54 protein-coding genes, 1 rRNA gene, 1 other RNA gene, 1 pseudogene and 1 other annotated feature (1 of these 58 running past the window's edge) are annotated in these 57128 nt (G+C 54.5%); of the genes and pseudogenes, 27 read left to right on the top strand and 30 right to left on the bottom strand.

Annotated features, from left to right (window positions below):
* Both ABLU95_RS22555 and ABLU95_RS22550 read right to left on the bottom strand, forming a co-directional pair.
* Positions 1-611, bottom strand: the start of a protein-coding gene (locus ABLU95_RS22555) for a GMC oxidoreductase (RefSeq protein WP_087775177.1). 889 nt of this gene lie to the left of the window's left edge; only the first 611 of its 1500 coding nucleotides appear in the window; the start codon lies at positions 609-611; the stop codon falls past the left edge of the window.
* 127 nt (positions 612-738) lie between these two features.
* A complete protein-coding gene (locus tag ABLU95_RS22550) occupies positions 739-2196 on the bottom strand; it encodes an MFS transporter (protein WP_087775174.1) in 1458 nt (485 codons plus the stop codon).
* 220 nt (positions 2197-2416) lie between these two features.
* Here ABLU95_RS22550 and ABLU95_RS22545 point away from each other — a divergent pair, with 220 nt between their 5' ends.
* The 4 genes from ABLU95_RS22545 (at position 2417) to ABLU95_RS22530 (ending at position 5380) form a co-directional block, all read left to right on the top strand.
* Complete coding sequence (locus ABLU95_RS22545) at positions 2417-3190, top strand: TIM barrel protein (RefSeq protein ID WP_049013850.1); 774 nt, start codon at positions 2417-2419, stop codon at positions 3188-3190.
* A 20-nt stretch (positions 3191-3210) separates the two neighbouring features.
* Positions 3211-4224: a TIM barrel protein gene (locus ABLU95_RS22540; protein ID WP_023290705.1), complete on the top strand. Its 1014-nt coding sequence runs from the start codon at positions 3211-3213 to the stop codon at positions 4222-4224.
* 11 nt (positions 4225-4235) lie between these two features.
* Entirely contained in the window at positions 4236-4628 is a 393-nt protein-coding gene (locus ABLU95_RS22535) for a DUF6379 domain-containing protein (RefSeq protein WP_050533619.1), read from the top strand.
* 272 nt (positions 4629-4900) lie between these two features.
* On the top strand, positions 4901-5380 hold the full coding sequence (locus ABLU95_RS22530) for an Rrf2 family transcriptional regulator (RefSeq protein WP_023290703.1): 480 nt from the start codon (positions 4901-4903) through the stop codon (positions 5378-5380).
* 63 nt (positions 5381-5443) lie between these two features.
* Here ABLU95_RS22530 and oqxB read toward each other — a convergent pair whose 3' ends face one another.
* Together oqxB and oqxA are read right to left on the bottom strand one after the other, a co-directional pair.
* Entirely contained in the window at positions 5444-8596 is a 3153-nt protein-coding gene (gene oqxB / locus ABLU95_RS22525) for a multidrug efflux RND transporter permease subunit OqxB (protein WP_044524417.1), read from the bottom strand.
* 23 nt (positions 8597-8619) lie between these two features.
* On the bottom strand, positions 8620-9795 hold the full coding sequence (oqxA, locus tag ABLU95_RS22520) for a multidrug efflux RND transporter periplasmic adaptor subunit OqxA (protein ID WP_023290702.1): 1176 nt from the start codon (positions 9793-9795) through the stop codon (positions 8620-8622).
* A 333-nt stretch (positions 9796-10128) separates the two neighbouring features.
* Between oqxA and ABLU95_RS22515 the strand changes: the two genes are divergently transcribed.
* Positions 10129-10482 (top strand): helix-turn-helix domain-containing protein, encoded by a 354-nt coding sequence (locus ABLU95_RS22515; protein WP_032429203.1) that lies wholly within the window; start codon positions 10129-10131, stop codon positions 10480-10482.
* Between the two features lie 19 nt (positions 10483-10501).
* On the opposite strand, the gene ABLU95_RS22510 is transcribed toward ABLU95_RS22515, so the two are convergent.
* Positions 10502-11074 (bottom strand): flavin reductase, encoded by a 573-nt coding sequence (locus ABLU95_RS22510; RefSeq protein ID WP_044524415.1) that lies wholly within the window; start codon positions 11072-11074, stop codon positions 10502-10504.
* Between the two features lie 211 nt (positions 11075-11285).
* Here ABLU95_RS22510 and ABLU95_RS22505 point away from each other — a divergent pair, with 211 nt between their 5' ends.
* Positions 11286-12170 carry a LysR family transcriptional regulator gene (locus tag ABLU95_RS22505; RefSeq protein ID WP_348880413.1) on the top strand — a complete coding sequence of 295 codons (885 nt, stop codon included), beginning with the start codon at positions 11286-11288 and terminating at the stop codon, positions 12168-12170.
* Positions 12171-12290: 120 nt separating this feature from the next.
* Entirely contained in the window at positions 12291-13091 is an 801-nt protein-coding gene (locus ABLU95_RS22500; RefSeq protein ID WP_110212163.1) for a nucleotidyltransferase domain-containing protein, read from the top strand.
* Positions 13092-13233: 142 nt separating this feature from the next.
* Here the strand turns inward: ABLU95_RS22500 and ABLU95_RS22495 are convergent, their stop codons facing one another.
* The 4 genes from ABLU95_RS22495 to ABLU95_RS22480 form a co-directional block, all read right to left on the bottom strand.
* Complete coding sequence (locus tag ABLU95_RS22495) at positions 13234-13596, bottom strand: cupin domain-containing protein (protein ID WP_023290697.1); 363 nt, start codon at positions 13594-13596, stop codon at positions 13234-13236.
* A gap of 449 nt (positions 13597-14045) precedes the next feature.
* A complete protein-coding gene (locus tag ABLU95_RS22490; RefSeq protein WP_348880412.1) occupies positions 14046-14612 on the bottom strand; it encodes an XRE family transcriptional regulator in 567 nt (188 codons plus the stop codon).
* A gap of 401 nt (positions 14613-15013) precedes the next feature.
* Entirely contained in the window at positions 15014-15754 is a 741-nt protein-coding gene (locus tag ABLU95_RS22485) for an SDR family oxidoreductase (RefSeq protein ID WP_348880428.1), read from the bottom strand.
* 663 nt (positions 15755-16417) lie between these two features.
* A complete protein-coding gene (locus ABLU95_RS22480) occupies positions 16418-17671 on the bottom strand; it encodes an enolase C-terminal domain-like protein (RefSeq protein WP_065883347.1) in 1254 nt (417 codons plus the stop codon).
* Positions 17672-18008: 337 nt separating this feature from the next.
* Here ABLU95_RS22480 and ABLU95_RS22475 point away from each other — a divergent pair, with 337 nt between their 5' ends.
* From ABLU95_RS22475 to ABLU95_RS22465, 3 genes are all read left to right on the top strand, one after another.
* Positions 18009-18776 carry an SDR family oxidoreductase gene (locus ABLU95_RS22475; protein WP_048325394.1) on the top strand — a complete coding sequence of 256 codons (768 nt, stop codon included), beginning with the start codon at positions 18009-18011 and terminating at the stop codon, positions 18774-18776.
* 56 nt (positions 18777-18832) lie between these two features.
* Positions 18833-20119, top strand: a complete 1287-nt coding sequence (locus ABLU95_RS22470; RefSeq protein ID WP_289553926.1) for an MFS transporter — start codon at positions 18833-18835, stop codon at positions 20117-20119.
* Positions 20120-20199: 80 nt separating this feature from the next.
* Positions 20200-20919 (top strand): FadR/GntR family transcriptional regulator, encoded by a 720-nt coding sequence (locus ABLU95_RS22465; protein WP_049013857.1) that lies wholly within the window; start codon positions 20200-20202, stop codon positions 20917-20919.
* A gap of 106 nt (positions 20920-21025) precedes the next feature.
* Here the strand turns inward: ABLU95_RS22465 and ABLU95_RS22460 are convergent.
* The 9 genes and pseudogenes from ABLU95_RS22460 to smpB all read right to left on the bottom strand — a co-directional run.
* Positions 21026-21448, bottom strand: a pseudogene (locus tag ABLU95_RS22460) (integrase core domain-containing protein); the annotation flags it as partial.
* A 246-nt stretch (positions 21449-21694) separates the two neighbouring features.
* Positions 21695-22654 carry a reverse transcriptase family protein gene (locus ABLU95_RS22455; RefSeq protein ID WP_064909786.1) on the bottom strand — a complete coding sequence of 320 codons (960 nt, stop codon included), beginning with the start codon at positions 22652-22654 and terminating at the stop codon, positions 21695-21697.
* A gap of 738 nt (positions 22655-23392) precedes the next feature.
* A complete protein-coding gene (locus ABLU95_RS22450; RefSeq protein WP_064909784.1) occupies positions 23393-24463 on the bottom strand; it encodes an AAA family ATPase in 1071 nt (356 codons plus the stop codon).
* A 141-nt stretch (positions 24464-24604) separates the two neighbouring features.
* Positions 24605-24943, bottom strand: coding sequence for a hypothetical protein (locus ABLU95_RS22445; protein WP_171824689.1), 339 nt, complete (start codon positions 24941-24943; stop codon positions 24605-24607).
* A gap of 24 nt (positions 24944-24967) precedes the next feature.
* Positions 24968-25519 carry a recombinase family protein gene (locus tag ABLU95_RS22440; RefSeq protein WP_064909779.1) on the bottom strand — a complete coding sequence of 184 codons (552 nt, stop codon included), beginning with the start codon at positions 25517-25519 and terminating at the stop codon, positions 24968-24970.
* A gap of 541 nt (positions 25520-26060) precedes the next feature.
* Complete coding sequence (locus tag ABLU95_RS22435; RefSeq protein ID WP_348880411.1) at positions 26061-27125, bottom strand: hypothetical protein; 1065 nt, start codon at positions 27123-27125, stop codon at positions 26061-26063.
* Positions 27122-28825: a site-specific integrase gene (locus ABLU95_RS22430; protein WP_064909775.1), complete on the bottom strand. Its 1704-nt coding sequence runs from the start codon at positions 28823-28825 to the stop codon at positions 27122-27124. Before ABLU95_RS22430 ends, ABLU95_RS22435 begins: the two co-directional genes overlap by 4 nt.
* 82 nt (positions 28826-28907) lie before the next feature.
* Positions 28908-29270: a transfer-messenger RNA gene (ssrA, locus tag ABLU95_RS22425) on the bottom strand.
* 144 nt (positions 29271-29414) lie between these two features.
* On the bottom strand, positions 29415-29897 hold the full coding sequence (gene smpB / locus ABLU95_RS22420; RefSeq protein WP_002914164.1) for an SsrA-binding protein SmpB: 483 nt from the start codon (positions 29895-29897) through the stop codon (positions 29415-29417).
* 149 nt (positions 29898-30046) lie between these two features.
* Here smpB and ABLU95_RS22415 point away from each other — a divergent pair, with 149 nt between their 5' ends.
* Both ABLU95_RS22415 and ABLU95_RS22410 read left to right on the top strand, forming a co-directional pair.
* The gene (locus ABLU95_RS22415) at positions 30047-30484 is read left to right on the top strand and encodes a type II toxin-antitoxin system RatA family toxin (RefSeq protein ID WP_008806099.1); all 438 of its coding nucleotides are present in this window, start codon (positions 30047-30049) and stop codon (positions 30482-30484) included.
* Positions 30474-30764, top strand: a complete 291-nt coding sequence (locus ABLU95_RS22410) for an RnfH family protein (protein WP_004206851.1) — start codon at positions 30474-30476, stop codon at positions 30762-30764. The genes ABLU95_RS22415 and ABLU95_RS22410 overlap by 11 nt, the downstream gene beginning before the upstream one ends.
* Before the next feature lie 69 nt (positions 30765-30833).
* On the opposite strand, the gene bamE is transcribed toward ABLU95_RS22410, so the two are convergent.
* From bamE to nadK, 3 genes are all read right to left on the bottom strand, one after another.
* On the bottom strand, positions 30834-31175 hold the full coding sequence (gene bamE / locus ABLU95_RS22405) for an outer membrane protein assembly factor BamE (protein ID WP_004206850.1): 342 nt from the start codon (positions 31173-31175) through the stop codon (positions 30834-30836).
* A 146-nt stretch (positions 31176-31321) separates the two neighbouring features.
* Positions 31322-32983 (bottom strand): DNA repair protein RecN, encoded by a 1662-nt coding sequence (recN, locus tag ABLU95_RS22400; protein ID WP_065883344.1) that lies wholly within the window; start codon positions 32981-32983, stop codon positions 31322-31324.
* 86 nt (positions 32984-33069) lie between these two features.
* Positions 33070-33948, bottom strand: a complete 879-nt coding sequence (nadK, locus tag ABLU95_RS22395) for an NAD(+) kinase (protein WP_002914158.1) — start codon at positions 33946-33948, stop codon at positions 33070-33072.
* Positions 33949-34072: 124 nt separating this feature from the next.
* Between nadK and grpE the strand changes: the two genes are divergently transcribed.
* A complete protein-coding gene (grpE, locus tag ABLU95_RS22390) occupies positions 34073-34663 on the top strand; it encodes a nucleotide exchange factor GrpE (RefSeq protein ID WP_004174800.1) in 591 nt (196 codons plus the stop codon).
* Positions 34664-34781: 118 nt separating this feature from the next.
* Here the strand turns inward: grpE and ABLU95_RS22385 are convergent, their stop codons facing one another.
* Together ABLU95_RS22385 and ABLU95_RS22380 are read right to left on the bottom strand one after the other, a co-directional pair.
* Entirely contained in the window at positions 34782-36068 is a 1287-nt protein-coding gene (locus tag ABLU95_RS22385; protein WP_023290690.1) for an HlyC/CorC family transporter, read from the bottom strand.
* A 19-nt stretch (positions 36069-36087) separates the two neighbouring features.
* Positions 36088-36879 carry an inner membrane protein YpjD gene (locus tag ABLU95_RS22380; RefSeq protein WP_002914153.1) on the bottom strand — a complete coding sequence of 264 codons (792 nt, stop codon included), beginning with the start codon at positions 36877-36879 and terminating at the stop codon, positions 36088-36090.
* A 163-nt stretch (positions 36880-37042) separates the two neighbouring features.
* On the opposite strand from ABLU95_RS22380, the gene ffh reads away from it, so the two are divergent.
* From ffh to ABLU95_RS22345, 7 genes are all read left to right on the top strand, one after another.
* Positions 37043-38407, top strand: a complete 1365-nt coding sequence (gene ffh / locus ABLU95_RS22375) for a signal recognition particle protein (protein ID WP_002914152.1) — start codon at positions 37043-37045, stop codon at positions 38405-38407.
* A gap of 248 nt (positions 38408-38655) precedes the next feature.
* On the top strand, positions 38656-38904 hold the full coding sequence (rpsP, locus tag ABLU95_RS22370) for a 30S ribosomal protein S16 (protein ID WP_002914149.1): 249 nt from the start codon (positions 38656-38658) through the stop codon (positions 38902-38904).
* An 18-nt stretch (positions 38905-38922) separates the two neighbouring features.
* Positions 38923-39471 carry a ribosome maturation factor RimM gene (gene rimM, locus ABLU95_RS22365; RefSeq protein WP_004150977.1) on the top strand — a complete coding sequence of 183 codons (549 nt, stop codon included), beginning with the start codon at positions 38923-38925 and terminating at the stop codon, positions 39469-39471.
* Positions 39472-39502: 31 nt separating this feature from the next.
* Complete coding sequence (gene trmD / locus ABLU95_RS22360) at positions 39503-40270, top strand: tRNA (guanosine(37)-N1)-methyltransferase TrmD (protein WP_002914147.1); 768 nt, start codon at positions 39503-39505, stop codon at positions 40268-40270.
* A gap of 39 nt (positions 40271-40309) precedes the next feature.
* Complete coding sequence (gene rplS / locus ABLU95_RS22355; RefSeq protein WP_002914145.1) at positions 40310-40657, top strand: 50S ribosomal protein L19; 348 nt, start codon at positions 40310-40312, stop codon at positions 40655-40657.
* A gap of 119 nt (positions 40658-40776) precedes the next feature.
* Complete coding sequence (locus tag ABLU95_RS22350) at positions 40777-41235, top strand: DUF2946 domain-containing protein (RefSeq protein WP_032453748.1); 459 nt, start codon at positions 40777-40779, stop codon at positions 41233-41235.
* Positions 41236-41292: 57 nt separating this feature from the next.
* Positions 41293-42651 carry a PepSY-associated TM helix domain-containing protein gene (locus ABLU95_RS22345; RefSeq protein WP_348880410.1) on the top strand — a complete coding sequence of 453 codons (1359 nt, stop codon included), beginning with the start codon at positions 41293-41295 and terminating at the stop codon, positions 42649-42651.
* Between the two features lie 8 nt (positions 42652-42659).
* Here the strand turns inward: ABLU95_RS22345 and ABLU95_RS22340 are convergent, their stop codons facing one another.
* The 3 genes from ABLU95_RS22340 to ABLU95_RS22330 are packed head-to-tail and all read right to left on the bottom strand — an operon-like array spanning position 42660 to position 44881.
* A complete protein-coding gene (locus ABLU95_RS22340; RefSeq protein WP_023290687.1) occupies positions 42660-43142 on the bottom strand; it encodes an OmpA family protein in 483 nt (160 codons plus the stop codon).
* 13 nt (positions 43143-43155) lie between these two features.
* Complete coding sequence (gene dgcN, locus ABLU95_RS22335) at positions 43156-44379, bottom strand: diguanylate cyclase DgcN (RefSeq protein WP_023290686.1); 1224 nt, start codon at positions 44377-44379, stop codon at positions 43156-43158.
* A complete protein-coding gene (locus ABLU95_RS22330) occupies positions 44372-44881 on the bottom strand; it encodes a YfiR family protein (RefSeq protein WP_023290685.1) in 510 nt (169 codons plus the stop codon). Before ABLU95_RS22330 ends, dgcN begins: the two co-directional genes overlap by 8 nt.
* A gap of 342 nt (positions 44882-45223) precedes the next feature.
* On the opposite strand from ABLU95_RS22330, the gene aroF reads away from it, so the two are divergent.
* From aroF to ABLU95_RS22315, 3 genes are all read left to right on the top strand, one after another.
* Positions 45224-46294 (top strand): 3-deoxy-7-phosphoheptulonate synthase AroF, encoded by a 1071-nt coding sequence (gene aroF, locus ABLU95_RS22325; protein ID WP_023290684.1) that lies wholly within the window; start codon positions 45224-45226, stop codon positions 46292-46294.
* Positions 46295-46303: 9 nt separating this feature from the next.
* A complete protein-coding gene (tyrA, locus tag ABLU95_RS22320) occupies positions 46304-47425 on the top strand; it encodes a bifunctional chorismate mutase/prephenate dehydrogenase (protein WP_004206843.1) in 1122 nt (373 codons plus the stop codon).
* Positions 47426-47487: 62 nt separating this feature from the next.
* The gene (locus ABLU95_RS22315) at positions 47488-48360 is read left to right on the top strand and encodes an SMP-30/gluconolactonase/LRE family protein (protein WP_023290683.1); all 873 of its coding nucleotides are present in this window, start codon (positions 47488-47490) and stop codon (positions 48358-48360) included.
* Here ABLU95_RS22315 and pheA read toward each other — a convergent pair.
* From pheA to bamD, 4 genes are all read right to left on the bottom strand, one after another.
* Positions 48357-49517 (bottom strand): bifunctional chorismate mutase/prephenate dehydratase, encoded by a 1161-nt coding sequence (gene pheA, locus ABLU95_RS22310; RefSeq protein ID WP_023290682.1) that lies wholly within the window; start codon positions 49515-49517, stop codon positions 48357-48359. The genes ABLU95_RS22315 and pheA overlap by 4 nt on opposite strands.
* A 24-nt stretch (positions 49518-49541) precedes the next feature.
* Positions 49542-49666 (bottom strand) — a sequence feature (Phe leader region).
* The gene (gene pheL / locus ABLU95_RS22305) at positions 49618-49665 is read right to left on the bottom strand and encodes a pheA operon leader peptide PheL (RefSeq protein ID WP_100250063.1); all 48 of its coding nucleotides are present in this window, start codon (positions 49663-49665) and stop codon (positions 49618-49620) included. Its footprint overlaps the feature before it by 48 nt.
* Before the next feature lie 105 nt (positions 49667-49771).
* Complete coding sequence (gene raiA, locus ABLU95_RS22300; RefSeq protein ID WP_002914111.1) at positions 49772-50107, bottom strand: ribosome-associated translation inhibitor RaiA; 336 nt, start codon at positions 50105-50107, stop codon at positions 49772-49774.
* 271 nt (positions 50108-50378) lie between these two features.
* Complete coding sequence (bamD, locus tag ABLU95_RS22295; protein ID WP_004145664.1) at positions 50379-51116, bottom strand: outer membrane protein assembly factor BamD; 738 nt, start codon at positions 51114-51116, stop codon at positions 50379-50381.
* Positions 51117-51247: 131 nt separating this feature from the next.
* Between bamD and rluD the strand changes: the two genes are divergently transcribed.
* The 4 genes from rluD to ABLU95_RS22275 all read left to right on the top strand — a co-directional run.
* Positions 51248-52228, top strand: coding sequence for a 23S rRNA pseudouridine(1911/1915/1917) synthase RluD (gene rluD, locus ABLU95_RS22290; RefSeq protein WP_023290681.1), 981 nt, complete (start codon positions 51248-51250; stop codon positions 52226-52228).
* Positions 52225-52956 (top strand): purine nucleoside phosphorylase YfiH, encoded by a 732-nt coding sequence (gene yfiH, locus ABLU95_RS22285; RefSeq protein ID WP_348880409.1) that lies wholly within the window; start codon positions 52225-52227, stop codon positions 52954-52956. Before rluD ends, yfiH begins: the two co-directional genes overlap by 4 nt.
* A gap of 128 nt (positions 52957-53084) precedes the next feature.
* Entirely contained in the window at positions 53085-55658 is a 2574-nt protein-coding gene (clpB, locus tag ABLU95_RS22280; RefSeq protein ID WP_348880408.1) for an ATP-dependent chaperone ClpB, read from the top strand.
* A gap of 464 nt (positions 55659-56122) precedes the next feature.
* A 16S ribosomal RNA gene (locus tag ABLU95_RS22275) occupies positions 56123-57128 on the top strand; the annotation flags it as partial.

Genomic DNA, 57128 nt, shown 5'->3' with positions numbered 1-57128 from the left:
AGCACCGCGTCGACGCCGGACCAGCGCGGCTTGCCCTCCGGCGTCGCGGCGCAGGCCAGCGGCATAGGCTGCGCCAACCGCGCCGGCGGACGGTCGCTGGCGAAGTGCTGATTAAGGGCATCGACGATTTGCCGGCCGATGGCGGTGGCCGGAAATCCTTCGCGGGTCACCTGAAGATAATGCTCCGCCGACTCCCAGGCGTCGGCCATCTCCCGGGGATCGAGAAAGGGAATGACTTCGCTGCCGCCCGGTCGCGGACAGGCGCAGGTCCAGTGGACGCCCATGCCGCCGAGGTTAGTGGAGAGCGCGGCGGCTGGCATGCCGCTGTGGGGCGCCGTCGGGTCGAGAAGATGGGTGCCGGGCCGCGCCTGCAGGGCGTCTGCCGGCAGGTTTTCCGGCAGGGCGGCCAGCGGAAACGCCCGGGCGCGGTCGTAGGCCGTTTCCCGCTGCGCTGGCGCCAGGTTGCGGATATTAACCCCGGTGGCGGGCGTCAGCGCTTCGCCGGCTTCCACCACCAGGATCCGCGCGGCGCGGCGGTCGGCAATCCGCCGCGCGAAAGCGGCGCCTACCGGGCCGCTGCCAATAATCAGTACATCGATGTTCTCATCCATATCAGTCCTTGCCTTTGTTGTTCTCCGAGCGCATGCCCGTTGCAGGTGTACAGAAAATAGGTACTACAGCTTTGTGCGTCCTGATAAATGGTTCCTCATGATAGCAGCCATTGCCGGACGCGATAGGTCATGGCTTCCCTGGCGGGGGAAGCACCGAGACGGGCAGCAGGCGGCTGAGGGCGGCAATCGCCAGCAGGATCAGGGCGCCAAGGGTCAGCAGGGTGATAAACGCCCCGCTCCAGGCGTCCGGCGCGGAGGCGCTTTGCGCCAGATAGAAGCCGCCAAGGGTCGCCATGCCGAGGGCGGCGCCAAACTGCTGGCCGGTGCGAAATAATCCCGACGCCGCGCCGGCGTGGGCCACCGGGATCGCCGCCATGGCAAAGGCCGGCAGCGGGGCGGAGATAAGCCCCATCCCACAGCCGCACAGGCCGAACCCGAGACCCAGCGCGGTCAGCGGCAGCGTCCCCGGCGCCGCGGCGATCCCGTAGCCCATCAGCAGCAGGCCGCTCATCTGCACGGCCACCCCGACCAGCGTCACGTTACGCCCAAGACGAGGCGATAGCCGGCGGCCGGCGACGGCGATGGAAAACATCGCCCCGAGGGCGAAGGGGATGTGCAGCAGGGCGGTATGGAACGGGCTGAAGCCCAGCCCGCTCTGCAGCACCAGCGCGGTGGCCAGCAGCAGCGAGGCGGTGGTCAGTTGATAGAGGAGGGTGATGACGATCCCGGCGCGAAAGAAGCGGTCGCGCAGCACCGCGGGGGGTAACAACAGAGTGCCGCCCCGGCGTTCACGGCCCAGCAGATGACGCCAGAGGAGGGCCACCGTGATGAGCGACAGCAGCGGCGGCAGCGCCATCCATAGCGGCCAGCGCAGGGCGGGGCCTTCGATCAGAGTGAGCAGCAGCGCGCCGCCGCCCACCACTGCCAGCAGGGTACCCAGCGGATCGATACCTTTGGCCGCCGGGCTGCGCACCGCCGGCAGCGCCCGCCAGGCCAGTATCACGGCGACGACGATCACTGGCACGTTGATCAAAAAGATCGGCCGCCAGCTGAGGCCGAAAATATTGCTTTCGATGATGATCCCGCCGAGCACCGGGCCGAGGATCCCGGCGGCGCCGCCGAGCAGGCCGAAAATACTCATCACCCGGAAACGTTCGTGCGGGCGATACAGAACCTGCATCAGGGAGAGGATTTGCGGGCCCATCATCGCCCCGCTGGCCCCCTGCGCAATACGCATCGCCACCAGCATCTCCGGGCTGGCGGCCAGTCCGCAGCCGGCCGACGCAGCGCCAAACGCCAGCAGTCCGCTGATAAACAGCCGCCGGTAGCCATACAGATCGCCGAGCCGACCGCCGGTGAGCAGCAGAATGGAGAAAAAGAACAGGTAGCCGGTGACCACCCATTCAATTTGCCGCGGGCTGGCGAGCAGATCCCGCTGTACCACCGGGATGGCGACATTAATGATCGAGACGTCGATGATCTCCAGCACCAGCGCTATCGAAACCACCAGCGTGGCCAGCGTGCGCTGCCGCTCGCTGGTATAGGGAGGCGCCTGAACCGCGGCCGCCGAAGCGTTATTGAGCATGATGTACCTTCAGATTTGGTTAAAAACTTGTTAAATAATATTGACAATTTATAGCAACCAGAGATTAGAATTAGAGCACTCATTCTGGTTATGCCGCGTCAGATCCTGTTGTTGACCGCGAAGCCAGAAGGGAAGGCGTCACACTGCCGCTCCGAAACAGAATAAGAATTCTTATTCTAATTTTGTTTGTTTTGATCTGGCAAGTAGAGAAGGGGGTCGGATGTATTTGTCCGCATGTATTGAATGGCTGTTTCGTGAAGAGTATCCCGATTTCAGCGATCGGGTCCGGGCGGCGAAAGCGCAGGGATTCAGCCACGTTGAGTTTCATCTCTGGCGTGATAAACCGCTGACGGCGCTGGCGCAGGCGCTGGAGGAGACCGGCGTGAGGCTGTCGAGCTTCGTGGTGGAGCCCCGGCGCAGCCTGGTGGATCCGGCGGAGCATGAGCAGTTTCTGGCGGCAGTGAGCGACAGCCTGGCGGCCTCGCGCCAGCTGGGGTCGCCGCCGCTGGTGGTGGCCTCCGGCTTCAGCCGCGAAGGGGTGGCGATCGCCGAACAGCAGGCGCAGGCGATCCACATCCTGCGCCAGGCGGCGACGCTGGCGGAAGCCGCCGGGGTCACTCTGCTGCTGGAGCCGCTCAACACCCGCATCGATCATCCGGGGATGTTCTTAAACGACACCCGGCTGGCGCTGGACATTATCGAGGCGGTCGACAGCCCGCGGCTGCAGCTGCTGTTTGACGTCTATCACTCGCTGGTGATGGAAGAGGAGATGGAGGAGGTGCTCGGCGGCAGAATGCACCGGGTGGGACACGTGCAGATAGCGCAGGCGCCGGAACGTAACGAACCGGATCCGCGCAGCGGCGAGTGGCCAGAAGTGATCGCCCGGCTGCAACGCCTGGGCTACAACGGGGCCATTGGCCTGGAGTATAAACCGTCGCTGCCCGCAGCGGCCTCGGTGGCCCGCGCCCGCGAAGCGACCGGCTTATCCTGTTAACCAACTTACCTGGTACTTTTATGACTCAGAAAATAAAACGCGGCGTCAGTCTGTACAGCTTTCAGAATGAGACCTATCTCGGCAAGATGTCCCTCGATCAGGCGATCGGTCACTGCGCGGCGTTCGGCGCCCGCGGCATTGAAGTCGTCGGCGAACAGACCTTCGCCGGCTGGCCGGAGTGCGGCATGCCGGAGGCGGCGATCGCCGACTGGCACCGTCTGATGCAGCGCCATGACACGGTGCCGGTGTGCCATGACTTTATGCTCGACTATAAACGCTATAAAGACCGGCCGATGCCGTTTGACGAGCAGGTGCGCAGCGTGCAAAACGACATCGATTTTGCCGCCCGGCTGGGCATGCGCTTTATCCGCTCTCTGGTTTCCGTGGCGCCGGAGGTGCTGGTGGCGGCGGCGCCTTATGCGGAAGACAAAGGGATCACCATTCTGCTGGAGGTGCACGCCCCGCTGCATTTCGACCATCCGTGGATTATTCGCCATGCCGAAGCCTATGAAAAAGCCAACACCCGGGCGCTGGGCTTCCTGCCGGATATGGGGATGTTTTTAGCCCGCTTCCCGCGGGTGTGGAAAGAGCGCTTTATTCGTAACGGTTGCCCGCAGGCGGCGGCGGATTTTATCGAGAAAGCCTATGAGGAGCGGACGCTCAGCGAATACGTGATCCTGGATGTGATGCAAAAATGGGGGCCGGGCCCGCAGCTGGCGATGGCGGAAACGCTGCGCCACAACGCGGCGTTCGAGCCGAAGCGGATGCTCGATTTTATGCCGCGGATCCACAACATTCATGCCAAATTCTACGAAATGACCGACGAGATAAGCGAATGGTCAATTCCCTACGATGAGATCTTCCGCGTGCTGCAGAAGGGCGGCTATGAGGGGTATGTGTGCTCCGAGTATGAAGGCAACCGCTGGGTGGAAGATGCGCAGGAGGTGGACAGCCTGGAGCAGGTCCGCCGCCAGCAGCTGATGTTCTGTCGCCTGTTAGATGAAACCCCACCCCCGGCGCTGCTGGGTCAGTAAGGAGCATTATCATGTTTGATCAGCATATTATCTGCCGCGAAGGTTTCGGCAACGTCACCCGCGACGGGGAAATTATCGGCGTGCGCTTTTTGGCCCGTCTGCCTTACTACCGCGGTCTGGGTTTATCGATGGTGGAAGATATCGCCGTGACCCTCAACGGCGAAGCCATCCCGCGGCAGGCGATCCGCCTGGCGCTGCGCGGCCGGGAGTGGACGCTCGACGAGCTGGAGAGCGTCTACGACGACCGGTGGAACTTCGGTGAAAAGGCGACCATCACGGTGCTCAAACCCGGCGGCCTGCCGGCCGGCTGGCATCGCCTGAAGGTGGCCGAGAGGCTGCGGATCTCCTATCTGCCGTTTGTGCCGGTGACCACCTTTGAAACCGAGCTGGAGTTAACGGCGTAACCTCCCGCAGGATCCGCTGCCGTTATGGCAGCGGATTTCTATACCACGGGGCAGCCACCGGGCAGCGCTGAGGAGATTGCCGTCCAGTCAAACCGCTTCGGAAGAGCGCGGTTTCCCAGCCCGCCTGTGCAGACGAAATAGGAAAATTTACTTCGCAGGCTAACCGCAGATTGCTTCAAAAAAATTCCCGTATTTGTTATATTGTTGTTCATTGATTACTCACCTCTGCGGTGCCAAAAAGAACAAGATTCACCGCAACCCAGGACAATACCATGTTAGATTACCGCTTCCCGACAGCTTTGCAGATGGTTCTCAGCGTAGCAATGGCGGAGCAGATGGGTGAACGTTCGACGAGTGCGATTCTGGCCTACGGCCTGGAAGCCAACCCGAGCTTTATCCGCAAATTAATGGTTCCGCTCACCCGTGACGGCATCATTGTCTCCACGCTTGGCCGCAACGGCTCTATTCATCTTGGCCGCCCGGCGGACAAAATCACTCTGCGTGATATCTATCTTTCCGTTATCGAAGATAAAAAACTGTGGGCGTCGCGCCCTGACGTCCCGGCCCGCTGCGTGGTCAGCGCCAACGCCTGCTGGTACTTCAAATCGGTCGCTGACGAAGCGGAGCAGGCTTCGCTAAACGTCCTCGCTCGCCATACCGTGGCCAGCGCGCTGGAGGCGCTTAAAAACGCCGATACCAGCGGCTGCGACCCGGTACCGGAAATGATCGCCCGCTTTAAAAAAGCGCATTAATCCTGGTCCTGACGAAAAAAAACCGCCTTCAGCTGAAGGCGGTTTTTTGTTATTTGCCGCAGGCTAGGCGGGCAGATCCTCCTCGACCGGCTTACTGCGGGTCACCAGTTTCCGTAGCGTCACGTAAAACACCGGTGTCAGGAACAGACCGAACAGCGTCACCCCCAGCATCCCGGAGAACACCGTGATCCCGGTGACGCCGCGAACTTCCGCGCCTGCGCCGTGGCCGAGGATCAGCGGAATGGTCCCGGCGATAAAGGCGATGGAGGTCATCACAATCGGGCGCAGACGCAGGCGGCACGCCTCCAGCGCGGCCTCCATGATGCCTTTGCCCTGAATCTCCAGCTCACGGGCAAACTCGACGATCAGAATGGCGTTTTTACAGGCCAGGCCCATCAGGACCACCAGCCCCACCTGCACGAAGACGTTGTTATCGCCCCCGGTCAACCAGACGCCAAACAGCGCGGAGAGCATCGTCATCGGCACGATAAGGATCACCGCCAGCGGCAGGGTCCAGCTTTCATACAGCGCCGCCAGCACGAGGAACGCCAGCAGCACCGCCACCGGGAAGACGATCAGCGCCGTGTTGCCCTGGGTGGCCTGCTGGAAGCTCAGATCCGTCCACTCAATATTCATCCCATTCGGCAGCACCTGTTTAGACATGGCGTCCAGCAGCGTCATCGCCTGCGAGGAGGAGAGGACGCGCGGATCGGCATCGCCAATCAGGTCCGCCGCCGGATAACCGTTGTAGCGGATCACCGGATCCGGCCCGTAGGTGGTACTGATATTCACCATACTGCCGATCGGCACCATTTCGCCCTGATTATTGCGGGTGCGCAGATTGGCGATATCTTCCACGCTCTCGCGGTACGGCCCGTCAGCCTGGGCCATCACGCGCCAGGTACGCCCGAACTGGTTAAAGTCATTGACATAAGACGAGCCGAGATAGGTCTGCAGCGTGCCGAACAGATCGGTCAGCGATACCCCCTGCGCTTTCGCCTTATCGCGATCGACCTGGACATCCAGCTGCGGCACGTTAGCCTGGTAGGTCGAGATCGGGAAGTGCATCCCCGGCGTCTGCATAATCGTCCCGGACATGGCATTCACCGCGCTTTGCAGCGCGCCATAGCCCAGCCCACCGCGATCCTGGATGTAAAGGGAGTAGCCGGAGCCCTGACCCAATCCTAAAATCGGCGGCGGCAGGATGGAGAAGCCAAATCCCTGCTGGATTTGCGCAATTTTGGCGTTGATCTCCGCGTTAATTTCCGCCGCCGAGTGTTTGCGCTGGTCGAACGGTTTCAGGCCAAAAAAGACCGTCCCGGTATTCGGCGTGTTGGTGAACTGCAGCGCGTTAAGACCGGGGAAGGCGACCGCATAATCGACCCCTTCGGTATTCATCCCGATCTCGCTCATTTTGCGGATCACTGCATCGGTGCGCGCCAGCGACGAACCTTCCGGCATCTTCACGCCGCCAATCAGGTACAGTTTGTCCTGGGTGGGAATAAACCCGCCGGGGACGACTTTAAACATCACCCCTGCGGCGCAGAGCAGCAGCAGGTACACCACAAACACCGCGCCACGGCGGCCGAGGGTTTTACTCACCAGCCCCTGATAGCCGTTCGAACTGCGCAGGAAAAAGCGGTTAAACGGACGGAAAATCCAGCCGAACAGACGATCGATCAGCCGGGTAGGGAGGTCTTTTTTCGCGCCGTGCGGCTTTAACAGCAGGGCCGCCAGCGCCGGGGAGAGCGTCAGCGAGTTGATGGCCGAGATCACCGTGGAGATGGCGATGGTCACCGCAAACTGCTTGTAGAACTGACCGGTCACGCCCGAGAGAAACGCCATCGGCACGAACACCGCGCACAGCACCAGCGCAATAGCGATAATCGGCCCGGAGACCTCTCGCATCGCCTGATGCGCCGCGGCAAGCGGCGCAAGCCCCTCTTCGATATTGCGCTCGACGTTTTCCACCACCACGATGGCGTCATCCACCACGATACCAATCGCCAGTACCAGCCCGAACAGGCTCAGGGTATTCAGCGAGAAGCCCAGCAGATAGAGAATGCTGAAGGTACCGACCACCGATACCGGCACCGCGATCAGCGGGATAATCGACGCGCGCCAGGTCTGCAGGAACAGGATCACCACCAGCACCACCAGCACCACCGCCTCCAGCAGCGTCTGCACCACCGCGCGGATGGAGTCGCGCACGAACACCGTTGGGTCGTACGGCGCCGCCCATTTCATATCTTCCGGGAAGCGGGTGGCCAGCTCGGCCATTTTGGCGCGCACGGCGTTCGACAAATCGATGGCGTTAGCCCCCGGGGACTGGAAGATACCGATCCCGACCGCGTCCTTGTTGTTGAGCTGGGAGCGCAGCGCATAGCTACCGGAACCCATCTCGATGCGCGCCACGTCGCGCAGGCGGACCAGCGAGCCGTCCTGCGCTGTTTTCAGAATGATATTGCCAAACTCTTCTTCGGTATGCAGACGGCCCTGGGCGTTAATGGAGATCAGGAAGTCGCTCTCCTGCGGCAGCGGCTCGGCGCCAAGCTGCCCGGCGGAGACCTGGACGTTTTGCTCCTGCATCGCCGTGACCACGTCCGAGGCGGTCAGCCCGCGCGCCGCCACCTTATTGGGATCCAACCAGACGCGCATCGCATATTCGCCGGAACCAAATATCTGGATCTGGCCGACGCCGGGCAGGCGCGCCAGCTCATCCTTCACCTTCAGCGTGGCGTAGTTGCGCATATACAGCGAGTCGTACTTACCGTTTGGCGAAAACAGATGCACCACCAGGGTCAGCGTCGGGGACTGTTTCTGGGTGGTGATCCCCAGACGGCGCACATCCTCCGGCAGACGCGCCTCCGCCTGCGCGACCCGGTTCTGCACCTGAACCTGCGCCTGATCCGGGTCGGTACCCGGGCGGAAGGTCACGGTGGTCACCAGCACGCCGTCGGAGCCGGCGACCGATTTCATGTACATCATGTTTTCAACGCCGTTGATCGCTTCCTCCAGCGGCGTCGCCACGGTCTCGGCAATCACTTTCGGGTTGGCGCCGGGATACTCCGCGCGCACCTGCACGCTGGGGGGCACGACGTCAGGATATTCGCTCACCGGCAGCAGCGGGATGGCGATTAACCCGGTGATAAAAATTAAAATCGACAGCACCGCGGCGAAAATTGGCCTGTCGATAAAAAAGCGGGAAAAGTCCATGTATTGGATTCTCTGATTAGGGATCAGTTGAGGGCGGCGCTGGGGGTCATGGCAACAGTTTTGGCGTTAACCGGCATACCCGGCATAAACACTTTTTGTAAGCCGTCGACGATGACGCTATCCCCAGGCTTCAGACCCTGCTTCACGACGCGTAAACCGTCGGCCAGCCGCCCCGGCGTGATATCACGTCGCTGTGCTTTGCCATCTTTATCAACGATATAGACATATTTACGATCCTGATCGGTGAGCACCGCTTTGTCGTCGATAAGCGTAGCCTGGAACGCCGCGCTGCCCGGCAGACGCACGCGGGCAAACAGACCCGGCGTGAACAGCCGCTGCGAGTTATCCAGCAGGGCGCGCATGCGGATGGTGCCGGTGCTCGGTGTTAACTGATTATCGAGAAAATCCACTTTGCCCTGATGGGGGTAGCCCTCTTCGCCAACCAGGCCAATCTCCACCGGGAGCGCCTGATTATCGCTGGACGCGCCTTGCCCGCGGCGGGCGAGATTTTGGTAGTGAAGGTAGGTTGACTCGTCGACGTCAAAGTAGACGTACACCGTCTTCTGCGAGACCAGGGTGGTGAGCACGCTGGCGGTGTCGCCCGCCGTGACCAGGTTGCCGCTGGTGATCAGCGCGCGGCTGGCGCGGCCGTCGATAGGGGCGGTCACTTTGGTGAAGTCGAGGTTAAGCTGCGCGGCATCCACCGCCGCCTGCGCGGCGCGAATATCGGCCTGCGCCTGTACCGCGGCTGACCGGCGCTGCTCCCACTCTTCACGGGAGACGAGGTTGGTATGAACTAATTTATCGGTGCGGTTCGCCTCGCTTTGCGCCAGGCTGGCCTGCGTTTTGGCTCTCGCCAGCGTCGCCTGCGCCTGCTCCAGCGCGGCGCGATAGGTTCTGTCGTCTATCGTGAACAGCACCTGGCCCTTTTTCACCTCCTGGCCGTCGGTATAATTCACTTTATCTATATATCCCGAGACGCGGGGACGGAGCTGAACGCTCTCCACCGCTTCAATGCGACCGTTGAAACTATCCCACTGACTGATCGACTTCACCAACACCTTAGCGGCGCTGACGGCCGGCGCGGGCGGCGCGGCGTTTTGCGCGACGCTGTCGTCGCAGCCGACGAGCAGAAAGGAGAGCATCATCGCGCCGAGCGCGGTCAGGTGAATGTTTCCCCAGTTTTTTTGCAGGCTCATTATTTTTATTCCAGTCATTGTAGCCGCCGGGCAAGACGCAGCCTGAGAGGCTGCGCCACTTCCTTTGTCCGGGCTGGCTTAAGGCCATTTGTGTCGATCATCGCCACAAAATTGTAACAATTTCGAATACACTATCGCGGCGATTGTAGGAAGGCGCTTAACTAAGTGCAAGAATAATTGTTGCACTTTATGTGCGATCCTCACCGGAGAAAAAAGGCGCGATCCTGGCAGGGTTTTAAATGCAACAATAAAACTTGCATTTTGTGTAAAACCAGGCCACCTTTTAATGCAACTGCTAAAGATGCTTTTAACCGGCCGCGAGGGGGAAATATGATGAACACTGGCGCCATCATTCAGGATCTGATCGACTGGATCGACAACCATCTTGATAGCCGTCTGGATATTGATACCGTTGCCCGGCGAGCCGGCTATTCGAAGTGGCACCTGCAGCGGATCTTCAAAGAACATACCGGGCACCCCCTCGGGGAGTATATCCGGGCGCAAAAGCTGCAAAAATCGGTCGAACGCTTAGCCCACAGCAACGAGCCGATCCTCAACGTGGCGATCGCCCTCGGCTTTGACTCCCAGCAGTCCTTCAACCGCAGCTTCAAGCGCCAGTTTGGCCAGGCGCCCGGCGTCTGGCGCCGGAGTATCAGCCGCTCTGCCGCGCAGACATCTCGTCAGTGATGCTCATGACCGGGGAGGGTCAGTCCTTACCCGGTCCATGATCGAATTTGCTGCCTTTGCCGATGGCATAGAACTGCCCGCCTGCGACATAGTGAACGGTCCGCAGCTCGTCCGGCGCATCATCAAAGATCCAGTGTCCGTTGCGGAATACCCGGTCATCGCTCCAGGCGGCGACGATGTCGCCCATAAACAGATTGTGCTGTTGCTGGATGTCCGGGTAAGGCATCACTTTGCACACCAGCCAGCCCGCGCAGCCGGCGACAAGGGGGAGATCGAACCCCGGCTGATAAAAGAAGGGGATGGTGTCGTTTTTATCCGGCGCGTCGGCATAGCTGCGCCCGCCAGCGTAGAGGACGGTTGCCATCTGGCTGACTACGGGGATCTGCACGACGAAATAGCCGCTCTTTTCCACCAGCTGACGAGTGAAGGCCTGGGGGCCGATATAGGCCACCACTTTTCGCTCGCCTGCCAGCCCAACCCAGGCGGCTGACATGACATTTTCGACGCCATCATATTTTGCGGAAATCATGGTGGTGGACCCGACCTGCAATAAACGATACGCCTTACGTAATTCGACAGGCTGAACGGACATTATTTTTCCTTTATGCGTGTTATTTAACGTGTTCATTCTATGGATATTTATTGAGGGGATGGTCATTTTTGGCCCCTCACGCGATATCCACAGCGCAACGATACGCCAGGCGATTAAGCGCAAAAAGATGCGTAAATTGTTTTCATTATTCATAATCAACGAATAATCATGCCGCCTGTCGGTAGGCTGCTCGCTACAGGGGAGAAAGAAGGTGGATCGTATCCAGGCTATGCAGATGTTTATGCGCGTCGCGGAGGCAGGGAGCTTCGTGTGTGCCGCGGAAACCCTTTCCCTGCCGGCCTCCACTGTCACCAGTACCATTAAAAACCTTGAGAAATACCTGAAGGTGCGACTGCTGAACCGGACCACAAGGCGGGTGAGCCTGACTCCGGAAGGGATGCAGTATCTGGCGCAGTGCCGGGAAATTCTCGCCCTCATCGAACATAGCGAATCCAGCCTGAGCGAGTCTGTCGCGCGGCCTCAGGGGCGCCTGCGGGTTGATATGCCCGCGGGCATCGCGCATTTCATCGTCATGCCCCATCTGCAAGACTTTTACCGACGTTACCCTGATATCTACCTGATGATCGGGGTCAGCGATCGGCAGGTCGATCTCATTCAGGAAGGCGTCGACTGCGTGATACGCACGGGAGAGCTGAACAACTCCAGCCTGGTGGCCCGGCCTCTGGGCCGCTTTCGCTGGGTCACCTGCGGGTCACCGGACTATCTCAGGGAATATGGCGTGCCGCCATCACCGGAGGCGCTCTCTCAGCATCGGGCCGTGCATTATTTCTCCGGCCAGGCGAGGCGGGCCGATGAGTTCCGCTTCCTTCGCCACGGCGAGACTTTTTCTGTACCCGTCAGCGGCACCGCCGCGGTGAATGAAACGGGGCTTTATATAAAAATGTGCCTGGCAGGATTTGGGCTGGCGCAGCTGGCGGAGAATATCGTGGCTGACCACCTGCGGGAGGGGAGGCTGGTGGAAGTGCTGGCGGACTGGCAGCCGCCCCCGGTACCCGTCACTTTGCTCTATCCGCACCAGCGCTTTCTCTCTCCCGCCGTGCGGGCGTTTGCTGAGTGGATGAGCGAGGTGGTTTGAGGGGATTATCGTTTCGGGAGCCCCGCATGGGAGCGCAGGGCTCCTGCAGAAATATCTGGTCTGCCGATCAATCACTCGATACTCTGTAATGCTTTGTCTTTTTTGTGAACAGGAAAAAGGATGTTTAATACGCTCCCCGATTTACACAGAAGTTTTGCAGAGCAACTGAAGCTTAAATTACAGTCTGACCCGCGGATCCTCGCCCTTCTCGCCGGCGGCTCGTTTATCCATGGCGGGTTTGATCAATACTCCGATCTCGATTTCGTGGTGGTGGTCGACCCTCTCTATTATGACGAAATCATGGCTCAGCGTATGGCGTTCGCCGGAACCCTCGGCCATCTGCTACATGCTTTCACCGGGGAACACGTCGGCGAGCCTCGGCTGCTGATCTGTCTGTTTGGCCCGCAACTTCTGCATGTCGATCTCAAATTTATCACCCTGGACATGCTCACTCAGCGCGTTGAGGAGCCTGCCGTGCTATTTACCCGTGATAGCGATGCTCTCCAGCGCCAGCTGGCAAAATTTAGCGCGCACTGGCCGAACATGACGCCGGAGTGGTTTGAGTCCCGAGCCTGGATCTGGCTGCATTATGCCGGGGTTAAACTGGGCAGGGGTGAACTCTTCGAAGCGCTGGGGATGCTGTCCTTCTTCCGCGAACAAGTGCTGGGACCGATGCTGTTCCGTCGCGCCAATCTACCGCAACGCGGGGTTCGCCGAATAGAAGCCCTCGGCATTGATCCCGATGGCCTGCTGACTTCCACTCTGGCAACGCACGATCGTCACTCTGTCGGGATTGCCATCCGAAGGGCTGCCGACGCTTATGTCAATCTGCGGGCTGATGCGCTGCCTGACAATATTGCAGACGATGCGGCGCGGTGGGCGGTCTTTGCCATGCTGGACGCCTATTCTGACAAGGAGTAAATCTATCCCTCCGGCCGCTGACGCGGCCGGAGTGTGTAAGGGGGGCGCGAGATGTCGTGGGGGGCTTATCCTGAGAGGGGGGGCGGGTAACCGGTAACGCTAAAACTTCCCCTGGCCCGGTTTGCTCCGCACCGCCAGACGATTAGAGTTTATCCAGTTCACGCACCGTACGTTCATTGACGATATTACCCGTATTCAGGGTCGATTTTGGCTCCAGTAAAACGACGCAGCACTCTTCGGTTAACGCTTCAGGACAATGCTCAGTTCCTTTCGGCACAATAATAAACTCACCGGCATCAAGAATGATATCGCCTGTTCTTAAGCCCATTCGCAAGCGGCCGCTGACCACAAGAAAAAGCTCGTCCTCCTGTTCATGATGATGCCAGTCAAATTTTCCGGATAATTTAGCCAGTTTGACATATTCGTTATTCATTTCGCCGACAATTTTCGGGCTCCAGTAATCGCTGAACAGAGCAAAACTGTCTTTTAAATTAACTTTACGCATTCATCTTCTCCGTCACACATATTTAATGCGGGTGGGTTGATTTCGTCATAAAAAAAGAGCAGGCAATGGGCCGCACGGCGCACAGCCGGGTTAGGCGATATTGAGCGCTAATAATAAGACGCCAGGGCTATCGGGAAAATGACCGTATTATGGCCAGCTTTCCGACTATTACGCCTGCTTTGCTTTGTGGGGAATTACCGCGCAAGCAGGCCAGCTCTGCTGTTCGAAATAACAATACAGTTAACCGGCAAACTGAACAACGGGTTTCCCGATGACGGGGGAAGATATTTATCAGTTCGCAATCAATCGACTGAATTTAATTAATTTTATTTTTAAAATAATTCTCCCTCAGGCATTCAGCGGACCGTTTTTGTTTCTTTAAGTGAACAGATGCCCGAAACGCCGGCGCCATATCTCAGGTCTCCAGGTCCGATAATGGCGCGGCGGAGTTAACCGGGCTCGAGGTGAGTCATCACCACCGTCGCACTAACCGCCGTTTCCGTTGCGCTGTACGTATGCGCAATCTCCGCAGAGAAGGCATAAAAATCCCCGGGCTCCAGGGTGATGACTTCATACTGGCTCAAGCGCAGGCGCAGAGTTCCGCTGTGGACCAGAATATGTTCATGCGCCCCCTCTGAATGTCCGGGGCTGTGGATGGTGACCCGCGGTTCCATTTGCAGCAACCATATCTCGGAGGTATTGCCGGGGCCGATGCGGAATTTCATCATTTGCGAATACTCGCCCGGCACAGGGCGATATTTTTCAAAGCGGGGATACATCCTGCTGCCGCTTAGCAAATCGCCGACCGGTAAACGTAACGCGGTGGCGATAGCGTCCAGCGTATCAACTCGGGGACTGGAAGATCCTGATTCCAGCTTGGATAACGCTCCCTTTGAAACCCCTGACAATTTAGACAGATCGTTTAACGAAACCCCCCGGGACTGCCGTAGTCGTCTTATTTTACTGCCGATATTTAATGACAACGCAGCTGGTTTATCGCGTTGTGAATCTGCCATTATTGCCTCTCTCCCCGAGTGAGTCCTTCTCATCCGAATAAACGCCCCGCCCAGTCGAGATTGCGGTAGGGACATAACACTGCTGTCGCTGGCCTGATATGTCATCGCTGCATCAACAGTCAGTGATTCTTCACGCGCCCGCCATGCCTGAATACCACGTTTATCCTTTCAAATGAACCATTTTGGTGTTCACCGGTTTGAAGGGGCAGTCTGGGTAACGGGAGATATTGCACATTGAATCTGTTCGTTGCGTTCGTCTGTTGCCGGGCTGTTTTAAGCGAAAAATGGATGATTCTGGAGTAACGGATTGTTTATTGATGAAAGCAGGGGCGTTATTTTCCCCACTTCTACAGTGGGGCTTTGAGGATCTGTATCAGGAAATGATGCCGGTGTTGCCATATCTAGTAATGCACCAGCCCGCCATCTACCGCGTACTGACTGCCGGTGACATAGGATGCGTCATCAGAAAGCAGAAAAAGTGCGACAGCAGAGGCTTCTTCCGCGGTTCCTGCCCGGCCGAGGGGGACCTGGCTGACAACAAAATCCTCAAATTGCTGACGCGACTCTTCCGGCATGAAATGTCTAAAGTTCGTTTCGATCGGACCCGGTACCAGCGTATTGGCGCGAATACCCCGCACAGCCAGCGCAGAGGCCCAGCTTTTAACCATTGCGACAACTGCGCCTTTCGTTGCTGCATAGAGGCTGGTCATTGCCGCACCTTCATATACAGATGAAGATGAGGTGACAAGAACAGATGCGCCTGAATTGAGGGATCCAGAAAGAGCGGCAAGCTGCAGCATCGGGCCGCGGACGTTAGCATTCATCATGCGGTTAAAAGCATCTGCTGTCACCGATTCCGGAGCACCTACTTCTGCGAAGCCAGCATTAAGCCATAGTCCGTCGAGTAAACCCCAGCCGCTTATCGCTGCCTGAAGAACGCTTATATCGGCTTCGCTGGCTGCATCGTTCTTCAGAATGAGAGATGATTCAGGCAGTAGACTACGGGCGCGCTTCAGCCTTTCATCATTGAGGCCCGTAATGGCAACATTGCCGCCCTCACTAACAATGCGCAGTGCGCCTGCAAATCCCATACCGCTGGTACCGCCAGTGATAAGGATGCGTTTACCTTGAAATCTGCCCATGATTCGCCTTTCTTTGTCTTTAGAACCAGCACGTACCTGACGAAGATAACCATCAGTCGTCATCTGTTTCATCACCCAATGGTGACATTATGGCTGCAGCGTTGGCATTTGGCACCAAGCGGGGTAGGGGCCAATGCTGATGGTGGCCCTTTTTTCAGCGTCGGGGGAGTGTATCTGAAATACCAGATCTATCTGCCGAATGGCTTAATCAACAACGCCATACCGTCGCCATTGCGTAGTCGATACTCGGAATTGGCTTGTGATTTCAATGGGTTAGACATGTTTTTGCACCATGATTTTTTACGTTATGGCATCGTAGTGCAAAACAAGCATAGATGATGCTCGAGATTTATACAGAGAATATGACCGCACAGGTAACAAAAAAGCCCGCAGGGCTTGCGCCGTGCGGGCTCTTAGGACTTCATCGGATGACTCTGGTAATCACCGATGGGCTGGCAGCGGCGTAATTAGTGCAGGAGTAGATCAATTCTGTTGGGGATGTTTATAGGTTGCTTAGAAGGGAAGGCGCAAAAAGAGTGGTGACGGTATTGATAGGGAAAGGCGTATTTATGCGTTGGATTTTTATGGTGATTCGTCGGACTCATTATTGTGAGTGGCTAGCTCTAATAAAGACCCGGCAGATTTAAGCCGGGTCTTTATTATTTACGGTCTTGAAGCCGTGCCGTCAGGTGTGCGCGCCATTGTCCAGGAAGGGATCCCCCCCTCGCACGGGTATTTCGCCGCCTCGGCTTCATCAATGTCGATACCCAAGCCAGGCTTATCGTTCAGGTAGGCATAGCCGAGGTCAATCTCCGGGCAACCCGGGAAGACATCACGCAGCGCGTCGTTCATGGGCGTGTATTCCTGAATGCCGAAGTTCGGTGAACTCAGATCCAGATGCATATTGGCGCAGACCCCGACTGGTGAAATATCACCAGGACCGTGCCACGCGGTACGCACGCCGTTCAGTTCGCTATAGACAGCGAGTTTCTTCGCCGGCGTGATACCGCCGATGGTGCTCACATGACAACGAATGTAGTCGATCAGTTTGTTGTCGATGAGCGGCTTCCACTCATTAACATTGACAAACAGTTCGCCCATGGATATTGGCGTGGAAGACTGCTGGCGCAGCATTTTCAACCAGTCGATATTTTCCGGTGCGACTGGGTCTTCGAGATAAAACAATTGATATTGTTCCACTGTCTTTGCAAGGTTAATGGCGGCCACCGGGGTGACGCGCTCATGGACATCATGAATAAATTCGATGCCAAAACCGAGCTTGTTACGCAGGTGGTCGAACAGACGCGGAACGCTTTTGGCGTAGGCATCCGGGTCAAAGTAGATGCCAGGCGTTTTGCTGCGCGGTGAACGTTTCGGCTGAATGTTCTTCGCACGTGCCAGCTGCGTGGCGATCAGTTTGAGGTCATCGGTCCCCGCACCACCATACATTCCCATCTGGCAGCGAACGTACTGGTAGCCTTCTTCCATTCTGGCGCGGATGTTATCTTCCACTTCAACTTCATCGCCACCGTCAGTGTGACAGTACAATGGGATCCCATCACGGCATTTGCCGCCCAGCAGATCATAAACCGGCATCCCCGCCAGCTTACCTTTGATATCCCACAGCGCCATGTCCACGCCGGACAATGCATTGTTCATGATCGGGCCATTGCGCCAGTAACCGCTTACCGCGCCTGACTGCCAGATGTCCTCAATACGGGTCGGATCTTTGCCAATCAGAAAAGGCGCCATGTACTCATCGATCGCGTTTTTTACCGCGAAGATACGCTGCGTAAAGGTCGCGCATCCCAGCCCATACAGCCCCGGCTCATTGGTTTCTATCTTAACGACCGCCAAATCAATGCCGCCCGGCGCCGTCAGAATCGTTTTCACATTGGTGATTTTCAGGTTACTCACTTTCTCTCCTCAACTCAGCGAATTTACCGCATGTCATACCATTGTGGATGACATGGTGCATATTTGTAAGTTGTCCTACAACTTGGTGCTGTTATATCACGCTTCTTTTACAAAGGATCGCTTAGAGTGCCATTCTGTGATAGCGATCAAATTGCGTTCAATAAAAATTAAATAAATACTTATAATTCAATTTGTTAATCGTAATAATATGATCGCGAAGTGGAGCTGTTTGTGATCCTTGTTGCAAATTCATAGGTGAACTGTTGATTTTATCAGGACGAAAATTCAACCTTAAAAAAGACAGTCGTCATACAAATTAAACGAATGAGGAAACAACATGAACGCTTTATTTGATTTAACCGGGAAAACGGCGCTGGTGACGGGTTCTGCACGCGGACTGGGCTTTGCCTACGCTGAGGGCCTTGCCGCTGCAGGCGCACGGGTCATCCTGAATGATATTCGCGACACACTGCTGGCCGAATCCGTGGATACACTGACAAGCAAGGGTTACGACGCACAAGGCGTGGCTTTTGACGTCACCGATGAACAGGCGATTGAGGCGGCTTTTAGCAAACTCGATGCAGAAGGGATCAGTGTGGATATCCTGATCAATAACGCCGGTATTCAGTACCGTAAACCGATGGTCGAACTGGAGCTGGAAAACTGGCAGAAGGTGATCGACACTAACCTGACCAGCGCATTTCTGGTGTCCCGCGCGGCGGCAAAACGGATGATGGCCCGTAACAGTGGCGGCAAAATCATTAATATTGGCTCGCTTACCAGCCAGGCTGCACGACCGACCGTTGCCCCGTACACGGCGGCAAAAGGCGGTATCAAAATGCTCACCTGCTCGATGGCCGCAGAATGGGCACAGTTTAATATCCAGACCAACGCCATTGGGCCGGGCTACATTCTGACGGATATGAACACTGCACTTATCGAAGACAAACAGTTCGACGCCTGGGTGAAAAGCAGCAACCCCTCTCAGCGCTGGGGTCGTCCGGATGAGCTTATCGGCACGGCCGTCTTCTTATCATCCAGAGCATCCGATTATATCAACGGGCAGATTATTTACGTCGATGGTGGCTGGCTCGCCGTGCTGTAATTAATATTTTTTACTATCCTTTTTTTTGCCCAGCAGTAAATACACGGGAAAAAATTATGATTCATAGTATGCAAAAAAAATTAGCTCCGATTCGCTGGAAGAAACTGATTCCACTGGCTTTCATTACCTATAGCCTTGCCTATCTCGATCGTGCCAATTACGGATTTGGTGCTGCTGCCGGTCTGGCTGAAGATCTTAATATCACGCCAGGGATTTCCTCATTATTAGGTGCGTTGTTTTTCCTAGGATATTTTTTCTTTCAGGTGCCTGGCGGGATTTACGCTGAAAAAAGAAGTGCTAAACAACTTATTTTTTGGAGTTTAATTCTTTGGGGGATATTAGCCACGGCAACCGGTATGGTTCATGATGTTAAAACCCTGGCAGTCATCAGATTCTTGCTTGGTGTTGCCGAGAGTGTGGTAATGCCCGCTATGCTTGTTTTCTTAAGTCATTGGTTCACCAAGAAAGAAAGGTCCAAAGCCAATACATTCCTTTTTCTGGGTAACCCCATCACGGTACTCTGGATGTCGGTATTATCAGGGTATCTCGTGGATGCTTTTGGCTGGCGTGGTATGTTTATTATCGAAGGCGTACCTGCGATTATCTGGGCAATTATCTGGTGGGTGATATTTGTTGACCGACCTAAAGATGCAACATGGTTAACAGCGCAAGAAAAAGAAGATATTGAAGCAGCGTTGGCAGCAGAACAAACCAATATTAAAGAAATAAAAAACTACACTGAAGCATTTCGCTCCAGTAAAGTTTTGTCCCTTTCATTTATTCATTTTTTCTGGAATATTGGGATGTATGGTTTCATCATGTGGTTACCCTCTATTTTGAAATCGGCTTCTGGGCTGGGCATAGTCGCAACAGGTTGGCTATCAGCAGCACCCTATTTATTAGCCGTTCCACTGATGCTAGCTGCGTCATGGTATTCAGATAAATTTCTTAACCGTAAAATTATTGTTCTGTTGTTTTTAGGACTTGGTGCTATCTGCTTTATTGGATCGTTTACCATTGGAGCATCAAACTTCTGGCTCTCATATGTTCTACTGATGATTGCTGGCGGCGCGATGTATACCCCTTATGGACCATTCTTTGCGGCCATTCCAGATATGATCCCGCGTAATGTTGTGGCTGGCGCGATGGCATTTATCGTGAGTTTTGGCGCGTTGGGGTCATTTGTAGGTTCATGGATAGTGGGTTATCTGAATGGTATAACTGGCGGCCCAGGTGCTTCTTATGCCTTTATGGGAATCTCACTGGTGCTGGCAGTGCTGCTCACCTCCCTTACTTCGTTTAGTAGTAAAGAATCCAGGCAAGCGAAAGCACAAACTTGCTAAGTTAGGGCGCCTTTCGGGGCGCTTTAATTTTAAAAATGTTATATTGTATAGAGTTCCTGAACAGATTACGGATACCCATCTTGAGCATAAAATCCATTCAAAAACAAAATGTTGTAAATGAAATTTATGATCAGATCTGCAGCAAGCTGCTGGACGGCAGCTGGGCGCCAGGTAGTCGTTTACCTTCGGAAGCGGAGCTAACAGCCTCATTTAACGTTAGCCGTGTCAGTGTACGTAGTGCGGTACAGCGTTTTCGTGATCTTGGGATAGTGGTGACACGGCAGGGTAGCGGCAGCTACGTGAGCGAAAACTTCACTCCACACATGTTGAGTAACGAGCCCCGCCCAATCATGCACCTGAGTCGCGAAGAATTTCACGATATGATGATTTTCCGCCAAACCGTGGAATTTAAATGTGTGGAACTCGCGGTCTTGCACGCTACCGAAGACGATATTCGTCAGCTCGAAGAAGCATTGAACAATATGTTGATCAACAAGGGTGACTATAAAAAGTATTCAGAAGCGGATTACGAGTTCCATCTGGCAATTGTCAAGGCCTCTCATAATAGTGTCTTTTACAATGTTATGAGTTCAATTAAAGATATCTATTACTATTATCTTGAAGAGCTCAACCGTGCACTGGGTATTACTCTTGAGAGCGTGGAGGCTCATATTAAGGTCTACATGTCCATTAAGAACCGCGATGCTAGTTCTGCTGTACAAGTTCTCAATGAAGCGATGTCTGGAAATGTTGTTGCTATTGAAAAAATTAAATCTATAGATATCTCTGGGGATAAATAATCGCAATTCCAGGCGGTAACCTGAATGGCTGTTGCTTTTATCTGGGAAATCATCTGCCTGCTGGTGTTTCGTTTTATTGATCTGCTTCCAGTATTAGATATAACCTTCAGGTTGATTTTTCTTCATGTTTCCTGTTTCGCCAGCCTGCTGCAAATTCAGCTGGCGTCTGGTAATTCAGCGATGAATGAGGACTGGACTCGTTATAGTCATGCCGCCAGCCATGAATAATTTTCCGGGCATGAAGAACTTCTCTGAACCAGTTCTCATTCAGGTATTCATCCCGAAAGCGACCGTTGAAACTCTCAATAAATCCGTTCTGAGTTGGCTTGCCCGGCTGGATTAAGCGTAACTCAACACTATGTTCAAAGGCCCATTGATCCAGTTCGCTGCAGGTAAATTCCGGGCCCTGATCGGTTCTTATTGTCGCCGGGTAGCCCCGAAATAGTGCGATGCTGTCCAGAATATGCGTGACCTGAACACCTGAAATACCGAAAGCAGCCGTGATCGTCAGACACTCCTTTGTGAAATCGTATACCAATAATCACAGGATTTAGCCGGATGTTCTCGAACAACAACAGGCACAAAAAAGCCCGCAGGGCTTGCGCCGTGCGGGCTTTCAGGACTTCATCGGATGACTCTGGTAATCACCGATGGAGAATTTTGGTGGAGCTGGCTGAGAGCGACACCAAATACTAACTGTCTGATTCTTTGAGCAATGTAGCGGGAATCAATGTCACAGCAGTATGGCACACCCAACTAGCTACGATCAATAGCCCTAACTGCCTTGAGTAGATTGCTTTTTGGCTATCTTTAGTTGCTGAGTGAAGAAGCGGGCTCTGTCTTTCTGTCTGAAGTCAACTTGACCGGCTGCATGAAGCTTGCCTGCTAGCTTTTCTAGATGAATTATTTTTGCAGCATTGTCTGTTGCTTCAGCCAAAGTGGCGAATTCTTTTCTGATTGAATCACTGTGTGCCCAACGTACCTTAAGTTCTCCATCCTGAATAACAATCCCTGTAAGCAGCTTCCCTTCTGATGACGGATAAAATCGCTCTTTCTTGTCTTTAGAGGTGAGGCCATGAGAACGAATACACTTTTTAGCTTGGGCAGCAAATCCTTTTGGGATTTTCGAACCAGAGAACGCTACATCGTCAACATATGCCGTAAATACTAAGCTGTTTGAGGTCGCAAGGTTGCTAAGCTCGTCGAACATATCTCTGTTTGCCCAAAACGCCATGGCCATACTTATCGGGCTGCCTGTGGGCACTTTTCCTGCAAAGGTTGCAAGGTTGGTCATTACATAAGCTACATCGGGTGACATCTCAAATTTCTCAACAAATGCTTTGTAGACCTTCGCAGCGCTAGTCGAAGGAAAAAACTTATGAATGTCGAGCTTCAGAAGTTCAGTTGCCTGCTTATGTGATTCTGCATTAGTTAGTGTTGAATGTTTCTTCCGACCGGAGTGAAGATATAGAGGTAATTCGATTCTGCTTAATAATACGCCGAGCCTCCTATGAACCGCTTTGAGCTGGGCAATCGGTTCCTGAATCTTCCTTCCTGCGTCGTTTTCGAATTCTTTGTACGCAGAGTCAAGCATGAGTTTATCAGCCTGCTTCTTTGATAGGCCTATGATCTCGAATAGTTTTTTTCTAGTTTTAAGTTTGTATAGAGGGGATTGATTCAAAGGGTAAATCTTAGGGGATCTTTGAAGACTAGGGGTACGTTTTGTGCTTTTCATCGTCGTTGCTCCAATCCATTATAGCCTCCATTACAGGAATCCCTTGATGGATGCAAAGAAGGAGGTAACAGCTTCAGAATGAAAAACCGTAGAAAACACTTCGCTGAAAACCAAGGCAAGGATGTACTTACCGGTATCTTTGGAGTATTTCTTTAGTTTCTCCTTCACACAAAACGTTTGCTGAACACTAGCCTGGTATTTCTTACGTGTCTTTCGACTTGTATGCGTCTTTCGACTTTTACGTGTCTTACGACCCATATTACATCTCCCTTTCAGTTCCCGATGACCAACATGGCCACCAGTCTCGCCTGAACTGACAGGAATAAGAGATGTTCAGCAATTAACCCCAGTTTTCGACGTCACAGAGTGACGTCCTCTCGCCACAAATCCAGCAATCCTAGCTGTCCCGGTAAGAACCAGAGCGTCGGTGATGCGTAGCATCGTAACGTTGGAACATTGAGCAAGCCTGGCATGCGTCGTGTGGGGGAGAGATTAGAGGCCGAAACCTCCACGATGGCTGACAAGCAAACCATCAAGCTTTTGCGAGAAAGTCTCTCCTAGGTACTAGCAGGCTAATTTTATGATCATATTCATATGGTTAGCAATAGATCGGTTAGAGATTTGTTTCGAAATGTGAGTGATGATTAGGAGGGGAATTAGGACGCGAATTCAACTCCCTAACTGGAAGTTGAATTCGTGCAGATCGTTATTGGCTAGTACCACTAATCAATAGAAGCATTACACACAGTTAGCGATCACGTGGTCAGCAAGTTTGTCGTGCTCTGCGTCCATTTTATCCATCAAGTCAGTTTGGTTTTTAGCCCATTGTCCACGAACTAAAACGTGTGAAGTTGGGCGAACAGTCTTGAGGTATTTAAGCGGGACGCTTTGAATAATGCTGTCAGGAGCCATAACGTTTAAATCTTCCACTTTCGCTACTGGTTCCCTAGTAACAAAACTAGGCACTGCATTGTATGAAGTGATGGTTTGTAGGCTAGGGATTAATGCGTTTTGTACTGCGGTACTAATAACATTTCTATGTGCTAGGTCAGCCCCTACTTCAGTTGCTACTGTTGCCCCTTGTTTCTTTCTCATATCGAATCCATTGAATACCCACCCTGCAAATTTAGGCTGTCCTTTTGTGGACAAAATGGGGTCGTGAGCATTCCCAGCAAGATATCGAGAGACGCCTTGTTGCCAGTCAGTGGCAAACTTAGGAAGCATTTCACCAATTAAACCGATGCAGTAGGCCGAAAACATATCTGCTGTACATGGAACGATAAAGTAATCGGAGCAGTAAAGAGCAGAACGAACTAATGTATTGAATGATGGCGGCAAGTCGATGAGAACATAATCGTAGCTAATGCCCGTTGTTTCCTCAGCAGCTTTCGAGATCAAATGAGGCATCAGGAAGCGATAAATACTTGTACCAGCAATAAGATCGGTACCAACGTTGAGTGTGTCTGAAAGATTGTTAAGCCAAAAATCTCCGGCAACGATATCTAGATGGCCAGATCCCTGAGGCATAGGATATTTAGGATGATTTATGACTACTTCAGGGGTTCTGTTTTGTTGAATGTAAGGCTGCCCGAAGGCTCTAATCGTTTGACCGAAAGGAGCCTGTGCGTTTGTGTGCAATAGACGAGCAAAGTTTGCATCACTCAGTGTTGCAATTGATAAGTTACACTGCGGATCAAAGTCGATCAGTAAAACTGATTTACCTTTGGCTGCTAAAGCAACGCTAAGGTTCCATGTAAGTGTAGTTTTACCTACACCGCCTTTGTTATTAAAAAGAGATAAAGTAACCATAACGTACTGTTGCCCCTAATTTTATCGTTTAGGGAATCACTTTAACATAAGCTCTTAACCGTGGAAGCGCATACCAATGGAATTCCTCTTTGAAATACGACTGTAATCAAAGAGGAGTCAGATTCATTCTCTAGTCGGTGATTACACCACGTTGCAGGAGTACTCTCCGCTGCCACCACTTATCATTTTGAGCGTGAATTTTTTATCTGCTGTGTAGTTAATGTTGAACGCGATGCCAAGACTGGAGAATGTCAGACTGTTCACCCCATCATTATCCTCTGCTCCCATGAAGAACTTTGCCCTCCGCGTTCCGTTTGGGGTGGACAAGTCGGCCCAACCAACTTGTTCCTGCTGCTTGAGCGTGATGTCCACAGTGGTGTTGTTTTCACATGAGAGCTGTACATATACGTTGTTGGCGGCTGTTGCGGTAGTCGAACTGCTTGCGAGCAGTATGGCGATTAAGCCGATTGTTTTTCTCATTGAATAATTCCTTTTGAATGCTGTTTAGTTGTCAGATTGATTACGTACAATCCTGTAAATGCTGGTGATGCCGATCCCTAACTGGCGGGATATTTCGGGTTTGCTCAATCCTTGGCCTAGCAACTCGATAACTTCCTGAGATTTGCTGCGGGCCGTAGCCTTTCTGCCTTTGTACTTTCCTTTGAGTTTCGCCAGTGCTATTCCCTCGGCCTGACGCTCAAGCATCATTTCACGTTCGAAAGTCGCAATCGCACCAATCATCGTCAACATGAGCTTTCCGGTTGGGGTGGCAGTATTTATGCCTATATTGAGAATGCTTAACGCCACTCTTTTACCTTGCAGGTATTCCGAGATTTCTAGGAGGTGGCGGGTGTTACGGGCGAGGCGGTCGAGTTTCGTTACTTGAACCGTATCGCCCTCACGTACAAACTCCAGCATTGCCTGTAGTTCAGGACGGTCATCTTTTGCCCCGCTGATTTTCTCCCTGAATATCTTTTCGCATCCGGCTAGCGCTTCGAGTTGTGTATCCAGACTTTGCCCGGTAGTAGACACACGGGCGTAGCCAACTGTAGCCATATGAGCTCCTTACCCTGCCAATAGGCCATGCTATGCTGCAAAGGTCTGCCAAAATGCCAAAACCACCCTGTGGCATGTCCTTAACGGGCATTCCATTGTTGTGCTGGTGGCAGATCTTTAGGGCATGGTTATTGGCAGGGGGAAAGTGGTTGGTTAGATTGCGGAAACGTCCGGTGGTGTGAACATTTTGATGATTGATTCAAGTAATGCTGTGGCAAAGGCAACCAAGCCAGTTACCACTGCCGGGATGATTACATCACGTATAAACATAGTATCTCCTGTGGGTTGTTAACACGATGCTTATACCGGTCAGAAAAAGGAATGTTGATCATGCCGGGTGGCACTTTTTCAATGGTGTTAGATCTGTCAAAAAGGTTGATGTGGTCAGCCATTACTTTGAAATGAATCACCTCTGATAACTGAATCCCTATACATTTATAGAGGCTATAGGGCTGTGTTGCGGTAGGTTTAGGGGGTTACGGCGTTTGAATACACCGCAATCCCCGTAGTATCAACGTTTCAATGCAACTTTTTGGAAACGTCAGTCTGGTTTGAGGTTTTGAAGGACGTATTCGGCAGCGCTATCAGGCGACCAACGGTATAGCGAAGACCTTAACGACTCCAGCGATACTCTCAGTTGTCTGCTTGTTTTTGAACGTGTTTTTTCATAGTGAATACCACATCGTTTTAACGCTTCTTCGATCCCTCTCAAAGGCTGTTTCTCATAGTTTAGCAACCAAGCATTCTGGTTTTTTAGGTCGTCATAAGCATTTCTGGCGGACTTTGAATCAATGATAATTCTGTCGCCAACAACACCACAGCTTGCAGCGGAAATACCTGATAAAAAAGCTGCTTCAAAGCTAATTAGCCTGTTATTGTTACGTACTAGGTCAAACCAGTCATCACTCTCATTGTGTTTAACCCTGATGATCGTAGCTTCTGGCTCTTGCCTTTTAATCTCAGAGTCCCTGATTGAATCCGCTACCTGATTTGACGCAAATGCGTGCTCTTCTTCGTCAAATTCGATGAGATACACGTTATATTTTGAGCTATCTTCGTTACCGTTCCAGTAATGCTTAACTGCAAAATCGACGTAGTACTTCCCATTGCACATTCGCTGCTGAGTTTTTAGTTCATAGTCTCCATAGGTGATGTCTACGAGTTCTTTATCAATGAATTCACTCAGTTTGCGACCAAAAACCACTTCTCTCCGGCTCAGCCCCTTATTACGAGGAAGCTGCACACCTGTGTATCGTTCAACCCATTCAGTGACTTCCAGATGTTTGTGATTTAGGGAGCCATAAGTAAGTAAAACAAGTGCTGAACGTGCCGAAATCCATGTGTTCTTATCAATTTGATCATGGAGAACAGCGCCAATCTCACGAATTTCTCTTCCGAAAAAATCTCTGGGTAGTTTTTGAACCATATTTTGACTGGTTTTATACCAATTGGTCCTCGAACCTCGTGGCTTTGGTAGTTTTTTAAACAGCACATAGAGATTAATTTGCCATTTATCGTCCTCTGTTTGACGAAACATTCCATGGCGAGGGAGGGTAACGTCTAAAGGGGAAAACAGACGATTTTGGATAGTGATATTTTTCATCATTCATCCTCCCCGGATAGACTGCGGAAGATTTGTAAACTGGTATAGGGCTTAACGTTCTGTACAATTTTTGCAAATTCGATCTTGTCGATGACTTCTAGCATTAATGAGACATCACTGAGAAGAGAGCTACCATAGGGGCTACCTTGATGCCCCATCAAGCGGTTAAGGTATTCATCCGTTGCATTCAACATCACTAACTTGTCGCGAAAAGCGTGTCTGAAAGTATAAAGAGTTGAGCTCGGATCTAGGCCCTGCTTGCCGCGAATGTTACGGTTAAACCACTCTCCGGGTTTATGTGAGTGGTAGCCTTTAATCGCCTTGATCTCCGGGAATAGTCGGCAGTTTCCACCAACCATAGAACGAAAATCATGTACATATCTCACGAAACCAATTTCTAGTAGACACTTATGCAGAGGGATATAGCGTAAGGCGTTGGGCGTTTTTAACCTTTGCTCATCAAAACGCTTATCAATGCGGATACACCACACCTTACCCACCAGCTCAATGTCATCGACATACAGTAAACACGCCTCGTTCGGGCGAATGCCTGTAAAGAGGCAGAGTAAAGGAAGCCAGAAGTGATGTGGATGTTGAATTTTGTTGGTCACAAGGCCTCGATGTTCAGTAAAGATATGGTGGTTAAATACCTTTACAGCATCTTCGTCACTAATCGCATGTCTCGCTGCCTTATTGCTCTGCTTTGGCTCGGGTAGTGGTTCTTTAGGTATGGGATTATCATCAGGCAGATACCCTGTATCTAGCATCCATTGAAAGAAGCGGCGTACCTTTTCAAGATGATCATTAGCAGTAGCTGTTGCGATAGTTTTGGAAGCTTTTTTCTTAGAAATGAGTTCAAGAAGTGGAGTTTCGAGCATTTCTTTTGCTTTGAGTTTTTCAGGTAATGAGGCAAGTAACTCACGAAACTCTCTACCGCTGGATAATGAGATCTCTGAAATAGGCACATTTCCGAAGAAACTGAAGGTCAGAGCGAGCGAGTGAGCATATTTGTCCTGACTTTTCTGCGAGTGCTCTTTGCTTGCGTTCTCGGTTTGGTACTTGTTGATCATATCTAAGAGAAAATGAACATCAGAGCGAGAAGTCTCTCTAGAGGAAACAGGGCTAGTTGTAAGCCAATCAGCATCACCACCAAGAATGATTGCTCGCGTATTCTGCAAGGATTTGACCTTGGCTTGTGCCACCATGCGAGCAATGACTTGGTAATCGTACTCACTGAGAGTAGCTTTGAGGTGTGGCAGTTCGTCCAGAACGGTACTTGCTTCGGCCCGGTGCAGAGATGGTTTATCATCGTAAGCGATGCGTTCTTTCAAATCAGAGACAACCATATCTAATGTCTCAAGATAATCGTTCAGATCGCCTTCATTACGTGCAGAGCCGCTAAACCAATGTTCTGTTTCCTCAGCGGTCCATTCGGCAATTTTTGCTCGAAGTTTTGCTTTGATTTGCTCTTGTGCTGATTTTTCCATCACGCCATTCTTCAGTTTCTTGGGGGCCCCCAAAGAAGCAATCATCTGTTGGCAAAGTGTCTGTAAACGCAGGGCAAGAAGGCGAGCACGCTGAAAGCTTGCTGTTTGCAGGCTCAGTCTGTATTCGATTGCATTGCCCTCAGATACGAAACGCTTCCTGAACCACCAGGTGTGGTTACGCTTGTAGAGGTAATGGGGAATGCTGTTTGATGGCATATGGTACACTCCTGAGTCACAGTTGTGCCACACGCCCAAAGAAAAACGGCCTGAAACTCTAAGAGAATCAGGCCGTTATATTTGGTGGAGCTGGCGGGAGTTGAACCCGCGTCCGAAATTCCTACATCCTCGGCACTACATGCTTAGTCAGTCTTTACATTCGCTTGCCAGCTGCGGACAGACACGCCACTAACAAACTAGCCTGATTAGATTTAACGCTTCAACCCCAGGCAGGGCATCCACGCGATCTCTTTTGGGTTTGACCTCTCTTTGATCCCCGTCTTAAGAGCGGAAGCTAGGGAGAGAGGGCTCAGAGCAGGTTATTAAGCTGCTAAAGCGTAGTTTTCGTCGTTTGCGACTATTTTTTGCGGCTTTTTACGAGGCCAACCGCCCCTCGGCATGCACCTTGGGTTTCGCAAATCCCGTCGAATCCAGAATCAGCCCCAATGTGTAGGTCAAGTATAACAGATTTGTGAATGTCGTTACCAGCCCCATAACGCAGGATTCTTTCAGCAGGGGTGGACGAAAAAGCAGCATCAACAAGGATATAGCGTAAGGGCCAGCGAGAGCCGGCCCTCAGGGGAGGGGGTTAGCGTCCGGCGTGCTTCATAATACGCGCCTTATCCAGCGCCCATTCACGATCTTTCAGATCGGTACGCTTGTCATGCTGTTTCTTACCTTTGGCGACGCCGATTTTCACTTTGCACCAGGCATTCTTCCAGTACAGCGACAGGGCGACAACGGTGTAACCTTCGCGGTTAATGCGGCCGTACAGCGTGTCGAGTTCGCGCTGGTTGAGCAGCAGCTTACGGGTACGCGTCGGGTCGCAGACATAGTGGGTGGAAGCCACGGCCATGGGCGTAAAGTTGGCGCCGAACAGGAAGGCTTCGCCATCCTTCAGGATGACATAGCTATCGCCGATGTTGGCTTTGCCTGCACGCAGGGATTTGACTTCCCAGCCCTGCAGGGCGAGACCAGCCTCGTATTCATCTTCGATAAAGTATTCGTGACGGGCGCGTTTATTCAGCGCAATGGTGGCTGATCCAGGTTTGTGGGCTTTTTTCTTAGTCATAATGTCCTGAAGTCATCGTCTTATACACAGTTACCTCGATCGCATCCTGCGAGGTGTACTGCGCATCTTAGCACGAGTTGCGGCACAGCGTTTTTTTTAGCAGCAGATAAATGATATTATTTGCACTGTGTTTAAATGTGGAACCTGCTATGCCTCAGATTAGCCGTACTGCGCTGGTGCCTTTCAGCGCGGAACAGATGTATCAACTGGTAAACGATGTGAAGTCCTATCCTGATTTTCTGCCAGGCTGCACCGGTAGCCGCGTGCTGGAATTCGGGCCGACGCAAATGACGGCGGCGGTTGATGTGTCCAAAGCCGGCATCAGTAAGACCTTCACGACCCGGAATACACTGACCAGCAACCAGAGTATTTTGATGAGCCTGGTGGATGGCCCGTTCAAGAAGCTGATTGGCGGCTGGAAGTTTATTCCGCTGAGCCCCGAGGCGTGCAAAATCGAGTTCCATCTCGATTTTGAGTTTACCAATAAGCTGATTGAGATGGCCTTTGGCCGGGTCTTTAAGGAACTGGCCGCCAACATGGTGCAGGCGTTCACCTCGCGCGCCAAAGAGGTCTACAGTGCCAGCTAATATTCGTGTTGAGGTCGCTTACGCGCTGCCTGAAAAGCAGTACCTGCAGCGGGTCACCCTGGACGAGGGGGCGACGGTCGAGCAGGCGATTATCGCCAGCGGCCTGCTGGCGCTGCGTGATGACATCGATCTGGCGAAAAACAAGCTGGGTATTTACAGTCGTCCGGTTAAGCTGCACGACGAAGTCCATGACGGCGACCGGGTGGAAATCTATCGCCCGCTGATCGCAGATCCGAAAGAGCTGCGTCGCCAGCGGGCGGAGAAAAACGCCGCGAAGTAAACCGCAGCAGCAGACCTGCTATCGGTCATAAAAAAAGCGCTCATTGAGCGCTTTTTGCTTTTCCGGGCCTTACTGACTGGTCAGCGCGGGCTTGTTATCAATGTTGGTTAACACGCCGCCATTGTTGAAGGTCAGGGTCAGGGTCTGCTGAGTCACTTTCTCGTGGCCCGGCTCCTGACGGAATACATAGAACCAGGTGTTGGTGCCGAACGGATCCGACATCATTGGCGTTCCGAGAGCATAAGCAACCTGCTGTTGCGTCATACCGACACGAATTTTTGCTACATCGTTAGGTGCCAGATAGTTACCCTGGTTGATGTCAGGACGGTAAACCACTCGTTCCAGAGTGGAACAGCCTGCGGTCAACATAAGAAGAACCGCTGCGGCAGCAGTCAGCGTTTTACAGCGCATAGTGATTTGATTCCTTTTTGGGCCCGAGCAGTACGTGGCTCATCTGTAATATGCCGATAATAATAGACCTTCGCGCCGATGGAAACCTCCGGCTGCGGTCAGCAGGCAATTTGCTGTTCACTATGACCCTGTGAAAATCAAAAAGTTTACGCCGCAAGCAACTCTTTCGCGTTCGCCAGGGTGTTGCGCGTGACCTCGCTGCCGCCCAGCAGGCGAGCCAGCTCCTGCAGACGAGCACGCTTATCCAGCGGCTGCATATGGGTTTCGGTCATCTCGCCATCGGTCTCTTTGCAGACAAAGAAATGATGGTGGCCGCAGCCTGCGACCTGCGGCAGGTGGGTAACGCACATCACCTGCGTGGACTCGCCCAGTTGGCGCAGCAGCTTGCCGACCACCGCCGCGGTAGGGCCGCTAATGCCGACGTCCACTTCGTCGAAGATCAGCGCCGGGGTTTCCATTTTACGCGCGGTGATCACCTGAATCGCCAGCGCAATACGCGACAATTCACCGCCAGAGGCCACTTTCGCGATCGGCTGCAGCGGCTGCCCCGGGTTAGTGGTGACGCGGAACTCAATATGATCGGCGCCGTCGGCGGTGAGATGGCGTTCATCAAAAGCGACCTCAATCGCGAAGACCCCGTGCGGCATCGAAAGTGAGTGCATACTCTCGGTGATAAGCTGGGTTAGCTCGTCGGCGCTGGCCTGGCGCAGGCCGTGCAGCTGGCGCGCGGTCTCCAGCGCCAGCTGATGATGTTCGACCACCTGCTGGCTGAGGGATTCCAGCGAGCCGGCGCTGTCGTCCAGCAGGCGCTGCTCTTCGAGCATCGCCTGATAAACCGCCGGCAGCTCTTCCGGCATCACCTGGTGTTTACGCGCCAGCGCGATTTGCCGGGAAATCCGCTGCTCAAGTTCGAACAGACGATTAGGATCGAGGTCCAGACGGTCGTGATAGTGGCGCAGCTCATCGCTGGCCTCGCTGAGCTGAATGGCCGCCTCTTCCAGCATATCCAGCACGCCGGAAAGCTTGCTGTCCATACCCACCAGCTCGCTGACCAGCTGCTTCGCGGTATAAAGCTGGCTCTGCAGGTTGGCTTCTTCGCCGTCTGCCAGTACCGTCAGGGCGTGCTGACAGGTGCTGAGCAGCTGACCGCTGTTGGCCAGGCGTTTGTACTCTTCGTCAATCTGCTCAAACTCTCCCGCCAGCGGGTTAAATTCGTTCAGCTCTTTAAGCTGGTACTGCAGCAGATCGGCGCGGGCGGCGCGCTCCTGGCTCTGCTGCTGATGCTGAGCCAGCTCGCGGCAGCTCTGGTGCCACTGGCGATAGTGCTCTGCCATGCGCTGAGTGAGCGCATACTCACCGGTATAGCCATCGAGCAGCGTTTTCTGGTGTTCGGGTTTGGTCAACAGCTGGTGCGCATGCTGGCCGTGGATCTGGATCAGCAGCTGGCCCAGCTCGCGCAGCTGCGAGAGCGGGACGGCGGTGCCGTTGATGAAGCCGCGCGAGCGGCCGTCGGCGCTGATCACCCGGCGAAGTAAACACTCACGCCCGCTCTCCAGCTGGTTCTCTTCCAGCCAGCGCTGGGCGGCCGGGGTATCTTTCAGCGCGAAGCGCGCGCACAGGTCGGCACGGGTGGCGCCGCGACGCACCATGTCGGCTTCCGCTCTGCCGCCGAGGCACAGCCCCAGCGCGTCGATGGCAATGGATTTCCCGGCGCCGGTTTCCCCGGTGATGGCGGTCATACCGCTGTGGAAATCAATTTCCAGTTCACGAACGATAGCAAAATTACTGATGGTGAGTTGCGCCAACATAGCTGCCTTCCTGTATGAAAAACCAATACTGTGTTTTCGTACAGTATAGACTGGTTTTTTATCCAGTAAAGAGGCAGCGATGTAAATCAGAACAATTTTTTCGACCAGCCGAGCTTGGTGCTTAATGTATTGAAATAGCTGTAATCTTTAGGATGAATCAGATTGAGGTGGTAATCACAGCGGCGAATGAGAACGTCTTCGCCATCCTGAATCGGCAGAGCAATCTGGCTGTCGCAGCTGATCTCCAGATCGCTGCAGCGGTGAGAGAAGCGCAGGCGGATGGTGCTGTCGCCGTTGATCACCAGCGGTCGCGCCGAGAGGGTGTGCGGGAACATCGGCACCAGGGTGATGGCGTCCAGCGACGGGGTGAGGATCGGGCCGCCGGCCGACAGCGAATAGGCCGTGGAGCCGGTCGGAGTGGAGATAATCAGGCCGTCCGAGCGCTGGGAGAAGGCAAAGACTTCATCGATATAGACTTCGAACTCAATCATATGCGCCACTTTGCCGGGGTGCAGCACCACTTCGTTGATGGCGGTGCTGATGCGTTTCTGGCAATCCTGCTGGCACACCTGGGCCTCCAGCAGAAAGCGCTTCTCCGCGATGTAGTGGCCTTCCAGCACATCGGCGAGCTGCTGCAGGGCGTTGTCCGGGTCCAGGTCGGTGAGAAAGCCGAGGTTGCCGCGGTTAATGCCGATGACGTTAATGTCATAACGGGCCAGAGTCCGCGCCGCGCCGAGCATATTGCCGTCGCCGCCCACTACCACCGCGAGGTCGGCCTGTTGGCCAATCTCCGCCAGCGTGCCGGTTTTCACGTTGCTGAGCTGGAGTTCATGGGCGATCTGCTGTTCAACCAGCACTTCATACCCTTTGCTGCACAGCCAGCGCCAGAGCATTTCATGTGTGGTCAGGGCGGTGGGGTGACGAGGATGTCCCACAATGCCGATACACTTGAAATGGTTCTTCATGATCTGGATGTCCTTGCGTTAAATGAAATAGTGACAATCTGTCCGCTTCCCTTGAAACCCGGAAACTGATCCCCATAATAAGCGAAGTTAGCGAGATGAATGCGAAAAAAACGCGGAGAAATTCATGAGTAGTAAAGAACAGAAAACGCCTGAGGGGCAAGCCCCGGAAGAAATTATCACGGAGCAGCACGACGACGTTGAGGCGGTAGAGCCTGAAGTTTCGGCTGAGCAGGTGGATCCGCGCGATGAAAAAATTGCGAATCTGGAAGCCCAGCTGGCTGAAGCGCAGAAACGTGAACGTGAAGTGATGCTGCGTGCCAAAGCCGACGAAGATAACCTGCGTCGTCGTACCGAGCAGGATATCGAGAAAGCGCACAAATTCGCGCTGGAAAAATTCGTCAATGAACTGCTGCCGGTGATCGACAGCCTGGACCGCGCGCTGGAAGTGGCCGACAAGGCTAACCCGGAGCTGGCGCCGATGGTGGAAGGGATCGAACTGACCCTCAAATCTATGCTGGACGTAGTGCGTAAGTTCGGCGTGGAAGTGATCGCCGACACCAACGTTCCGCTGGATCCGAACGTCCACCAGGCCATTGCGATGGTCGAGTCTGAAGACGTGGCGGCGGGCAACGTGCTGGCCGTGATGCAGAAAGGTTACACCCTGAACGGCCGCACCATTCGCGCCGCGATGGTGACGGTAGCAAAAGCGAAATAACGTTTGCTGCCTTGCTCAACGGCTGCCCGCGGGCGGCCGTTTTTTATGCCATCGCTCCCGGCGCGAGAAAAAAAACGGCGGGCCGCAGCCCACCGTGATGTTAATTCCTTCGCTCGCGCTACTCCGCGACGCTCTCGCGTAATGATTTCACCGGCATCACTTTCACCTGTTTGATCATGTTGTCCTGCACGTCGAGGATATCAATATCATACTGCTCAATGCGCACGCGGGTGCCCGGGACCGGGATCTCTTCCAGCGCTTCAAGGATGATACCGTTGATGGTGCGCGCTTCATCTTCCGGCAGGTTCCAGTTGAACGCTTTGTTGATCTCGCGAACGTTGGCGCTGCCGTCGATTATCACCGTACCGTCGTTGAGCGGGGTCACTTCCTCCGCCAGGGTGGGTGACATGGAGGTGGTGAAGTCGCCGACAATCTCTTCAAGAATATCTTCTACGGTAACCAGCCCCTGAATATCGCCGTATTCATTAACCACCAGGCCGACTTTCTTTTTATTGCGCTGAAATTTCACCAGCTGGGTGCTGAGCGGCGTCCCTTCCGGAACAAAGTAGATCTCATCTGCCGCCCGCAGCATGATCTCTTTTGTGAACTCTTTCTTCTCCGTCATCAGGCGGTAGGCTTCGCGGACGCGCAGCATGCTGATGGCATCGTCCAGCGAATCGCGGTAGAGCACAATGCGGCCGTGTGGGGAGTGGGTCAGCTGGCGGACGATAGATTTCCAGTCGTCATTGATGTCGATGCCGACAATCTCATTGCGCGGCACCATGATGTCGTTAACGCTGACTTTCTCCAGGTCCAGCACCGACAGCAGCATATCCTGATTGCGTCGTGAGATTTGTGAACGGGATTCATTCACAATCGTGCGCAGTTCATCTTTACTCAGGGCGCTGCTGATGACGGTATCGGTGCGGATGCCCATCATGCGCATCAGCATGCGGGTGATGGTATTCAGCAGCCACACCAGGGGCATCATCAGCACCTGCAGGGGAGCCAACAGGAAGCTGCTGGGGTAGGCGACCTTTTCCGGATAGAGGGCGGCGATGGTTTTCGGCAGGACTTCGGCAAACACCAGCACCACAAAGGTGAGCACGCCGGTGGCGATCGCGACGCCGGCATCGCCGTAGAGGCGCATGCCGACGATGGTGCCCAGCGCCGAGGCGAGAATGTTGACGAGGTTATTGCCGATGAGCACAAGGCTAATCAGGCGGTCCGGCTTGCGCAGCAGCTTCTCCACGCGCTTGGCGGGGCGGTTGCCTTGTTTCGCCATATGACGCAGCCGGTAGCGGTTCAGCGTCATCATGCCGGTTTCGGAGCCGGAGAAATAGGCAGAGATAATCACCATGACGATCAGCGTTATGATCAGCGTGGTGGTGGAGATATGTTCCACGTAGGATTCCTTAAAAGACTTAGCTCACGAACTGTTGCAGCACGCGGCTACCAAAATAGGCCAGCGTCAGCAGACCGGCGCCAGCGACGCTGAACCAGACCACACGACGTCCGCGCCACCCTTCATGATAGTGGCCCCACAGCAGGACGATATAGACGAACCACGCAATAATCGACAGCACCGCTTTATCAATGTTTTCGCTGCTGAACAGATTGTGCATATAGAACAGACCGCTACACAGCGTCAGGGTCAGCAGCACCACGCCGACCTGGGTGATGTGGAACATTTTGCGCTCAATGCTCATCAGCGGCGGCATTTCGCTACTGAAGGCCAGCTTTTTGTTCTTTAACTGGTAGTCGATCCACGCCAGCTGTAGCGCATACAGCGCGGCAATGATCAGCGTGGCGTAGGAGAAGAGCGACAGGCCGATATGCACCAGCATCCCCGGGGTGGTTTCCAGGTGGGTGATATATTCGTTAGGCACGAAGGTGGCGAAGGCCAGATTGATCAGCGCGAAGGCATAGACGATAGGCAGCAGCAGCCAGCCGCGATTGCGTGAGGCCACGATAGTCATTACCGTACAGATCATCAGGCTCACCAGCGACCCGACGTTCAGTAAGCTGAGGTTTTGCCCGCTCTCGCCGCCGGGAAATATCCGTGCTTCCAGCGCAAAAGCATGGCAGATCAACGCGATAGTCGCTGATAAAATCGCCATTCGCCGCCAGCTGCTGTTTTTTTGCAGCAAGCCGGGGATAATCAGCGCGAGGCTGACAGAGTAGGCGACAAGGGCGAGTAGAGCAAAAACAGGCATAGGTGTCGGCTGTTGGATAAATAAGAAAGAGAAGCAGTATAACGTCAGCAGGCCTCTGCTCCAACCGTTGCAGCACATTCAGATTGATGTCGTGTTATACTCCGCCACATTCGTTTTGTGTGTCGCTGCGGCGACCGACCGTTTCCACCTCAGGCGAGAGACAATGTTTGATAATTTAACCGATCGTTTGTCGCGTACGCTGCGCAACATTAGCGGCCGCGGACGCCTTACAGAAGACAATATTAAAGACACCCTGCGCGAAGTGCGCATGGCGCTGCTGGAAGCGGACGTTGCGCTTCCGGTGGTACGTGATTTCATCAGCCGCGTCAAAGAGAGCGCGGTCGGCCATGAAGTCAATAAAAGCCTGACACCGGGTCAGGAGTTCGTCAAAATCGTCCGCAACGAGCTGGTAGCGGCGATGGGCGAAGAGAACCAGACCCTCGACCTGGCGGCGCAGCCGCCGGCGGTGGTGCTGATGGCGGGCCTGCAGGGTGCCGGTAAAACCACCAGCGTCGGTAAGCTGGGGAAATTCCTGCGCGAGAAGCACAAGAAGAAAGTGCTGGTGGTCTCCGCGGACGTTTACCGCCCGGCGGCGATCAAACAGCTGGAGACCCTGGCCGAGCAGGTCGGCGTCGACTTCTTCCCGTCCGACGTCGGCCAGAAGCCGGTTGATATCGTCAACGCGGCGCTGAAAGAAGCGAAGCTCAAATTCTACGACGTGCTGCTGGTGGATACCGCCGGTCGTCTGCACGTTGACGAAGCGATGATGGACGAAATTAAGCACGTCCACGCCGCCATTAATCCGGTTGAAACCCTGTTCGTCGTCGATGCGATGACCGGCCAGGATGCGGCGAATACCGCCAAAGCCTTTAACGAAGCGCTGCCGCTGACCGGTGTGGTGCTGACCAAAGTGGACGGCGACGCCCGTGGCGGCGCGGCGCTGTCGATTCGCCATATTACCGGCAAGCCGATTAAATTCCTCGGCGTCGGCGAGAAAACCGAAGCGCTGGAGCCGTTCCATCCGGACCGCGTCGCCTCCCGCATCCTCGGCATGGGCGACGTGCTGTCGCTGATCGAAGATATCGAGAGCAAAGTCGACCGCGCGCAGGCCGAGAAGCTGGCCTCCAAGCTGAAGAAAGGCGACGGTTTCGATCTCACCGACTTCCTTGAGCAGCTGCGCCAGATGAAAAACATGGGCGGCATGGCCAGCCTGATGGGCAAGCTGCCGGGTATGGGCCAGATCCCGGACAACGTGAAAGCGCAGATGGATGACAAAGTGCTGGTACGTATGGAGGCGATCATCAACTCGATGACCCTGAAAGAGCGCGCCAAGCCGGAAATCATCAAAGGTTCACGTAAGCGCCGTATCGCCGCCGGCTGCGGGATGCAGGTGCAGGATGTGAACCGTCTGCTCAAGCAGTTTGACGACATGCAGCGCATGATGAAGAAGATGAAGTCGAAAGGCGGCATGATGAAGATGATGCGTGGCATGAAAGGGATGATGCCGCCAGGCTTCCCGGGCCGCTAATCGGCCTGGCTTGTTTGCCATTTCGCCACCGGGGTGTGCTCGCCATCCTCACGTACTACGTGTACGTTCCGGTGGCTGCGCGCACGCCGGCAGCGAACTGACTGCACCGCCGACGGCCTTTTACAGCAGACTTATCAACTGCTGATTGCATTTTCCCCAGAAATCAGTAAAATTTTCGGGCTTTTAATATGACACCGGGCTCCGTTCCTCGATGGGGCCCGGTTGTTTTATTCACACAAGAGGATGTTATGGTAACTATTCGTTTAGCACGTCACGGCGCTAAAAAGCGTCCGTTCTACCAGGTTGTTGTCACCGACAGCCGTAATGCACGCAACGGTCGCTTCATCGAGCGCGTTGGTTTCTTCAACCCGATCGCTAACGGTGCGGAAGAAGAGACTCGCCTGGATCTGGATCGTATCGCTCACTGGGTTGGCCAGGGCGCTACTGTTTCCGATCGCGTTGCCGCGCTGATCAAAGCCGCTAACAAAGCAGCTTAATCTGTCACGGTGGTCATGATGAGCAAGCAACACACCGCACAAGCACCTGTTGATCCGATCGTATTGGGGAAAATGGGTTCTTCCTACGGTATCCGTGGTTGGCTCAGAGTGTTTTCCTCCACCGAAGACGCCGAAAGCATTTTTGACTATCAGCCCTGGTTAATCCAGAAGGCGGGTCAGTGGCAGGTCGTTGAGCTGGAAAGCTGGCGCCACCACAATCAGGACATCATCATCAAGCTGAAAGGCGTTGACGATCGTGATGCCGCGAATCTACTGACTAATTGCGAAATTATCGTGGATTCATCGCAGTTGCCGGAGCTGGAAGAGGGTGACTACTACTGGAAAGACCTGATGGGCTGCCAGGTAGTGACAACGGAAGGCTATAGCCTCGGTAAAGTCATCGATATGATGGAAACCGGGTCTAATGACGTGCTCGTCATCAAGGCAAACCTGAAAGATGCATTTGGTATCAAGGAGCGGTTGGTTCCGTTCCTCGATGGGCAGGTTATCAAGAAAGTCGATCTCACTACGCGTACTATCGAAGTAGATTGGGATCCTGGTTTTTAAATTCTCCGGATAAACGGTAAAAGACGGCGCTATGTGGATTGGCATAATTAGCCTGTTTCCTGAAATGTTCCGCGCAATTACCGATTACGGGGTAACTGGCCGGGCAGTAAAAAATGGCCTGCTGAGCATCGAAAGCTGGAGTCCTCGCGACTTCACGCATGACCGGCACCGTACCGTGGACGATCGTCCTTACGGCGGCGGACCGGGGATGCTAATGATGGTGCAACCCTTACGGGATGCCATTCATGCAGCAAAAGCCGCGGCAGGTGAAGGCGCGAAGGTGATTTATCTGTCACCTCAGGGACGCAAGCTTGATCAAGCGGGCGTCAGCGAACTGGCAACGAATCAGAAACTGATTCTGGTGTGCGGTCGCTACGAAGGGATAGACGAGCGCGTAATCCAAACCGAAATTGACGAAGAATGGTCAATCGGCGATTACGTTCTCAGCGGTGGTGAGTTACCGGCAATGACGCTGATTGACTCCGTTTCCCGGTTCATTCCGGGGGTACTGGGCCATGAAGCATCAGCAACGGAAGATTCCTTTGCTGATGGGTTGCTGGATTGTCCCCACTATACCCGTCCTGAAGTGTTAGAAGAGATGGAAGTACCGCCAGTATTGCTGTCGGGAAACCATGCTGAGATACGTCGCTGGCGTCTGAAGCAGTCGCTGGGCCGAACCTGGCTTAGAAGACCTGAACTTCTGGAAAACCTGGCTCTGACTGAAGAGCAAGCAAAGCTGCTGGCGGAGTTCAAAACTGAACACGCGCAACAGCAGCATAAACATGATGGGCAGGCGTGAGCCCCCAATATCAGTTTACCCAGGATAAGAGATTAAATTATGAGCAACATTATTAAGCAACTTGAACAAGAACAGATGAAGCAGGACGTACCTTCCTTCCGTCCGGGTGATACCGTGGAAGTGAAAGTATGGGTTGTTGAAGGTTCCAAAAAACGTCTGCAGGCATTCGAGGGCGTGGTTATCGCTATTCGTAACCGCGGTCTGCACTCTGCATTCACTGTTCGCAAAATTTCCAACGGCGAAGGCGTTGAGCGTGTCTTCCAGACTCACTCTCCGGTAGTTGACAGCATTGCTGTTAAACGTCGTGGTGCTGTACGTAAAGCTAAACTGTACTACCTGCGTGAGCGCACTGGTAAGTCTGCTCGTATCAAAGAGCGTCTTAACTAAGATTCGCTTTCGCGACATCCTGACAAAAAGGGCTGGCCTCAGGGCCGGCCCTTTTTTTATCTTTGTTGTAACCATCGTGATGTAAATCATTTACAATACGCCCTCTATTCGGAGGGGCGGTGGTCAGCAACAGTTTTCAGCAAACGACACCTAAACGGCGAGCCGCCTGGCTGGCGCTGTTGGCGATCCTGCTGATCGTCGTGGCTCCCCTAATCTCCGTCTCCCTGCAAAAAGACCCCATGAGCGCCATGCCCGGCATGCACCACGCCATGATGATGGACAGCTCGCCAGCGAGTATGGCGCAGATGCCTGGCCACGAGATGGCGATGACGCATAGCGCAGACGGCGCTACGCATACCGGACACGAACTGCCGCTGGATCATGCTGAAGCATGTGGCTATTGCGTGCTGTTAGCCCATGTCCCGGGTCTGCTTTTCGCGCTGGCGCTGTTCGTCGCCATGCTCCTGCGGCGCATTCGCCTGCCGGCTTCTCGGCCGGTATTAAAACACTGGCGCTACTTTCCCTGGCTTTACCCCGAAACCCGCGCCCCGCCGCGGCTGTCTGCTTTTTCCCTTTAATAAAAATGAATCTGCGCACTGCGCAACGACCTCTTTTTGCTTTGAAAAAGGAAAAGTATGACAACCTGCACCTCGCGCGCGGCATGGCTGAACCTGCTGCGTCGCCTCCATTTCTATATCGGGCTGTTTATCGGACCGTTTATCTTTGTCGCTGCCCTGACCGGCACGCTGTACGTGGCGACGCCGCAGCTGGAAAACTGGCTTTATCACGATGCGCTGTATGGCCTTCCCGAAGGCACCCCGCAGCCGCTCAGCGCCCAGATTGCGGTGGCAGAAGAAGCGACCCAGGGTAATCTGCGGCTGCTGGCGGTACGTCCGGCCCCCGCGGTGGGCGAGACCACCCGCATTATGTTTGCCGATCCGAGTCTCGGGGAGTCGGAATCCCGGGCCATTTTTGTCGATCCGATCGCGCTGCGGGTGAAGGGCGATATGACGGTCTACGGCACCAGCGGCATCCTGCCGCTGCGGCAGTGGATTGACTATGCGCATCGTTCGCTGCTGCTGGGCGACAGCGGGCGGCTCTACAGCGAACTGGCTGCCTCATGGATGTGGGTGGCCGCGCTGGGGGGCATTGCCCTGTGGGCGATGACGCGTCCAAAACGGCGGCTCAATAACGCCCTGCAGAATCATCGTCGGCTGCACGTGACGTTGGGCTGGTGCTTACTGCTGGGCATGCTGCTCTTCTCCGCCACCGGCCTGACCTGGTCGCAATGGGCCGGCGGCAATGTGGATAAAATGCGGGCGGCTTTCGGCTGGTGGACGCCGCAGGTCAATACCCTGCTGCACGGTGAGGCGCCGAAGGCGCACGATCCCCATGCCGGGCATCATAGGGAGGCGATGGCCATGACCCAGCATCAGCCAGCGCAGTTTGACCAGGCGCTGGCGGTGGCCCGTCAGGCGGGGCTGAACGCCAGCCGGCTGGAGATCCGTCCGCCGGTGTCAGACGAACGCGCCTGGACGGTGAATGAGATTGACCGCCGCTGGCCGACGCAGGTGGACGCGGTGGCGATCGATGGCGCCACGATGCAGGTGGTGGATCGCACCCATTTTGCCGACTTTCCGCTGATGGCGAAGCTTACCCGCTGGGGCGTCGATTTCCATATGGGGATCCTCTTTGGTCTGGCGAATCAGCTGCTGCTGGTGGGGTTTGGCTGCGCGATGTGCGTAACCATCGGCGTGGGGTACCGGCTGTGGTGGATACGCCGTCCGCCACAGGCCGTCTGGGATCCGGCGCATTCCCTGCTGCAGGCATGGCTGTCGCTCGCCTGGCCTGCCCGTGGGCTGGTGCTGGGGATAGCGTTAGCCCTGGGGCTGGCCATGCCGTTGATGGGGATCAGCCTGGTGCTGTTCATTGCCGTTGACTACCTGCGCTGGCGCGCGGCAACGGCAATGAGGATAGCGAAGTCCAGCGATTAAGCGGACGTCTACGGCGTGCTGATGACCACCGTGACCCGGCGGTTTTCAGCGCGCCCGGCCGCGGTATCGTTGCTGGCGATCGGGTATTTTTTGCCAAGGCCGCGGGTGACTAAATTACTGCGCGGGATATGGGCGCCTTCCGCCCAGGCATCGGCTACGCTGTTGGCCCGCTTAAGCGACAGGGCTTCGTTATAACTATCCTCACCATAATTATCGGTGTGGCCTTCAAGGCGGCTATGTGTAATCCCGGTTGTCGCCAGTCGCGAGGCCATTTGGGTGATCTGCTGGCGGCTGTCGGGACGTAGTCGGTAGTCATTCTTGTCAAACAGGATGCTATCGGATAAGCCCAGGGACCAATCACCATTGCTTTCAGTGAAGCCATAAGATTTCATCGCCGCCACCTGCTCGGGGGTAAATTTTCCCTGAGGAGCCTGGCAACCTGTCAAAAGCGCCGCCGCCATCAGGGCGGGGGCGAAATATTTCCTGATCATAATGCGTCCTTTATTATTTCAGCATCTGCTGGATACGTTGGTTTTTCATCCGATACATATTCTGATCGGCAAGTTCTTGCAGTGATTCCGCCGTGGCGTGTTCCCACGCCAGGGCATAACCGACGCTCAGCGAGAGCGTGGCGCTATGGCCATTGTGCAGGTTGAATGGCGGAAGAAATTGTTCTGACAGCGCCTGGCACAGGGCCTGGACTTCTGCTTCCGAGCGCACCTCGCGCAGCAGAACGGCAAACTCGTCGCCGCCAAGACGCCACGCCAGATGGCGTTTACCGGCGAAAGTCATCAGGCGGCTGGCGACTTCCATCAGCACTTTATCGCCCGCCGCATGTCCCCAGTTGTCATTGATCAATTTGAAGTTATCGCCATCGAGAAACAGTAACGCTGAGGTCTGGTGATCCACTTCATTTTTCATCAGCTCGGCGAGCGCGTTGCGAAAGGCGGCGCGGTTAGCCAGGCCGGTCAACGGATCGTGTAACGAGCTGCGCAACAGCTGAGCATTTTTGGCCTGCAACTGGCGCTGCCAGTCCTCCATCTCCCCCAGCAGACTGTTAAAGTCCTGGGCAAACAGATGGAACTCCTCGATACGCTCCTCCGGCACCCGCCGGGAGAAGTGGCGGTTTTCGCGAATATCATGCACGACCTCGGTGATGCTCTGCAGGGCGGCGACGATCCCCCGGTGCAGGGAGTGGGTCAGCAGCAGGCCGATGAAGGAGGCGAGCAGAATGCTGCCGGTCAGTACCAGAATCGAGATGCCGAGAAAGTGGCTAATCAGTTCGTCAAGCGCGGTCAGTCGCAGCTCGCCGATTTGTTTCCCCTGGTGCCAGATGGGCTGCACCGTGGGCTCCGGAAACAGCCATTTACTGATAAGGCCGCTCACTTGTTCTTTGTTGGCAAGCGGTTCGTGGCGCCAGGCGGCGAAGTGCTGCTTCTGGCCGTTGAGCACGATCGCCTGGGAAATCTGCCCTTGCTTCCCCAGCGAAGCGAGGGTCTCCTCTGCTGCCGCGCTGTCGCCAAACACCAGGGCGGCTTCGAGGCTGCGGCCCATAGTCGCGGCAGTGAGCTCAAGATTTTTCTGCGCGTACTGCTTGAGCGTGAAAATAGAGGCCGTGCTCAGCAGCAGCCAGACCAGCGTCATGGAGATCACCACGCTTATCACGCTAATGCGACGCAGCGCGCGTTTGAACGTCGGGCGCGATGTCTGTGAAAAGTCCTTATTCATGTGGTTTCTTCCGGGCAAGCATCAGGACGTCCGGGTTAACCCGAACCCCGCTGTGCGTCAGAACGTCCAGATTAACGGAGAAGCGGACCCTGTCGTCGTTGATGATCAGGCAAAACGCGCTACCAATTGAGCAATCCGTATTTTGTTCTGCGATGAGTAACAGCGGCCTCGAGCCATAGCGGCGAGTTAATTCCGACTGTTGGGTCGGCGTTTCGCTGCCAAAATAAAAACCATCGCAGGTCGTTTTTAACGCTTCTTCACTATTACGTACTATCACCGGTTGATAAGGCAATGCATCCGGCGCTTCATGAGCCAGGCTATGGGTGAAGCGTGATGAGGCAAAAATGCATAGCTTCGGCGCCCCTGTTAATGACGGCCAACGGGTGTAGGTCACGATCCCGGAAACAATAGCGCGAACATGTTCTGAAGGTCCGGCAGCAAAAACAGGAGATACCGCGATGAGAAAAAATACAGTCAATAAAAGACGGTGTAATACTGTCATTAACGCTTCCGTCAAATTCGCCATAGCGCGGGAAGAGCCGCTGCCGATGCCCGGCGAAGAATACCACTGATAGCAAAACCCGTCATTAGATGCGCCCTTTGCTTTGGGACAAATCTCACCAGGATTTTTCGTAATGCCGATGACGCTGGCGAGCAATTTTGGCGCGATTTCACTATCTGTAAATATTATTGTACGGTTAATGCCGTGGTAAGGGCCAATTAATTTATCACTGTAAAGTAAAATTTACGGAATATGGATTGAATTCTTTACTTCGTATGGTATCGTTACGTCATGCCCGCTGAGGCAACCCTTATCGCAAACGAGCTACACAGGATCGCAATCATGCAAAAAGACGCGCTGAACAACGTACATATTACCGACGAACATGTATTAATGACCCCGGAGCAACTGAAGGCGGAATTCCCCCTGAGCGTTGAACAGGAGGCGCAGATCGCGCACGCCCGTGAAACCATCTCCAATATCATCGCCGGTCGCGATCCGCGCCTGCTGGTGGTCTGCGGTCCTTGCTCCATTCACGATCCGGAAGCGGCGATCGAATATGCTCGTCGGTTTAAAGCCCTTGCCGCAGAGGTCAGCGATAGCCTCTACCTGGTGATGCGCGTCTATTTTGAAAAACCCCGTACCACCGTCGGCTGGAAGGGGCTGATTAACGATCCGCATATGGATGGTTCGTTTGATGTTGAAGGCGGCCTGAAGATTGCGCGTCGTCTGCTGGTCGAGCTTGTGAATATGGGACTGCCGCTGGCGACGGAAGCGCTGGATCCCAACAGCCCGCAGTACCTTGGGGATCTGTTCAGCTGGTCCGCCATCGGCGCGCGAACCACGGAATCTCAGACGCACCGCGAAATGGCCTCTGGTCTTTCCATGCCGGTAGGCTTTAAAAATGGCACCGACGGTAGCCTGGCCACGGCTATCAACGCCATGCGCGCCGCGGCGATGCCGCACCGCTTCGTCGGTATCAACCAGGCCGGGCAGGTCTGCCTGCTGCAAACGCAGGGTAACCCGAACGGCCATGTGATCCTCCGCGGCGGTAAGGCGCCGAACTACGGGCCGGAAGATGTGGAGAAATGTGAAAAAGAGATGGCGCAGGCGGGACTGAAGCCGTCGCTGATGGTAGATTGCAGTCATGGGAACTCCAATAAAGATTTCCGCCGCCAGCCGGCCGTGGCTGAATCCGTTGTCGCGCAGATCAAAGATGGCAATCGCTCCATTATCGGCCTGATGATCGAGAGTAATATCCACGAGGGCAATCAGTCCTCTGAACAGCCGCGTGAGGCGATGAAATACGGCGTTTCGGTAACGGATGCCTGCATCAGCTGGGAAACCACCGATGCGCTGCTGCGTGAACTGGATAAGGATCTCCGCGGCCACCTGGCGGCCCGTTTGGTGTAAGAGGAAAGTATGGTTGCTGAACTGACCGCGTTACGCGATCAAATTGATGAAGTGGATAAAGCGTTGCTTAGCCTGCTGGCTAAGCGCCTGGAACTGGTGGCCGAAGTCGGCGAGGTGAAGAGCCAGTATGGCCTGCCGATTTACGTCCCGGAACGCGAGGCGGCGATGCTCGCCTCCCGGCGTGAAGAGGCGGCTGCGCTCGGCGTTCCGCCGGATCTGATCGAGGACGTTCTGCGTCGCGTGATGCGCGAATCCTATTCCAGCGAAAACGACAAAGGCTTCAAAACCCTTTACCCGAATCTGAGGCCGGTGGTGATCGTCGGCGGCGGCGGGCAGATGGGGCGTCTGTTTGAGAAGATGTTAACGCTGTCCGGCTACCAGGTGCGCATTCTGGAAAAAGAGGACTGGGCGCGGGCGACGGATATCGTCGCCGATGCCGGTATGGTCATTGTCAGCGTGCCGATTCACACCACCGTGGAGACGATCGCCAGGCTGCCGCCGCTGCCGGCGGATTGCATTCTGGTCGACCTTGCCTCGGTTAAAGCAGAGCCGCTGCAGGCGATGCTGGCGGCGCATCAGGGCCCGGTACTCGGCCTGCACCCGATGTTCGGTCCGGACAGCGGCAGCCTTGCCAAGCAGGTGGTGGTCTATTGCGATGGCCGCCAGCCGGAGGCCTATCAGTGGTTCCTCGAGCAAATTCAGGTCTGGGGCGCGCGCCTGCATCGCATCAGCGCGGTGGAGCACGATCAGAACATGGCCTTTATTCAGGCGTTGCGCCACTTTGCCACCTTCGCCTATGGTCTGCATCTGGCGGAAGAGAATGTGCGCCTTGAGCAGTTGCTGGCGCTCTCGTCACCCATTTACCGGCTGGAGCTGGCGATGGTGGGCCGTCTGTTTGCCCAGGATCCGCAGCTCTACGCCGACATTATTATGTCCTCGGAAAACAACCTGGCGCTGATTAAGCGCTACTACCAGCGGTTTGGCGAGGCGATCGGTCTGCTGGAGCAGGGCGATAAGCAGGCGTTTATCGATAGCTTCCGTAAAGTCGAACACTGGTTTGGCGATTACGCCCAGCGTTTCCAGAGCGAGAGCCGCACGCTGCTGCGTCAGGCGAACGATAATCGGCAGTAAAGCGAAAAAGATGTATACAATAAAGCCAGCGACCGCTGGCTTTTTTTATAGGGATGACAACGATGGCTGAACCACAACCGCTGTTTGACTACACCGGATACCTGCCGGAATGCCCGACCTGGAGTGAGGCAGAGCAGGCCCTCTACTGGGCCGATATCATGGAATGTGAAATTCACCGCTACGATACCCGCAGCGGCGAACACCAGGTGCTGCAGTTTCCGGAGGAGGTCGGCTGTTTTTCCCTGCGCGAGAAGGGCGGTTTTATCGTTGCATTGCGCAGCGGTATCTGGCTGACCGACGCCCACGGTCTGCTGCGGCGGAAAGTCTGCGATAACCCGAGCAACCCGGAACTGGCACGCTTTAACGACGGCGGGACCGATCGCGACGGGCGCTTTTATGCCGGCACCTTCTGGGGCCCGGGGGATTACAACGGCGCGCTGCTGATGCGGGTCGATAACGACCTGAAGCCGACGGTGATCCAGTGCGACATCCATGGCGCCAACGGTCTGGCGTTTAGCGCCGACCGGCGCTGGATGTATACCTCCGATACGCCGAACGCCGTGATTTACCGTACGCCGCTGGATGAGCAGGGTGAGCCTGGCCGGCGCGAAGTCTTTCGCCGTTTTCTGCCGGGCGAAGGGATCCCGGACGGGGCGGCGATTGACGTGGAGGGATGTTACTGGAGCGCAATGTTTGACGGCTGGCGGATCGCCCGTTTCTCTCCGCAGGGTGAGGAGCTGGAGTCCTACCCGATGCCGGTACGTTGCCCGACGATGGTCTGCTTTGGCGGGGCGGATATGAAAACGCTCTACATCACCACCACCCGGGAAAACATGGAGGACGATGAGCTGGCGCAGTATCCGCTGTCCGGCGCTATCTTCACCCTGCCGGTGGCGGTGGCAGGGATGAAGAAATTACCATTCCGCGAACGCTAAACCGGATCCACCGGCACGACGTTTTCGCTGGGGTAGCAACCGAGAACCTTCATGGAGCGGGTGATCTCCGCCAGCTCCTTCAGCGCCTTGCGCATGGGCAGCGAGTCCAGGTTTGCCTGAATATCGAGATAAAACATCTCTTCCCATGGATTGCCATGGATTGGGCGAGACTCCAGTTTGGTCATGATCAGATTGTGATTGCGCAGCACCAGTAAGGCCTCCACCAGGGCGCCCGCCTGCTGACCGGTCGCCATTAACAGCGTGGTCTTCGCCGGAACCTGATCGGAGACGTTCACCGCTTTGCGCGCCAGAACGAGGAAGCGCGTAATATTCTGCGTCTGGTTGGCCTGGCAGTGCTCCAGTACCTGCAGACCGTACAGGGCGCCGCCCGCTTCGCTGCCCAGTGCCGCGACGGCCGGGGAGTTCGCCTGCGCGACTTTTTCCATCGCCGCTGAGGTGCTCTCGGTATATTCAATCTTCCAGTGCGGGTAGCGACTCAGATACTGGCTACACTGCTGGAACGGCTGCGGATGGCTGTAGACGGTCTGAATTTTATCGGCATCCGTCGAGGTGCTGACCAGTACGCAATGATCGATAGGGATCGTCAGTTCGCCAACGATCGACAGGCTGGTGTGCTGCAGCAGATCGTAGACGTCGTTGATCCCGCCGGAGCTGGTGTTTTCAATCGGCACTACGGCGTAATCGGCCTGACCGGTCTCCACCTGATTAAAAATATCGGCGAACTTCGCGCAGCCGCTTTCAATAAACTGCTCAAAGTGGCGAGCGGCGTACTGACGCGCCGCCAGATGCGAATAAGAGCCTTTGGGACCGAGGAACGCCACGCGAGCTGAATGCGGGTTAATTTTATTCAAATGCTGCTGCAGCAGGGTTTGCTGGGTCAGAACAGAGTCTTCGATAATCAGCTGAAACAGGCGGGTGATGTAGTGTGCATCCAGATTATGACGCTTGCCGAGGGTCATCAGACGCTCCAGCAGATCGCGTTCGCGGTCAATATCACGCACCGGACGATGGGAGGCCAGTTTGGCTTTACCAACCTCAACAGCCAGCCCGCGACGCTCCGCCAGCAGAGCAAGCAGTTTCTCATCCAGCGCGCTTATCTTATCGCGCAGCGCCAGTAATGGGTTTTCCTCGGTCATAGATGTTGCCTTTGTTGTTATCAAATAAAAAAGGCCTCCCGGGTGGGAGGCCTTATTGTTCGTCTTCGCATTCTTTCTTATACGACGAATTGCCTCCCGGTCAGGGGAAGGTAAAAAAGAATGCGAAGAAGAACGGGACGAGTTTCATGATGAATTCCTTTAAGTAGTGGGGATTACAGTACCTGTACTGTTTTCACTCTGTCAATAAAAAACGCGCCCGAAGGCGCGTGGCATGACACAACTTAAGTTAAGGATTACTCTTCTTCTTCCACAAAGCCTGCCTCTTTCACCGATGTCGCGGCGCGGCGGGCTTCCCCTTTGTGTTGCACTTTATTGAGCTGCCGTTCCAGCTTGTTGATCAATTCGTTAATGGCGGCGTACATATCTTCATGACGCGCACTGGCAACCAGATGGCCGTTTGGCGTGTTAATGGTTGCATCAGCGATAAAACCCTGCGGCTCCTTAGACAGAATGATGTGCGGGTTAATTAAATGAGTTTGCCACTTATCCAGTTTGGCGAGACGGTCTGCGACATGCTGGCGGATTGCCGGAGTAATTTCCATTTGTTTACTGGTAATGTTCATTGTCATAAATTTTACCTCTTGTCTTTCCCGTCTTGGTGAATCCAGCATACCTTTCCCAATGTCAAAATGTGTGATCTAAATCACATTTTATTGTCACTTTTTGTCAACGAATTCATTTTGTGAGACAGGGCAGGAAGAGGTGAGATTTTACTTGTCGAACCCGACAAAGCAGGCCATATTTGATGAGTTAACCCGGCGCTAAACCGCTTCAGCTAGCCAGGATAATGGATAAAAAAACGGCAGCCAGTGGCTGCCGTTTGCGATCTATGAATCAGGCTCAGGTGTTCTTGCTGTTCGCGGCGATAATCTTCGCGACTTTGTCCGCCTGAGCGTTCATCTGCATTTGACGATAGGCGTTTTCCATCTTCGGCAGGGCATCGCGGGTGGCCTGGGTATCCGGATAGTTACGCATCATACCTTCCACGCGGTTAACGACGGCAACCCATGCGCCGCGGTCGGTGTAGTAATCCACCACCGACAGCTCATACTTCGCCAGGCGATCTTTCAGGAACACCATGCGCTTATAGGCGTCAGTGGCATACTGGCTGTTCGGGTAGCCACGTACCAGTTTGGAGAAGTCATTGAAGGCATCGCGCGCGTGCTGCGGATCGCGGTCGGAACGATCGACGCCGAAGAAGCCCTGCAGGGCGCTGTCATCCAGAGCCATGTTGGTCAGGCCGCGCATATAGATGACGTAGTCGATGTTCGGATGTGTGGGGTTCAAGCGCATGAAGCGATCGATGGCGGCCTGAGCCAGCGGCAGATCGGCGTTTTTGTAATACGCATAAATCAGATCCAGCTGTACCTGTTGGGAATAAGGGCCGAATGGATAACGGTTATCCAACGCTTCCAGTTGCGTTATCGCCTGTTTCCAGTTACCGTCCTGCAGTTTTTGCTGGGCGGTCGCGTAGATTTCATTCGGCGGATTATCAGGCACCTCTTCCTTAGAGCCGGAGCAACCCACCAAAGCCAGGCTCAGTGTGGCGGCTGCCACCAGGTATTTCATGCGCGTCATGACGTTTTGACTTCCTCAAAATGTTTATGCGGGAGAATCTCTGTTCCTGCTCCCGATTAAGACCAGCTACAATAGCACACTATATTAAACGGCAAAGCCGTAAAACCCAACGTTAAACGAAGAAGCTGTATATGGCACAACGAGTACAACTCACCGCAACGGTGACCGAAAATCAACTCGGTCAACGCTTAGATCAGGCTTTGGCCGAATTGTTCCCTGATTATTCGCGATCGCGGATAAAAGAATGGATCCTCGACCAACGCGTATTAGTCAATGGCGCCATTGGCGATAAACCGAAAGAAAAAGTGCTGGGGGGAGAACGCATCGCTATCGATGTGGAAATCGAAGAAGAGGCGCGCTTCCAGCCGCAGGATATTCCGCTCAATATCGTTTACGAAGATGACGACATCCTCGTGATCAACAAACCGCGCGATCTGGTTGTACATCCTGGCGCGGGCAACCCCGACGGTACTGTGCTGAATGCGCTGCTGCACTACTATCCGCCTATTGCCGATGTGCCGCGTGCGGGTATCGTCCACCGTCTGGATAAAGACACCACCGGTCTGATGGTGGTGGCGAAAACCATTCCAGCGCAAACCCGGCTGGTGGAGTCGCTGCAGCTGCGCGAGATCACCCGTGAGTACGAAGCGGTGGCGATCGGTCATATGACTGCCGGCGGTACGGTGGAAGAGCCGATCAGCCGTCACCCGACCAAGCGTACCCATATGGCGGTGCACCCTATGGGCAAACCGGCGGTGACCCACTACCGCATTATGGAACATTTCCGCATTCATACCCGTCTGCGCCTGCGTCTGGAAACCGGGCGTACGCATCAGATCCGCGTGCATATGTCGCATATTACCCATCCGCTGGTAGGCGACCAGGTGTATGGCGGCCGCCCGCGTCCGCCGAAGGGCGCGTCGGAGGAATTCATCACCGCGCTGCGTAAATTCGACCGCCAGGCGCTGCACGCCACCATGCTGCGTCTGTACCATCCGATTACCGGTATTGAAATGGAGTGGCATGCGCCCATCCCACAAGATATGGTCGAGCTCATCGAGGCGATGCGCGCCGATTTTGAAGCCCATAAGGACGATATTGACTGGTTATGACTAAACTGATTGTACCGCAGTGGCCAATGCCCGGCGGCGTGGCGGCCTGTAGTTCTACCCGCATCGGCGGCGTGAGTCTGCCGCCCTATGACTCGCTCAATCTGGGCGCCCATTGCGGCGACAATCTGCAGCATGTCGAAGAAAACCGGCGGCGGATGTTTGCCGCCGGCGGCTTGCCGTCTTACCCGGTTTGGCTGGAGCAGGTTCATGGTACCGATGTGCTCACGCTGGACGGCGGACCCTATCCGTCGAAACGCGCGGATGCCTCTTATAGCCGTACGCCAGGGACTGTCTGCGCGGTGATGACCGCTGACTGCCTGCCGGTCCTGTTCTGTAACCGCGCCGGTACCGAAGTCGCCGCGGCGCATGCGGGATGGCGCGGCTTATGCGAAGGGGTTCTGGAAGAGACGGTCGCCCGTTTCGCCGATAAAGCCGAAAACATTATGGCGTGGCTGGGGCCCGCCATCGGTCCGCAGGCGTTTGAGGTGGGGCCAGAAGTTCGCGACGCTTTTATGGCGAAGGATGAGAATGCGCACCGTGCTTTTCGTCCGGCAGGCGAAAAATATTTTGCTGATATCTACCAACTGGCTCGGCAGCGTCTGGCAAACGTCGGCGTTGAGCAGATTTTCGGCGGCGATCGCTGCACGCTAAGCGAAAAGGATGATTTTTTCTCTTACCGGCGCGACAAGACCACCGGTCGTATGGCAAGTTTCATTTGGCTGATATAACCTAGAGAATCAAGACGATCCAGAAGGCAAACTTATTTTTCGCATAGTTCAGGTCTTTAACCTTGAATAATTGAGGGATGACCTCATTTAATCTCCAGTAGCAAATTTGACCTGTTATGGGAGGAGTTATGCGTCTGGATCGTCTTACCAATAAATTCCAGCTTGCTCTTGCCGATGCCCAGTCGCTCGCACTCGGGCACGACAACCAATTCATCGAACCTCTTCATTTAATGAGCGCCTTGCTGAATCAGGAAGGGGGATCGGTACGTCCTTTATTAACCTCGGCGGGCGTGAATGCCGGGAAACTGCGCACTGACATCGAACAGGCTCTGAGCCGTTTACCGCAGGTGGAAGGCACCGGCGGCGATGTACAACCTTCTCAGGATTTAGTGCGGATCCTGAACCTTTGCGACAAGCTGGCGCAAAAGAAAAAGGACAATTTTATTTCGTCAGAACTGTTTGTTCTGGCGGCGCTTGAATCACGCGGTACGCTGACCGACCTTTTAAAATCCGCCGGAGCAACAACCGCCAACGTGACTCAGGCGATTGAACAAATGCGCGGAGGTGAAAGCGTGAACGATCAGGGTGCCGAAGACCAACGTCAGGCATTGAAGAAATTTACCGTCGATCTCACCGAGCGTGCCGAGCAGGGCAAGCTGGACCCGGTTATCGGCCGTGATGAAGAGATCCGCCGTACCATTCAGGTACTGCAGCGCCGTACCAAAAACAATCCGGTGCTGATTGGTGAACCCGGGGTGGGGAAAACCGCTATCGTCGAAGGCCTGGCGCAACGTATCGTCAACGGCGAAGTGCCGGAAGGGCTGAAAGGCCGCCGGGTGCTGGCGCTGGATATGGGCGCGCTGGTGGCCGGGGCGAAATACCGCGGTGAGTTTGAAGAGCGTCTGAAAGGCGTGCTGACCGAGCTGTCGAAACAGGAAGGCAACGTCATTCTGTTTATCGATGAACTGCATACCATGGTTGGCGCCGGTAAAGCCGATGGCGCGATGGATGCAGGCAACATGCTCAAGCCGGCGCTGGCGCGTGGTGAACTGCACTGCGTCGGGGCGACGACGCTTGACGAATACCGTCAGTACATTGAAAAAGACGCTGCGCTGGAGCGCCGCTTCCAGAAAGTGTTCGTCGCCGAGCCATCGGTAGAAGATACCATCGCTATTCTGCGCGGCCTGAAAGAACGTTATGAACTGCACCACCACGTGCAGATCACTGACCCGGCAATCGTGGCGGCGGCGACCTTGTCGCATCGTTACATTGCCGACCGTCAGCTGCCGGATAAAGCCATCGACCTTATTGATGAGGCGGCGTCCAGCATCCGTATGCAGATCGACTCGAAGCCGGAAGAGCTGGACCGTCTCGATCGCCGTATCATCCAGTTGAAACTGGAGCAGCAGGCGCTGAAGAAAGAGTCTGATGAGGCGAGTCTGAAGCGTCTTGATATGCTCAACGAGGAGCTGGCGGATAAAGAACGGCAGTACTCGGTGCTGGAAGAAGAGTGGAAAGCGGAAAAAGCGTCCCTCTCCGGCACTCAGACCATCAAAGCCGAGCTGGAGCAGGCGAAAATCGCCATCGAACAGGCGCGTCGCGTCGGTGACCTGGCGCGGATGTCTGAGCTGCAGTACGGCAAAATTCCGGAACTGGAGAAACAGCTGGCGGCAGCCACTCAGTCCGAAGGGAAAACCATGCGTCTGCTGCGTAATAAAGTGACGGATGCTGAAATCGCCGAAGTGCTGGCCCGCTGGACCGGTATCCCTGTCTCCCGCATGATGGAAAGCGAGCGTGACAAACTGCTGCGTATGGAGCAGGAACTGCATCATCGGGTAATTGGCCAGGATGAGGCGGTTGAAGCGGTATCTAACGCGATTCGCCGCAGCCGTGCTGGGCTATCCGATCCGAACCGACCGATTGGTTCATTCCTGTTCCTCGGTCCGACCGGGGTCGGTAAAACCGAGCTGTGTAAAACGCTGGCTAACTTTATGTTCGACAGCGACGACGCGATGGTGCGTATCGATATGTCCGAGTTTATGGAGAAACACTCCGTCTCGCGTCTGGTCGGTGCGCCTCCGGGATACGTCGGTTATGAAGAGGGCGGTTACCTGACCGAGGCGGTGCGCCGTCGTCCTTATTCCGTCATCCTGCTGGATGAAGTGGAAAAAGCGCACCCGGATGTGTTCAACATTCTGCTGCAGGTACTCGACGACGGGCGCCTCACCGATGGGCAGGGGAGAACGGTCGACTTCCGTAATACGGTGGTCATCATGACCTCGAACCTTGGTTCCGATCTGATTCAGGAACGGTTCGGCGAGCTGGATTACGGACATATGAAAGACCTGGTGCTGGGAGTGGTCAGCCAGAACTTCCGTCCGGAGTTCATCAACCGTATCGATGAAGTGGTGGTTTTCCATCCGCTGGGTGAGAAACACATTGCTTCTATTGCCCAGATCCAGCTGCAGCGTCTGTATAAACGTCTGGAAGAGCGCGGATATGAAGTGCGGATGTCTGATGAGGCGCTGAAGCTGCTAAGCGCCAACGGGTACGATCCGGTATACGGCGCGCGGCCACTGAAACGCGCTATTCAGCAGCAGATTGAGAACCCGTTAGCCCAGCAGATCCTTTCTGGTGAGCTGATTCCGGGTAAAACCGTCGAGCTGGTAGTGAAAGACGACCGTATCGTGGCAGTGCAGTAAGTCACAAAACGACAAAAACGGGCCCAGCGGGCTCGTTTTTGTTTAAAAACCAGGCAAGAATTAAAGCTCAACACCTGATTTGGTTGAAAAGTGAGCGGTTGAATTCTTTTTTTGAATTTATCCTTGTCACTTCAGAATTACCCCCTATAATGCGCCTCCACTGACACGGAACAACGGCAAGCAAGCCGCCGGGACAGCAGGATTCAACAGCGAAAGCAACGTTGAAAACCGACAGAGAAAAGCAAAATAAGCGCTTGACTCTGAATGAGGAAAACGTATTATACGGGACCTCGCGACAGAGCGCTAAAGCGCGTCGCAACTGCTCTTTAACAATTTATCAGACAATCTGTGTGGGCACTCAAAGTGACATGGATTCTTAACGTCCTCGGACGAAAAATGAATACCAAGTCTCAAGAGTGAACACGTAATTCATTACGAAGTTTAATTCTTTGAGCATCAAACTTAAATTGAAGAGTTTGATCATGGCTCAGATTGAACGCTGGCGGCAGGCCTAACACATGCAAGTCGAGCGGTAGCACAGAGAGCTTGCTCTCGGGTGACGAGCGGCGGACGGGTGAGTAATGTCTGGGAAACTGCCTGATGGAGGGGGATAACTACTGGAAACGGTAGCTAATACCGCATAACGTCGCAAGACCAAAGTGGGGGACCTTCGGGCCTCATGCCATCAGATGTGCCCAGATGGGATTAGCTAGTAGGTGGGGTAACGGCTCACCTAGGCGACGATCCCTAGCTGGTCTGAGAGGATGACCAGCCACACTGGAACTGAGACACGGTCCAGACTCCTACGGGAGGCAGCAGTGGGGAATATTGCACAATGGGCGCAAGCCTGATGCAGCCATGCCGCGTGTGTGAAGAAGGCCTTCGGGTTGTAAAGCACTTTCAGCGGGGAGGAAGGCGATAAGGTTAATAACCTTGTCGATTGACGTTACCCGCAGAAGAAGCACCGGCTAACTCCGTGCCAGCAGCCGCGGTAATACGGAGGGTGCAAGCGTTAATCGGAATTACTGGGCGTAAAGCGCACGCAGGCGGTCTGTCAAGTCGGATGTGAAATCCCCGGGCTCAACCTGGGAACTGCATTCGAAACTGGCAGGCTAGAGTCTTGTAGAGGGGGGTAGAATTCCAGGTGTAGCGGTGAAATGCGTAGAGATCTGGAGGAATACCGGTGGCGAAGGCGGCCCCCTGGACAAAGACTGACGCTCAGGTGCGAAAGCGTGGGGAGCAAACAGGATTAGATACCCTGGTAGTCCACGCCGTAAACGATGTCGATTTGGAGGTTGTGCCCTTGAGGCGTGGCTTCCGGAGCTAACGCGTTAAATCGACCGCCTGGGGAGTACGGCCGCAAGGTTAAAACTCAAATGAATTGACGGGGGCCCGCACAAGCGGTGGAGCATGTGGTTTAATTCGATGCAACGCGAAGAACCTTACCTGGTCTTGACATCCACAGAACTT

It is taken from the genome of Klebsiella sp. GG_Kp146, assembly GCF_040061975.1.
Taxonomy (GTDB): Bacteria; Pseudomonadota; Gammaproteobacteria; order Enterobacterales; family Enterobacteriaceae; genus Klebsiella; species Klebsiella quasipneumoniae.
The sequence above is the reverse complement of the archived record's forward strand: the minus strand, read 5'-3'. Positions and strand labels throughout refer to the sequence as shown.

Excerpts from the sequence above, each read along its gene's own strand:
- pheA (WP_023290682.1), bottom strand. The coding sequence starts at position 49,517 with ATGACCGAGGAAAACCCATTACTGGCGCTGCGCGATAAGATAAGCGCG.
- bamD (WP_004145664.1), bottom strand. The coding sequence starts at position 51,116 with ATGACGCGCATGAAATACCTGGTGGCAGCCGCCACACTGAGCCTGGCT.
- ABLU95_RS22550 (WP_087775174.1), bottom strand. The coding sequence starts at position 2,196 with ATGCTCAATAACGCTTCGGCGGCCGCGGTTCAGGCGCCTCCCTATACC.
- ABLU95_RS22535 (WP_050533619.1), top strand. The coding sequence starts at position 4,236 with ATGTTTGATCAGCATATTATCTGCCGCGAAGGTTTCGGCAACGTCACC.
- tyrA (WP_004206843.1), top strand. The coding sequence starts at position 46,304 with ATGGTTGCTGAACTGACCGCGTTACGCGATCAAATTGATGAAGTGGAT.
- oqxB (WP_044524417.1), bottom strand. The coding sequence starts at position 8,596 with ATGGACTTTTCCCGCTTTTTTATCGACAGGCCAATTTTCGCCGCGGTG.
- ABLU95_RS22330 (WP_023290685.1), bottom strand. The coding sequence starts at position 44,881 with ATGACAGTATTACACCGTCTTTTATTGACTGTATTTTTTCTCATCGCG.
- ABLU95_RS22315 (WP_023290683.1), top strand. The coding sequence starts at position 47,488 with ATGGCTGAACCACAACCGCTGTTTGACTACACCGGATACCTGCCGGAA.
- ABLU95_RS22435 (WP_348880411.1), bottom strand. The coding sequence starts at position 27,125 with ATGATGAAAAATATCACTATCCAAAATCGTCTGTTTTCCCCTTTAGAC.
- ABLU95_RS22510 (WP_044524415.1), bottom strand. The coding sequence starts at position 11,074 with ATGTCCGTTCAGCCTGTCGAATTACGTAAGGCGTATCGTTTATTGCAG.
- rplS (WP_002914145.1), top strand. The coding sequence starts at position 40,310 with ATGAGCAACATTATTAAGCAACTTGAACAAGAACAGATGAAGCAGGAC.
- ABLU95_RS22455 (WP_064909786.1), bottom strand. The coding sequence starts at position 22,654 with ATGAAAAGCACAAAACGTACCCCTAGTCTTCAAAGATCCCCTAAGATT.
- ABLU95_RS22380 (WP_002914153.1), bottom strand. The coding sequence starts at position 36,879 with ATGCCTGTTTTTGCTCTACTCGCCCTTGTCGCCTACTCTGTCAGCCTC.
- dgcN (WP_023290686.1), bottom strand. The coding sequence starts at position 44,379 with ATGAATAAGGACTTTTCACAGACATCGCGCCCGACGTTCAAACGCGCG.
- ABLU95_RS22545 (WP_049013850.1), top strand. The coding sequence starts at position 2,417 with ATGTATTTGTCCGCATGTATTGAATGGCTGTTTCGTGAAGAGTATCCC.
- ABLU95_RS22495 (WP_023290697.1), bottom strand. The coding sequence starts at position 13,596 with ATGCGTAAAGTTAATTTAAAAGACAGTTTTGCTCTGTTCAGCGATTAC.
- ABLU95_RS22530 (WP_023290703.1), top strand. The coding sequence starts at position 4,901 with ATGTTAGATTACCGCTTCCCGACAGCTTTGCAGATGGTTCTCAGCGTA.
- trmD (WP_002914147.1), top strand. The coding sequence starts at position 39,503 with ATGTGGATTGGCATAATTAGCCTGTTTCCTGAAATGTTCCGCGCAATT.
- ABLU95_RS22485 (WP_348880428.1), bottom strand. The coding sequence starts at position 15,754 with ATGGGCAGATTTCAAGGTAAACGCATCCTTATCACTGGCGGTACCAGC.
- smpB (WP_002914164.1), bottom strand. The coding sequence starts at position 29,897 with ATGACTAAGAAAAAAGCCCACAAACCTGGATCAGCCACCATTGCGCTG.
- ABLU95_RS22440 (WP_064909779.1), bottom strand. The coding sequence starts at position 25,519 with ATGGCTACAGTTGGCTACGCCCGTGTGTCTACTACCGGGCAAAGTCTG.
- ABLU95_RS22475 (WP_048325394.1), top strand. The coding sequence starts at position 18,009 with ATGAACGCTTTATTTGATTTAACCGGGAAAACGGCGCTGGTGACGGGT.
- ABLU95_RS22345 (WP_348880410.1), top strand. The coding sequence starts at position 41,293 with ATGACAACCTGCACCTCGCGCGCGGCATGGCTGAACCTGCTGCGTCGC.
- ABLU95_RS22445 (WP_171824689.1), bottom strand. The coding sequence starts at position 24,943 with ATGAGAAAAACAATCGGCTTAATCGCCATACTGCTCGCAAGCAGTTCG.
- oqxA (WP_023290702.1), bottom strand. The coding sequence starts at position 9,795 with ATGAGCCTGCAAAAAAACTGGGGAAACATTCACCTGACCGCGCTCGGC.
- ABLU95_RS22340 (WP_023290687.1), bottom strand. The coding sequence starts at position 43,142 with ATGATCAGGAAATATTTCGCCCCCGCCCTGATGGCGGCGGCGCTTTTG.
- rpsP (WP_002914149.1), top strand. The coding sequence starts at position 38,656 with ATGGTAACTATTCGTTTAGCACGTCACGGCGCTAAAAAGCGTCCGTTC.
- ABLU95_RS22540 (WP_023290705.1), top strand. The coding sequence starts at position 3,211 with ATGACTCAGAAAATAAAACGCGGCGTCAGTCTGTACAGCTTTCAGAAT.
- raiA (WP_002914111.1), bottom strand. The coding sequence starts at position 50,107 with ATGACAATGAACATTACCAGTAAACAAATGGAAATTACTCCGGCAATC.
- ABLU95_RS22470 (WP_289553926.1), top strand. The coding sequence starts at position 18,833 with ATGATTCATAGTATGCAAAAAAAATTAGCTCCGATTCGCTGGAAGAAA.
- rimM (WP_004150977.1), top strand. The coding sequence starts at position 38,923 with ATGAGCAAGCAACACACCGCACAAGCACCTGTTGATCCGATCGTATTG.
- ABLU95_RS22450 (WP_064909784.1), bottom strand. The coding sequence starts at position 24,463 with ATGGTTACTTTATCTCTTTTTAATAACAAAGGCGGTGTAGGTAAAACT.
- clpB (WP_348880408.1), top strand. The coding sequence starts at position 53,085 with ATGCGTCTGGATCGTCTTACCAATAAATTCCAGCTTGCTCTTGCCGAT.
- ABLU95_RS22415 (WP_008806099.1), top strand. The coding sequence starts at position 30,047 with ATGCCTCAGATTAGCCGTACTGCGCTGGTGCCTTTCAGCGCGGAACAG.
- ABLU95_RS22490 (WP_348880412.1), bottom strand. The coding sequence starts at position 14,612 with ATGGCAGATTCACAACGCGATAAACCAGCTGCGTTGTCATTAAATATC.
- grpE (WP_004174800.1), top strand. The coding sequence starts at position 34,073 with ATGAGTAGTAAAGAACAGAAAACGCCTGAGGGGCAAGCCCCGGAAGAA.
- ABLU95_RS22500 (WP_110212163.1), top strand. The coding sequence starts at position 12,291 with ATGTTTAATACGCTCCCCGATTTACACAGAAGTTTTGCAGAGCAACTG.
- recN (WP_065883344.1), bottom strand. The coding sequence starts at position 32,983 with ATGTTGGCGCAACTCACCATCAGTAATTTTGCTATCGTTCGTGAACTG.
- ABLU95_RS22430 (WP_064909775.1), bottom strand. The coding sequence starts at position 28,825 with ATGCCATCAAACAGCATTCCCCATTACCTCTACAAGCGTAACCACACC.
- ffh (WP_002914152.1), top strand. The coding sequence starts at position 37,043 with ATGTTTGATAATTTAACCGATCGTTTGTCGCGTACGCTGCGCAACATT.
- nadK (WP_002914158.1), bottom strand. The coding sequence starts at position 33,948 with ATGAAGAACCATTTCAAGTGTATCGGCATTGTGGGACATCCTCGTCAC.
- aroF (WP_023290684.1), top strand. The coding sequence starts at position 45,224 with ATGCAAAAAGACGCGCTGAACAACGTACATATTACCGACGAACATGTA.
- rluD (WP_023290681.1), top strand. The coding sequence starts at position 51,248 with ATGGCACAACGAGTACAACTCACCGCAACGGTGACCGAAAATCAACTC.
- yfiH (WP_348880409.1), top strand. The coding sequence starts at position 52,225 with ATGACTAAACTGATTGTACCGCAGTGGCCAATGCCCGGCGGCGTGGCG.
- bamE (WP_004206850.1), bottom strand. The coding sequence starts at position 31,175 with ATGCGCTGTAAAACGCTGACTGCTGCCGCAGCGGTTCTTCTTATGTTG.
- ABLU95_RS22515 (WP_032429203.1), top strand. The coding sequence starts at position 10,129 with ATGAACACTGGCGCCATCATTCAGGATCTGATCGACTGGATCGACAAC.